This window comes from Azohydromonas sp. (genome assembly GCF_035325925.1).
In the GTDB taxonomy this organism is placed as follows: Bacteria; Pseudomonadota; Gammaproteobacteria; order Burkholderiales; family Burkholderiaceae_C; genus Calidifontimicrobium.
Genome location: NZ_DAOKZA010000016.1, coordinates 1 through 54,974 on the forward strand (window position 1 = coordinate 1; position 54,974 = coordinate 54,974).

Here is a 54,974-nt window from a genome sequence, read left to right on the forward strand (position 1 = left end):
CGCGGTCGAGGTGATCGAGCGCGCGTCGTTCGCGCTGCTCGACTACGTCGCGCGCAAGCTGGCCGGCAAGCCGGTGGCGGCGCTGGCGCTGTTCCCGCAGTACCGCGCGGTGCAGGCGCTGGCCGGCGCCGACCGCGTGCACCCGGCCGACCTGTGGGACACCGCGGTGGCGCCGGCCGAGCTGCCCGGTGACGCCGAACTGGCGCCGCGCGACGCCGATGAGGCGTTCCGCGCCGACCTCGAGTCACAGATGCTGTCGCTGCTGCGCCACCCGCGCGGCCCGGCGGCGGGGCAGATGAGCGCGCTGTTCGCCGCGCTGGGCAACGGGGTCGCGGCGCGCGGCGGCGACGCTGCGCTGTGGCGGCTCGCCGCCGCGTTCTTCGAGGGCCAGGCGCACGGCCTGCTGCCGGCCGACGTGTACGTCAAGCGCATGGCCGCGCGGCTGCTCGCGCAGCTGCGGCTGGGCGCGCGCGCCCCGGCCGCCGACGCCGCCGCCGGCGCCGAGCGCCTGCGCCACGACCTGCTCTTCTTCTGCGCGCAGGCCGGTCCGGCGGGCGACACCCCGGCGACGCCGCGGCTGGCCGCGGCGCGCCGCGCGTTCGGGCTGTGGGGTCACGCGACCACCGACTACGAGGCCGCCTCGCTCGGGCGTTACGACCCGGCGTGGCTCGCCCAGGCGCGCAAGCGCGTGACCGCGGCGAAGGACGCGTGGTCGGCGGTGGCCGCCGGCGAGATGCACCGCGCGGCCAGCCTGTCCGAGTCGTTCGCGCTGGTGGCCGACTCGCTGCGCCGCATGTTCCCGCAGGGCGAGGTGCTGGGCGAGGCGCTGCAGCGCGCGGCGGTCGACACGCAGCAGCGCGGCACCGCGCCGTCGCCCGCGCTGGCGATGGAGGTCGCCACCGGCATGCTGTGGGTCGAGGCCGTGTTCGACGACGCCGAGTTCGACCATCCGGAGCAGGCGACGCGGGTGCGCCGGCTGGCGCAGCGCATCGCCGCGGTGCACGCCGGCCAGCCGGTCGGCGCGCTCGACGGCTGGATGGAGGAGCTGTACCGGCGCGTGTCCGACCGCCAGACGATCGGCAGCGTCGTGCACGAGCTGCGCGCCGCGCTGGCCGAGGCCGAGAAGGCGATCGACCCGTACTTCCGCGACCCGGGGCAGCGCGACAGCCTGGTGCCGGTGCCGGCACAGCTGCAGACCATGCGCGGCGTGCTGTCGGTGCTCGGCCTCGACCAGGCCTCGCACGCGGTGCTGCGCATGCGCGACGACGTCGATGCGCTGCTCGCCGCGGCCCACGACGGCGATCGCGAGGTGCGCATCGACCGGCTCGCGGCCAACCTCGGCGCGCTCGGCTTCCTCGTCGACATGCTCGGCGTGCAGCCGGCGCTGGCGAAGGCGCTGTTCGCCTTCGACGCCGACGCCGGGCTGCTGCGCTCGCGCGTCGGCGCCGCGGTCGCCGCGCCGGCCGAGGCGCCGGCCGAGCCGGCCGGCGACCTGCTCGAGCGGGCGCGGACGTTGGCCTGCGCCGCGCGCGACCCGCTGTGCCGCGACGACGAACTGCGGCGCCGGCTCGAAGCGTTGTCGCAGCAGGCTCTGGTGGCCGACCAGGGCGCGCTGGCCGACGCCGCCAGCCGCGCGCGCGTGGCGCTGGCACGCGCCGACGACGACGACGCGCGCCGGCAGGCACGCGAGCAGCTCGCGCGTTCGATCGACGACCTCGTCGCGGCGGCCAGCGCGCCGCCGGTCGAGTCGCTGCCGTCGGCGCCGGTGCCGCCGCCGGCCGTCGCCGGTCCGGGCCAGACCGGCCTCGAGGACGACGCCGAGGTGCGTGCGATCTTCATCGACGAGGCGCGCGAGGTGGTGGCCCATGCGCGCGATGCGCTGGTCGCGCTGGCCGACGCGCCCGACGACCTGGCCGGCATGACCGCGGTGCGGCGCGCGTTCCACACGCTCAAGGGCAGCTCGCGCATGGTCGGGCTGGCCGAGTTCGGCGAGGCCGCCTGGGCTTGCGAGCAGCTGTACAACACGCGGCTGGCCGACGCGCCGCGCGCCGACGACGACCTGCTGGGCTTCAGCACCGAGGCGCTCGACCACCTGCAGGGTTGGGTCGACGCGGTGGCCGATGGCCACGACGCCGGCCACCGGCCGGCGGCGGTGCAGGCCGCCGCCGATGCGCTGCGCCTGCACGGCCGCCGCGAACCGCTGGCGCCTGCGGTCGCCGAGGTGGCGCTGCAGGCGGCCGTGCCCGGCCTGCCCGACGCCGAAGCGCTCGAACTGCCGCCACCGGCGCAGGTGCCGCAGGCGCAGCCCGTCGAGGCGGCGGCCCACATGCCGCCGGCCGAGGTGATGCTGGACGTGCCGCCGGAGTGGGGCACGTTGTCGCTCGACCTCGGGTTGGACCTCGGGCCGGGCCTCGGCGAGTCGCTCGAAGCCGCGCCGCTGCCCGACCTCGCCGCGGCGCCGGTCGCGGGCGCGACGCCCGACGCGCCGGCCTCGGCCGTCGCCGAACCCGCGCCGGCATTCGACGCCGGCCTCGCGACACCGGCCGGCGGCGCCGCCGCGCCCGCACTCGAGCTCGACCTGGGTGCGTTCGACGCGGCGGGTGCGCCAACGCCGGCGGCCGACGTCGTCGACCTGCCCGACGCCGAAGCGCAGGCACCGGTCGACGCCGAGCCGACGGCCGCGGCCTTCGCGCCGATGCCCGCCGACGGCGGGCCGCTGCCCGGGGAGCCCGCCGTGCCCGCGGCCGTGTCGGCCGATGCGGGGGCCATCGAGTTGCCGGCAGCCGACGCCGAGCAGTTCAAGACGGTCGGGCCGCTGCGCATCAGCATCCCGCTGTTCAACATCTACCTGAACGAGGCCGACGAGCTGTCGCGCCGGCTGGTCACCGAGATCGCCGAGTGGACGCACGAGCTGCACCGGCCGATCGGCGAGCCGGCGATCGCGCTGGCGCACTCGCTGGCCGGCAGTTCGGCCACCGTGGGGTATCACGACCTGTCGAACCTCGCGCGCGCGCTCGAGCACGCGCTGATGCGCTCGCAGGCGATCGGCCGCGGCGACGTCGACGAATCCGCGCTGTTCGGCGAGGTGGCCGAGGAGATCCGCCGCCTGCTGCACCAGTTTGCCGCCGGCTTCCTGCCCGCGGTGCCGCCGGTGCTGTTCGAGCGGCTGGCTGCGCACGAGGTCGACGCCGACGCGCGCCGGCGCGCGGTCGCGACACGCGCCGACGCGGTCGCGGCGGCCGGGCAAACCGGCGCGGACGAGGCGGACGAGGGGGTTGACCCGGCCACGTTGTCGGGCGCGATCGAGGCCTTCGCGCTCGACGTGGTCGAGGACGACGCCGGTGGCTTCGTCGAGGCGATCGACGGCGCCGGCGTCGACGCGGCGTTCGCCACGGTCGCGGCCAGCCAGACGCCGGCGGCCGACGCCGGCGACGCGGGCGCGATCGAGGTGGCGCTCACCGAGACCCTGCCGGAGGACAGCGCGGCCGCCGAGGCGGCACCGGTGCTGCTGGGCGCTTCGCCGCTGGCGCTCGACAGCGAGGACGACATCGACGTCGAGGATGCCGTCGACGCCGAACTCTTCCCGATCTTCGAGGAGGAGGCGCAGGAACTGCTGCCGCAGCTGGCGTCGCGGCTGCGCGAGTGGGTGCGCCGCCCGGCCGACGCCGGCGCCGCGGCTGCGTGCATGCGCACGCTGCACACGCTCAAGGGCGGCGCGCGGCTGGCCGGCGCGATGCGCCTGGGCGAGCTCGCGCACCGGCTCGAGACCGCCATCGAGCACCTGCTGGCGCGCGGCGACGTGCACGTCGCCGACGTCGAGGCGCTGCAGTCGCGCGGCGACACGCTGGGCACGGTGTTCGAGGCGCTGCGTGGCGGCACGACGCCGGCCGAGCCGATCGCCCCGGCCGCGCCGCTGCGTGCGGAGCCGATCGCCGTCGATGCGCAGGCGCCGGCCGTGGCGCCGACGCCGGCGGCGCCGTCGGCGATCGACTGGAGCCACTTCCTGCATGCGTCGGTGCCGGTCGGCGCCGCGCCGTCGGAGGCCAGCGCCGCGGTCGCCGGCGCGGTGCGGGTGCGCGTGCCGCTGCTCGACCGCCTGGTCAACCACGCCGGCGAGGTCAGCATCACGCGCTCGCGCATCGAGGCCGACGTCGGGCAGCTCAAGACCTCGCTGGTCGACCTGACCGACAACCTCGAGCGGCTGCGCCGGCAGCTGCGCGACCTCGAGCTGCAGGCCGAAACGCAGATCGCCTCGCGCATGGAGCAGGCGAAGGCCGCGGCGCAGGACTTCGACCCGCTCGAGTTCGACCGCTTCACGCGTTTCCAGGAACTCACGCGCATGATGGCCGAGTCGGTCAACGACGTCGCCACCGTGCAGCGCAGCCTGCAGCGTGCGCTGCAGTCGGCCGAGGACGACCTGGCCGCGCAGGCGCGGCTGACGCGCGACCTGCAGGACGACCTGCTGCGCACGCGCATGGTCGAGTTCGAGAGCCTGGCCGAGCGGCTGTACCGGGTGGTGCGCCAAGCGGCCAAGGAAACCGGCAAGCAGGTGCGGCTGGACATCGTCGGCGGCTCGATCGAGGTCGACCGCGGCGTGCTCGACCGCATGACGCCGGCCTTCGAGCACCTGCTGCGCAACTGCGTCACGCACGGCGTCGAGTCGCCCGAGCGGCGCGCCGCCGCCGGCAAGGACACCGCCGGGCAGATCACCGTCACGCTGACGCACGAGGGCAACGAGGTCGGCATCGAGTTCCGCGACGACGGCGGCGGCCTCGACCTGGCGCGCATCCGCGCGCGCGGCGAGGCGCTGGGGTTGATCGCGCCCGGCGCGCCGGCCGCCGACGACGCGATCGCGCAGCTGATCTTCACGCCGGGCTTCTCGACCGCCGAGCAGGTCACCGAGCTGGCCGGGCGCGGCGTCGGCATGGACGTGGTGCGCTCCGACGTCGTGGCGATGGGTGGGCGCATCGAGACGGCCACCGCCGCCGGTCAGGGCACGCGCTTCAAGCTGGTGCTGCCGCTGACCACCGCGGTGACGCAGGTCGTGATGCTGCGCTGCGCCGACACGCGCGTGGCGGTGCCTTCGACGTTGGTCGACGCGGTGCGCCGCGTGCCCGCCGAGCTCGTCGAGTCGGCCTGCGTCGACGGCGAGATCGAACTCGGCGGCGAGCGGCTGCCGTTCTACTGGCTCGGCGCGCTGCTGCACACCGGTGCGCGCAGCGCCGCGCGCGGCCGCCACGCGACGCTGGTGGTGGTGCGCAGCGCGCAGCAACGCGTCGTGCTGCACGTCGACGAGGTGCTGGGCAACCAGGAAGCGGTGGTGAAGAACCTGGGGCCCCAGCTGTCGCGACTGCCGGGGCTGGCGGGCATGACGCTGCTGGCGTCGGGTGCGCCGGCGCTGATCTACAACCCGGTGGCGCTGGCCGCGGTGTACGGCGAAGGCGCGCACGCGCGCATGCGGGCCGCCGCGCTGGCGGCGCCCGAGGTTCCCGCCGACGCGGCGCCGGTCGAGCGCGCTCCGCTGGTGCTGGTGGTCGACGACTCGCTGACGGTGCGCCGCGTCACGCAGCGCCTGCTGGTGCGCGAGGGCTACCGCGTGGCGCTGGCCAAGGACGGGCTCGAGGCGCTCGAGCGGCTCGCCGAGGAGAAGCCGGCGGTGGTGCTCAGCGACATCGAGATGCCGCGCATGGACGGCTTCGACCTCGTGCGCAACCTGCGCGGCGACGCGCGCTGGCGCGGCCTGCCGGTGATCATGATCACCTCGCGCATCGCGCAGAAGCACCGCGACGTCGCCGCCGAGCTCGGCGTCGACCACTACCTGGGCAAGCCCTACGCCGAGGAGGACCTGCTGGCGCTGGTCGCGCGCCACGTCGCGGCGCCGGTCGCCGCGTGAACGTGTCGGCCGTCGCGACGCCGGCGCAGGTGCTGGCGTTCTGGTTCGGAGGCGACGACGCGGTGGACAGGCGCTGGTTCAACGGCGGCGCCGCGTTCGACCGCGAGATCGCCGAGCGCTTCGGCGCGACGATCGACGCCGCGCTGCGCGGCGAACTCGCCGGCTGGGCGGCCACGCCCGACGACGCGCTCGCGCTGATCGTCGTGCTCGACCAGTTCACGCGCAACGTCGGGCGCGGCACGCCGCGCGCCTTTGCCGGCGACGTGCGGGCGCTGGCGCTGGCCCTCGAGCTGATCGAACGCGGCGACGACCGCCGGCTGCCGCCGCTGCGGCGCTGGTTCGCGTACCTGCCGCTCGAGCACGCCGAGGACCTGGCGCTGCAGCAGCGCTGCGTGCAGCTGTTCGAGGACCTGCTTGCCGACGCAGGCGCGCACCGCGAGGCGATCGCCGGCGCGCTGGACTACGCGCGCCGCCACCGCGACGTGATCGCGCGCTTCGGCCGCTTCCCGCATCGCAACGAGATCCTCGGCCGGGCGACCGTGGCCGACGAGCACGCCTTCCTGCAGCAGCCCGGGTCGCGGTTCTGAGTGCCGTGGGGCGGCCCGCTCACGGCCGCGACCGCGCCGCCGCGTAGCGCTGCAGCGTGCGCTCGCGCGCCTGCGCGTGGTCGACGATCGGCGCCGGGTAGTCGTGCCCGAGCTCGACGCCGGCGGCGGCGAGGTCGGCGGGGCGCGCCAGCCACGGCGCGTGGATCAGCTTGTCGGGCAGCTTCGCCAGCGCCGGCAGGTAGCGGCGGATGAAGCGCGCGTCGGGGTCGAACCTGCGGCTCTGCGCCACCGGGTTGAAGATGCGGAAGTACGGCTGCGCGTCGCAGCCGGTCGACGCGGCCCACTGCCAGCCGCCGTTGTTCGCGGCGAGGTCGAAGTCGTTGAGCTTCTCGGCGAACCAGGCCTCGCCGCGGCGCCAGTCGATGCCGAGGTCCTTGGTCAGGAAGCTGGCCACCACCATGCGCAGGCGGTTGTGCATGTAGCCGGTCTGGTTGATCTGGTGCATCGCGGCGTCGACCAGCGGGTAGCCGGTGCGGCCATCGCACCACGCGGCGAACTGTTCGTCGGCGTGTCTGCCGTGTTCCCAGCGGATGCGCTCGTACTCGGGGCGGAACGCGTGGCCGACGACATGCGGGTGGTGGTGCAGGATCTGGTGGTAGAAGTCCCGCCACACCAACTCGGCGAGCCAGACCTCGGCGCCGCGCGAGCCGGCCTGCGCGCGCCGCCAGGCCTCGCGCGCCAGCCGCCGCACCGAGACGGTGCCGAAGCGCAGGTGCGTGCTCAGGTAGCTCGGGCCCTTGACGGCGGGGAAGTCGCGCGTCTCGTGGTAGCGGTGGATGCGTTCGGCGAGGAAGTCGTCGAGCAGTTCTGCGGCGCCGGCGGCCCCGCTGGGCAGCTTGAGCCGGTGCAGGTTGCTCGGCTCGAAGCCGAGGTCGGCCAGCGCCGGCACGCCGGCCCAGGCGAGTCCGGCGGCCAGTGACGGCGGCGTCGGCGGGCGCGGCGCCAGCGCCGACGCGTGCTTGGCCACCGGGTAGGCGCGCACGTAGTACGGGTCGAGCCTGGCCAGCCAGGCGTTCCTGTACGGCGTGAACACCGAGAACGGGCTGCCGCCCTGCGTCAGCACCTCGTCGCGTTCGAAGATCACGTGATCCTTGCTCGTGTGCAGCGCGATGCCGATCTCCGACAGCCGCCCGCGCACGCGCGCGTCGCGGTCGACCGCGTACGGGTCGTCGTCGTGGTTCGCGTACACCGCCTGCACGCGCAGCGCGTCGGCCAGCGCGGGCAGCACGTCGGCGGCGCGGCCGTGCGCGACGATCAGCCCGCCGCCGTCGACGCCGTGCGACGCCGCGAGCGCGCGCAGTTCGGCGTCGACGCCGACCAGGCTGTCGCGGATGAACTCGACGCGCCGGTCGACGCGCGGCAGCGCGTCGAGGATCGCGGTGTCGAACACGAACGCGCACCACACGCGACGCGCCGACGTCAGCGCGTGGTACAGCGCCGCGTGGTCGTCGGCGCGCAGGTCACGGCGCAGCCACACCAGCGCGCCGTCGTACGCTCGAACCGGGGGTTTGTCCATGTCGCGGAGTGTGGCGCGCGAATAGAATTTGCGCATGGCCGAACGCCGCATCGACCTGACGAACCAGTTCCTGATCGCCATGCCCGGCATGGCCGACGACACCTTTGCCGGGACGGTCGTCTACATGTGCGAGCACACCGACAAGGGTGCGCTCGGGCTGGTCATCAACAAGCCGATCGACATCAAGCTGAAGAACCTGTTCGAGAAGGTCGAGCTGTCGCTGGACCGCGACGACCTCGCCGACGAGCCGGTGTACTTCGGCGGGCCGGTGCAGACCGAGCGCGGCTTCGTGCTGCACGAGAAGGTGGGCGACGAGGCCAGCCCGTACAACTCGACGCTCGAGATCCCCGGCGGCCTCGAGATGACGACGAGCAAGGACGTGCTCGAGGCCTTGTCGGCCGGCGGCGGCCCGAAGAAGGTGCTGGTGACGCTGGGCTACAGCGGCTGGGGCGCCGGCCAGCTCGAGGACGAGATCGGCCGCAATGGCTGGCTGACGGTGCAGGCCGACCCGCAGATCATCTTCGACACGCCGGTGCAGGAGCGTTACGAGCGCGCGGTGCGCCTGCTCGGCATCGACCCGCGCATGCTGTCGCAGGACGCCGGGCATGCGTGAGGCTCCCCCCCGGAGCGCCTTCGGCGCCTCCCCCCCGTGGGGGGCGAGCCCGGGCACGAAAGGTCCGGTGGGCCTTTCGTGCCCGGCGAGCGGCCGGGCTGCAAGGCCCGGCGCGGCCGGCAAGGCACGCCAGCGGACCGGCGAAGCCGGATCCGCGGCGACCGCTGGAAGGGTCGCGCGCTGCGCCCGGCTCCGTCTTTGCCGGGCGCGATGACGGCGTCCGCCACGTCGGCGACCCGGCCCCGGAGCTTTCTCGCTTTCGATTTCGGCACCCGCCGCGTCGGCGTGGCGGTGGGCAACACGCTGCTCGGGCAGGCACAGTCGCTGACGACGATCGCGGCGGAGGGGCAGGCGCGCTTCGCCGCGATCGCGCGGCTGGTCGACGAGTGGCGGCCCGACGCGCTCGTCGTCGGGGTGCCGCTGTACCCCGACGGCGGCGAGCACGACAATACGCGCCGCGCACGGCGCTTCGCCCGCCAGCTGCACGGGCGCTTCCGGCTGCCGGTGCACGAGGTCGACGAGCGTTACACGACGACCGACGCGATCGCGGCGGGGGCGGCCGACGTCGACTCCGCGTCGGCGGCGCTGATCCTCGACCAGTACCTGCGGGAGCACCCACGATGACGACCCTCGCCCTCGACGCCGAAGCGCTGTATCGCGAGCTCGTGCACGGCGTGCGCCGGCTGCTCAAGCCCGGTGGCGTGCTGGTGGGCGTGTGGTCCGGCGGCGCGTGGCTGGCCGAGCGGCTGCAGGCCGACCTCGGGCTGCCCGGCGTGCCCGGCGTCATCAGCAGCTCGCTGCACCGCGACGACTTCGGCCAGCGCGGCATGGCCGCCGGCGCCGACGCGACCAAGCTGCCGTTCGCCGTCGACGGCGCGCACATCGTGCTCGTCGACGACGTGCTCTACACGGGGCGCACGATCCGCGCGGTGATCAACGAACTTTTCGACTTCGGCCGCCCCGCGGCCGTACAGCTGGCGGTGCTCGTCGACCGCGGCGGGCGCGAGCTGCCGATCGAGGCCGGCGTCGCGGCGGCCAAGGTCGCGTTGCCGGCGTCGCAGAAGCTGGCGCTGGCGCGCGACCCGGCGGGCCTGTTCACCTTCGCCGTCGAAGCCACCACCTGACGGGACCTGCCCCGATGCTGTCGCGCCGCAACCCCCAGCTCAACCGACACGGCGAGCTGATCCACCTGCTGTCGATCGAGGGGCTGCCGCAGGCGGTGCTCGCGCAGATCCTCGACACCGCGGGCACCTTCCTCAGCGTCAACGAGCGCGAGGTCAAGAAGGTGCCGCTGCTGCGCGGCAAGAGTGTGTTCAACCTGTTCTTCGAGAACTCCACGCGCACGCGCACCACGTTCGAGATCGCCGCCAAGCGCCTGTCGGCCGACGTGATCAACCTCGACATCGCGCGCAGCAGCACGGCCAAGGGCGAGAGCCTGCTCGACACGATCGCGAACCTGAGTGCGATGCACGCCGACATGTTCGTCGTGCGCCACGCCGAGAGCGGCGCGCCGTACCTGATCGCCGAGCACTGCGCGCCGCACGTGCACGTCGTCAACGCCGGCGACGGGCGCCACGCGCACCCGACGCAGGGTCTGCTCGACATGTACACGATCCGCCACTTCAAGCGCGACTTCACGAACCTGACGGTCGCGGTGGTCGGCGACATCGTGCACTCGCGCGTGGCGCGCAGCGACATCCACGCGCTCACGACGCTAGGCGTGCCCGAGATCCGCGCCGTCGGCCCGAAGACGCTGGTGCCGGGCGACCTGCGCGCGATGGGCGTGCGCGTGTGCCACGACATGGCCGAGGGCGTGCGCGACGCCGACGTCGTCATCATGCTGCGGCTGCAGAACGAGCGCATGAGCGGCGCGATGCTGCCCAGCGCAGGCGAGTTCTTCAAGCACTACGGCCTCACTGAGGACAAGCTCGCGCTGGCCCGGCCCGACTGCATCGTGATGCACCCCGGGCCGATCAACCGCGGCGTCGAGATCGACTCGGCGGTGGCCGACGGCAGCCACAGCGTGATCCTGCCGCAGGTGACGTTCGGCATCGCGGTGCGCATGGCGGTGATGTCGATCATCGCGGGGAATGAGGCGTGATCCACCCCCGAAGCGCCTTCGGCGCCTCCCCCCCGAGGGGGCGCCGCCGGCGGACCGGCGAAGCCGGATCCGCGGCGGCTGCCGGATTCCGCACCAAGGTGCGCGCTATGTCTTGCGTCGCACGCCGGAGTCGATGACATGAAGATCCTGATCCGCAACGGCCGCGTCGTCGATCCGGCCACGGGCCGCGACGAGACCGCCGACGTCGCGATCGCCGCCGGGCGCATCACGGCGATCGGCGGCGTGCCGAACGACTTCGAGCCGCAGCGCGTCATCGACGCCACCGGCCTCGTCGTCGCGCCGGGGCTGGTCGACCTCGCGGCGCGGCTGCGCGAGCCGGGCCACGAGCACGAGGGCATGCTCGAGAGCGAGCTCGAGGCCGCCGCCGCCGGCGGGGTCACCAGCCTGGTGTGTCCGCCCGACACCGATCCGCCGCTCGACGAGCCGGGACTGGTCGACATGCTCAAGTTCCGTGCGCGCAAGCTCAGCCTGTGCCGGCTGTTCCCGCTCGGCGCGCTGACGCGTGGACTGGCCGGCGAGGCGCTGACCGAGATGGCCGAGCTGACCGAGTCGGGCTGTGTCGGCTTTTCGCAGGCCGACGCGCCGGTGCGCGACACGCAGGTGCTGCTGCGTGCGCTGCAGTACGCGGCCACCTTCGACTACACGGTGTGGCTGCGGCCGCAGGACGCGTGGCTCGGCAAGGGCGTGGCCGCCAGCGGGGCGGTGGCCACCCGCCTGGGCCTGTCGGGCGTGCCGGTGGCCGCCGAGACGATCGCGCTGCACACGATCTTCGAACTGGTGCGCGCCACCGGCTGCCGCGTGCACCTGTGCCGGCTGTCGAGCGCGGCGGGCGTCGCCCTCGTGCGCGCGGCCAAGGCCGAAGGGCTGCCGGTGACGGCCGACGTGAGCATCAACTCGCTGCACCTGACCGACGTCGACATCGGCTTCTTCAACCCGGCGATGCGCCTCGTGCCGCCGCTGCGCCAGCAGGCGGACCGCGACGCGTTGCGCGCCGCGCTGGCCGACGGCACGATCGATGCGCTGGTGTCGGACCACACGCCGGTCGAGGGCGACCTGAAGACGCTGCCGTTCGGCGAAGCCGAGCCGGGGGCCACCGGGCTCGAGCTGCTGCTCGGGCTGGCGCTGAAGTGGGGCGCCGACGCGCGGCTGTCGCTGGCCGACACGCTGGCGCGAGTGACCAGCCACCCGGTGCGCGTGCTCGGCGATGCGCTCGGCTCGCTGGCGTCGAGCGCCGGGCGCCTCGCCGAGGGCGGCGTCGCCGACGTGTGCGTGTTCGACCCCGAGGCGACCTGGGCGGTGTCGCCGCAGGCGCTGGCCAGCCAGGGCAAGCACACGCCGTTCGCGTTCGCGTCGACGGGCACCGCGCTGACCGGCGTCGTCGTGGCGACGCTGGTCGCCGGCACGGTGGCGTTCGAGACCCAGGCGCACGCCGCGCTGGCACGATGAGGCCCCTGCGGCGGCCGCGCGCCGTGGGCGGACGATGACGTCGGGCCGGCGGCTGCGCGCCGTCTGGCGCCTCGGGCGTGCCGTCGTCCACGGGCTGCGCGGGCTGGCCATCGTGCTGCTGCGCTTCCCGTCGCTCGACGCCGCCGCACGCCACGCGCGCATCGCGTGGTGGGCGCGCGGGATGCTGCGCGCGCTGGGCCTGCGGCTCGACGCGCAAGGCACGTTCAGACCGGCGGCGAAGCTGGTCGTCGCGAACCATGTCTCGTGGCTCGACATCATGGCGATCCACGCCGTGTGCCCGCAGGCGCGCTTCGTCTCGAAGGCCGACGTGCGGCACTGGCCGCTGGTCAGCCGCCTGGTCGACGCGGCCGGCACGCTGTACCTCGAGCGCGACAAGCGCCGCGACGCGCTGCGCGTCGTGCACCGGATGGCCGAGGCGCTGGCCGCCGGACAGACCGTGGCCGTGTTCCCCGAGGGCACGACGAGTGACGGCCGCGGTCTGCTGCCGTTCCACGCCAACCTGCTGCAGGCCGCAATCGCGACGTCGACGCCGGTGCAGCCGGTCGCGTTGCGCTACGCCGACGCGACGCAGGCGGTCAGCGCGGCGGCCGAGTTCACCGGCGACACCACGCTGGCGCGCAGCCTGTGGCGGCTGGCGTGCGGTGACGGCCTGACGGTGCGCGTGCGCGTGCTGCCGGCGATGGGCAGCGCGCACGCCGACCGCCGGGCACTGGCCGAAACTGTGCGACAGTCGATCGCCGAGGCTCTTGACGCCCTGCCCGACGCACCGACCCGATGACCGTCGCCACCTTGCGCCTGCGCCGCGTGGGCATCGACACGTTCCGCGAGAACGTGGCCTACCTGCACCGCGACTGCCCGGTGGTGCGCGCCGCCGGGTTCCAGGCGCTGTCGAAGGTGCAGGTGCAGGCCAACGGCCGCAGCATCCTCGCGGTGCTCAACGTCGTCGACGACGCGCGGCTGGTCGAGGTCTGCGAGCTCGGTCTGAGCGAGGAGGCGTTCGCGCGCATCGGCGTGGCCGACGGCCACGAGGCGTCGATCACGCACGCCGAGCCGCCGCGCTCGATCGCCGCGCTGCACCGCAAGATCGACGGCGAGCGACTCGGGCGCGACGACCTGCACGCGATCATCGCCGACATCGCACAGGCGCGGTACTCGAAGGTCGAGCTCGCGGCGTTCGTCGTCGCGACCAACCAGTTCGAACTCGACCGCGACGAGGTGCTGCACCTGACCGAGGCGATGATCGCCGCCGGCCGGCGGCTCGACTGGCACCACGAGGTCGGGGGCGGGCCGGTGGTCGACAAGCACTGCATCGGCGGCATTCCCGGCAACCGCACGTCGATGCTGGTGGTGCCGATCGTCGCCGCGCACGGCATGTTGTGTCCGAAGACCTCGTCGCGCGCGATCACGTCGCCGGCCGGCACCGCCGACACGATGGACGTGCTCGCCGAGGTGGCGCTGCCGTTCGAGCGGCTGGTGGCCATCGTGCGCGAGACGCGCGGCTGCCTGGCCTGGGGCGGCACCGCCGAGCTGAGCCCGGCCGACGACATTCTGATCTCGGTCGAGCGGCCGCTGGCGATCGACTCGCCGGGGCAGATGGTGGCGTCGATCCTCTCGAAGAAGATCGCCGCCGGCTCGACGCACCTGGTGCTCGACATCCCGGTGGGCCCGAGCGCCAAGGTGCGCTCGATGCCCGACGCGCAGCGGCTGAAGAAGCTGTTCGAGTACGTCGCCACGCGGCTCGGCCTGCAGCTCGACGCGGTGATCACCGACGGGCGCCAGCCGATCGGGTGCGGCGTCGGCCCGGTGCTCGAGGTGCGCGACGTGATGCGCGTGCTCGAGAACCACCCCGAAGCGCCGTCGGACCTGCGCCAGAAGGCGCTGCGGCTGGCCGGGCGCGTGATCGAGTTCGACCCCGACGTTCGCGGCGGTGACGGTTTCCGCATCGCGCGCGACATCCTCGACTCGGGGCGCGCGCTGGCGCGCATGAACGCGATCATCGACGCGCAGGGCCGGCGCCCCGGCCCGCTGCCGCCGCCGGCATCGCTGACGCACGAGGTGCGTGCCGAGCTTGACGGCGTGGTCACCGCGATCGACAACCTGCGCATCGCGCGCATCGCGCGGCTGGCCGGCGCACCGCAGGTGGCCGAGGCGGGCATCGACCTGCTGAAGAAGCTCGGCGACCCCGTGGCGCGTGGCGACGTGCTGTACCGCATCCACGCGCGCTTCGAGGCGGACCACACGTTCGCGCGCGGGCTGGCGACGCGCGACGGCGGCTACCGCGTCGGCGAGGCGGCCGACCTGCCGCGCGAGTTCGCCGCCGGCGGGGCGACGCCGTGACCGCGGCACCGACCATGCTGCTGGCCTTCGACGACGAGTCCGTGCTCGCGTCGCGGCTCGGCGCGGCGCTGGGCGTCGAGCCGCGCACGATCGATCGCCACCGCTTCCCCGACGGCGAGACGCGGCTGACGCTGCCGCCGTCGCTGCCGGCGCGTGTCGTCGTGTTGCGCGGGCTGCAGCAGCCCAACGACAAGCTGACCGAGCTGCTGCTTGCCGCGCTCGGCGCGCGCGAGCTGGGCGCGCGGCACCTGACGCTGATCGCGCCGTACCTGGCCTACATGCGCCAGGACATCGCGTTCCGGCCCGGCGAGGTGGTCAGCCAGCGCCACCTCGGTGCGCTGCTCGCGTCGGCCTTCGACGCCGTCGTCACCATCGACCCGCACCTGCACCGCGTCGCGTCGATCGACGAGGTGGTGCCGGGCCGGCGCGCGCTGGCGCTGTCGGCGGCACCGCTGCTCGGCGACTGGATCGCCGCGCAGCTCGGCCAGCCGGTGCTGATCGGGCCCGACGAGGAGGCGGCGCAGTGGGTGCAGGCCGCCGCGCGCGCGCATGGCCTGGCCGCCGGCGTCGGGCGCAAGGTGCGGCGCGGCGACCGCGACGTGGTCGTCGAGTGGCCATCGATCGACGTCGCCGGCCGTGCCGTCGTGCTGCTCGACGACGTCGCGAGCACCGGCCGCACGCTGGGGGTCGCCGCGCGCGAGGCCTTGGCACGCGGCGCGGCCAGCGTCGACGTGGCGGTCACGCACGCGCTGTTCGTCGGCGACGCGCTGGCGTCGCTGCGCGCCGCCGGCGTGCGCCAGGTCTGGAGTACCGACGCGGTGCCGCACGCGAGCAACGTCGTGTCGGTGGCGCCGCTGATCGCGGCGGCGCTGGCCTGCGTGGCCTGAGCGCCGCGGCCGGGCGGTCCCGCCCGGCCGCGCCAGGCGGCGCCCCGACGCCACCGTCAGGGTGCTACGCGGCCCGTGGGGGATGCACCGCAGGCGCTGCGGGGGTGGTTCGGTTCACGCCTTGCCCTGCGCGGCCACCGCGGCGGCGGCCTTCGCCGCTGCCTCGGGGTCGCCGAGGTAGTAGCTCCTGATCGGCTTCAGGTCGGCGTCGAGTTCGTAGACGAGCGGAATGCCGTTGGGGATGTTCAGCGCGACGATCTCGGCGTCGCCGATGCCGTCGAGGTACTTCACCAGCGCGCGCATGCTGTTGCCGTGCGCGGCGATCAGCACGCGCTGGCCCGAGCGGATCGCCGGCGCCAGGCGCTCGTTCCAGCAGGGGATCACGCGCGCGACGGTGTCCTTCAGGCACTCGGTCGGCGGGATCTGCCCCGGCGCGAGCTTTGCGTAGCGCGGGTCGTCGCGCTGGCCGCGCGGGTCGTCGGCGGCCAGCGGCGGCGGCGGCACGTCGTAGCTGCGTCGCCACACCAGCACCTGCTCGTCGCCGTACTGGCGCGCCGTCTCGGCCTTGTTCATCCCCTGCAGGGCGCCGTAGTGGCGTTCGTTCAGGCGCCAGTCGTTGACGATGGGCAGCCAGGTGCGGTCGAGTTCGTCGAGCGCGTGCCACAGCGTCCAGATCGCCCGCTTGAGCACCGAGGTGTAGGCGACGTCGAAGTCGAAGCCCGCCTCGCGCAGCAGCCGCCCCGACTCGCGCGCCTGCGCCACGCCGGTGTCGGTGAGTGGCACGTCGGTCCAGCCGGTGAAGCGGTTGTCGCGGTTCCAGGTGGACTCGCCGTGGCGGATCATCACGAGCTTGTACATGGCGGGTGGGTGCAGCGGCGAAGCAGGCGATTCTAGAATGCGCGCCTTCGTCGAACCGAGGCCCCCGCCCGTGGACTTCCTGCTGCAGAACTGGTTGCTGATCCTCGTCGCCGTCGTGTCCGGCGGCATGTTGCTGTGGCCGATGATCGGCGGCGGCGGCCCCGGCGCGGTCAGCGTCGGCGAGGCAGTGCAGCTGATCAACCGCGAGAAGGCGGTGCTGATCGACGTGTGCGAGCCGGCCGAGTACGCGGCCGGCCACGCCGCCGGCGCGCGCAGCGTGCCGCTGGGCACGCTTGAGTCGAGCAAGGCGCTGCCGTCGAATAAGGCGCTGCCGGTGGTCGTCGTCTGCCAGAGCGGCGCGCGCGCGTCGCGCGCGGCCGGCGCGCTGCGCAAGCTCGGCTACGCCAACGCGCGCGTGCTCTCGGGCGGCATGCGCGCCTGGCGCGAAGCCAACATGCCGGTCGAGAAATCGGCCTGAGCGTGCGCCGATACCGCGCGGGGTTATCGCGTCGCGGCGACAATGCGGCCGTCGCGCCGCGTGTGGCGGCGCTGTCGACCTGACGAGCAACGCGATGAAACCGGTGAAGATGTACTCGACGCAATACTGCCCGTACTGCGACCGCGCCAAGCGCCTGCTGCGCGAGCGCGGCGTCGCGCAGATCGACGAGGTGCGCGTCGACCTGCATCCGCAGGAGCGTGCGCTGATGATCGAGCGCACCGGCCAGCGCACGGTGCCGCAGATCTTCATTGGCGACACGCACGTCGGCGGGTGCGACGACCTGTACGCACTCGACCGGCGCGGTGGCCTGCTGCCGCTGCTGCACGGCACCTGATCCGGTGCGCACCGCGGTGCGAGGGCCGGCGCGCGCGCCGGCCGCGCGGCATGGCTCGGCGATAATCGGCGCCACAGCCCGCAGCCTCGCGGGCTTTGTTCACAGAGAGACACCATGGCCGAGCAAGACGCCCAACCCGTGTTCCAGATCCAGCGCATGTACCTGAAGGACCTGTCGCTGGAGCAGCCCAACTCGCCGCAGATCCTGCTCGAGCAGGCGCAGCCGCAGGTCGACATCAACCTTGGCGTGTCGGCCGAGCCGGTGGCGGAGGGCATCTTCGAGGTCTGCGTCACCGCCACCGTGACGACCAAGGTCAAGGACAAGACGCTGTTCCTGATCGAGGCGAAGCAGGCCGGCATCTTCGAGATCCGCAACCTGCCGCAGGACCAGATGCAGATGATCGTCGGCGTCGCCTGTCCGAGCATGGTCTACCCGTACCTGCGCGCGGTCGTCTCCGACCTGTGCACGCGAGCCGGCTTCCCGCCGGTGCTGCTGGCCGAGGTCAACTTCCAGGCGATGTTCGAGGCGCAGCGCCAGCAGCAGGCCGCCGGTGGCAACGGCGGCAACGGCGGCAGCGGCATCATCACCAGCGCCTGAGCGCGCGGCGCCGAGCGTCCACCGCGTCCCGGCAAGGCCCCGCGATGCGCATCGCGATGCTCGGCGCCGGTGCGTGGGGCACCGCGCTGGCGGTGCACACGGCGCCGCGCCACGACGTGTTGCTGTGGGCGCGCGACGCCCGGCAGGCCGAGGCGATGCGTCGCTTCGGCGTCAACGCCCGCTACCTGCCCGGCGTTTCCCTGCCGGCGACGCTGCGCGTGGGCGCCGACCTCGCCGCGGCGCTGGACCACGGCCGCAGCGGGCTCGTCGTGATCGCGACGCCGATGTCGGCGCTGGCCGAGATGCTGCGCGCCGTGCCCGACGGCGCCGGCGTGCTGTGGCTGTGCAAGGGCTTCGAGGCCGGCAGCGGGCGGCTCGGTCACGAGATCGTGCAGGCGCTGCATCCCGGGCTGCGCGCCGGGGTGCTGTCGGGCCCGAGCTTCGCCGAGGAGGTGGCGCAGGCCCTGCCGACCGCGCTGGTGGCTGCGAGCAGCGACGCGGCGCTGACCGACGAGGCGGTGGCCGCGTTCCACAGCGACACGCTGCGCGTCTACACCTCGGACGATCCGGTGGGCGTCGAGGTCGGTGGGGCGGTGAAGAACGTGATGGCCATCGCCACCGGCGTGTGCGACGGGCTGCAGCTGGGGCAGAACGCACGCGCCGCGCTGATCACGCGCGGGCTGGCCGAGATGACGCGCCTGGGCGTGGCGCTGGGCGCACGCGCAGAGACCTTCATGGGGCTGTCCGGGCTCGGCGACCTGGTGCTCACCGCCACCGGTGATCTGTCGCGCAACCGCCGCGTCGGGCTGCGGCTGGCCGCCGGGCAGGCGCTGGGCGACGTCCTCGCCGCGCTGGGCCATGTCGCCGAAGGCGTGTACAGCGCGCGCACCGTGCTGCAGCGCGCTCGTGCGGTGGGCGTGGCAATGCCGGTCACCGAGGCCGTGGTCGCGCTGCTCGACGGCACGCTGACGCCCGCCCAGGCGGTGACGCGCCTGATGGCGCGTCAGGCGCGAGCCGAGAGCGGCGAGGCTCAGACGCCGCCGGCGTAGCCGAGCCGGCGCCAGGCCTCGAACACCGCGACCGCCGCGGCGTTGCTCAGGTTCAGGCTGCGCTGGCCGGCGCGCATCGGCAGCCGCAGGCGCTGCGGCTCGGCAAACGTCTCGAGCAGCGCGTCGGGCAGTCCGGCGTCCTCGCGGCCGAACACCAGCCAGTCGCCGGCGCGCCAGTCGACGCTGTCGAAGCGGCGCGTGGCGCGCGTGGTGAACGCGAAGCATCGCGCGGGCGGCGGGCGGTGCGCCTGCCACAGCGCGCTCCACGAGGCGTGGCGCTGCACGTCGGCCCACTCGTGATAGTCGAGCCCCGCGCGTCTGAGCAGCCGGTCCTGCATCGAGAACCCCAGCGGCTCGACCAGGTGCAGCGTGCAGCCGGTGTTCGCCGCCAGGCGGATCACGTTGCCGGTGTTCGGCGGGATCTGCGGCTGCACGAGCACGAGGTGGAACATTCGGGCATTGTCGGTGCCGTCGGGGGCGCAGGCGCTCGGGCGACGTGGCGGTGCCAGTTCGCCGGGCCCTGCTCGGGGGCGCGCTGGACCGGATCCGCCGCAGGGAGGCTCAGGCGTCGGCGGGCCGCGGCGTGCGCGCCAGCACCCACAGCAGCACCTCGGCGGCGCCGGCGGCGAGCAGCGCGCGCGTCGCTTCGGTGGCGGTGGCGCCGGTGGTCATCACGTCGTCGACGAGCGCGACGCGGCGCCCGCGCAGCGGCGTTGCGTCGGCCGGTGCGACGCCGAAGGCCCCGCGCACCGCGGCGGGGCGCCGCGTCCGCGGCAGGTCGGCGACGTGTGGCGTGTCGACCCAGCGTTGCAGCAGGTCGGCCCGCGCCGGGCGCCGCAGTCGCCGCGCGACGCGCCGCGCGAGCTCCCAGGCCTGGTTGTAGCCGCGCTCGGCGAGGCGCTGCCCGGCCAGGGGCACCGGCACCACCAGGTCGACGTTCGCCGCGTCGTCGTCGCGCAAGATCGCGGCAGCCAGCAGGTCGGCCAGCGCACCGACGCGGTCGATGCCCTGCGCGAACTTGAACGATGCGACGACGTCGGCCCACGGGTACGCGTAGTCGACCGCGGCGACGGCCGCCGTGAACGGTGGTGCCTCGCGCAGGCAGTCGCCGCACCGGGTGGTGCCCGCGGGCACCGCGATGGCGCAGGTGCGGCAGCGCGGTCGCGACGCCGCGAAGCGCTCGACGCACGGCGCGCACACCCGCGACTGTGCCCACTGCCGGCACACCGCGCAGCGCGTGGGCAGGCGCAACACCGACACAGGCCGGAGGGCGAGCATCGGGTCAATATACTGAGCCGTCCCGCCGATGAGCAAGGTTCTCGCCTCGAACGTCTCGCGTCGCGACATCGACGAGGTCGCGCTGGCGCGCACGCTCGCGCGCATGGCGACGGCGCCGCCGCCGTGGCTGCACGGCGAGGTCGCGCGACGCATGGCCGAGCGGTTGCCGGTGATCCTGCGCAGCCCGGCGTCGGTACTGCTGTGGTGGGGTCACCTCGGCGCCAGCGACGAGGTGCTGGCGCATGCGTACCCACAGGCGCGGCGCGTCGCGGTCGAGCCCGCCGCGGCGCCTTCGCCGCCTTCGCGCCGCGGCGGGCCGTGGTGGTCGCCGCGACGCTGGCGCGTCGGCGCGCCGGCGCCGATCGCCGAAGCCGACGTGCCACCGGGTGGCGCGCAACTGCTGTGGTCGAACATGATGCTGCATGGCGTGGCCGATCCGCCGGCGCTGTTCGCGCGCTGGCGCCGCGCGCTGGCCGACGACGGGTTCCTGATGTTCTCGACGCTCGGTCCGGGCACGCTGGCCGAACTGCGCGCGCTGTACCGCGAGGCCGGATGGCCGGTCCCGGCCGCCGAACTGGTCGACATGCACGATCTCGGCGACATGCTCGTCGAGGCCGGCTTCGCCGATCCGGTGATGGACCAGGAGCGGCTGCAACTCACCTGGCCCGATGCCGACGCGGCGCTGGCCGAGTTGCGCACGCTCGGCGCCAACGTCGACCGCGGACGCGCCGCCGGCCTGCGCACGCCGCGCTGGCGGCACCGGCTGCGCGACGCGCTGCATGCGCGCCGCGACGAACAGGGTCGCGTGGTGCTGGGCTTCGAGGTCGTCTACGGCCACGCGTTCAACGCGCCGCCGCGAGCGAAGGTGACCGCGCGCACCGCACTGCCACTCGACGACTTCCGCGCCATGACGCGCCGCCGCCCCGCATCACCGGGCAGGGTATGACTGTGAGCTAGAATTTGTTCGATTGGGTTGTTCGGCATCAATAGAACGCGATCGAGGCGGCGCCCGGTCGGTCAGCAGGATCACCTCCGGGCCAAGCGCCGCGTCATGAGCGTCATCGTTGCATCGAACCCTTGGGCGCCGGCGCCGGCGACCTCGCTGCCGTGGCGCTTCGCCCCGCGGCTTGCCGGGGACGGGCAACGGCTGGAGTGGGTGTTGCGGCGCAACTGTTCGTTGACGCCGCGGCAGTTGTTGGGGGTGTACCTGTCGCTGTGCGCGGCGTCGCTGCTGATCGCGGTGCCGTTCTGGTGGCATGGTGCAGGGGTCGTGCTGGTGTTTGCAGGCATCGAGTGGCTGGTGGTCGGGCTGGCGCTGTGGGTTTGCGCGCGCCACGCCGCGGACAGCGAGTCGATCTCGCTCGTCGGTGACCGCGTCGTCGTCGAGCATCGCTGCGGCGCCCGCGTCGAGCGCGCGGAGTTCCGCGCGGCGTGGCTGCGCGTCGAACCGGCGGGCGGTCAGGGCTCGCTGGTCGAGCTCTCCGGCGAGGGCCGGCGCGTGCGCGTCGGTCGCTACCTGCGAGCGGACCTGCGCGCCGCGCTGGCGCAGGAACTGCGGCGCGCTGCACTGGCCGGCCGGGAGCGCGGCGGGGTCGCGCGACCTGAATTCGGGAACGGGAACCTTGGGTAATTGACGACGATGAAGACGACGACGCATCACGCCAGCCGCATCGGCGGCTGGACGGCCGCGGTGGCGGCGCTGGCCACCGCGCCGGCCTGGGCCCAGGTCAACGACCTGCCGGGCGGCCCGGCAGTCAACCAACTCAACCTCGGCGCCCCGGCCACGCGCATGGCCGCCGACCTGATCTGGCTGCACTGGGCGATGCTGATCATCTGCACGGTGATCTTCATCATCGTGTTCGGCGTGATGTTCTACTCGATCATCAAGCACCGCAAGTCGGTCGGCCACAAGTCGGCCCACTTCCACGAGAGTGTCGCGGTGGAGATCGCGTGGACCGTGGTGCCGTTCATCATCGTCATCGCGATGGGCGCGATGGCCACCAAGACGGTGGTGGCGCAGAAGGACACGACCAACGCCGACCTGACCATCAAGGCCACCGGCTACCAGTGGAAGTGGGGCTACGACTACCTGAAGGGCGAGGGCGAGGGCATCGCCTTCCTGTCGACGCTGGACGCGTCGCACCGCGAGGCCTCCGACTCTGGCAAGCCCCCGCCGATGGACGACTATCTGCTGAAGGTCGACAACCCGCTGGTCGTGCCGGTGGACAAGAAGGTGCGCATCGTCACCACCGCCAACGACGTGATCCACGCCTGGATGGTGCCGGCGTTCGGCGTCAAGCAGGACGCGATCCCGGGCTTCGTGCGCGACCTGTGGTTCCGCGCCGAGAAGACCGGCGACTTCTACGGCCAGTGCGCCGAACTGTGCGGCAAGGAGCACGCCTACATGCCGATCCACGTCAAGGTGGTGACGCAGCAGGAGTACTCGCAGTGGGTCGAGGGCAAGCTCAAGGAGATGCAGGCCGCCGCCGACGACCCGAGCAAGGTGTGGGAACTGGCCGACCTCGTCGCGCGCGGCGAGAAGGTCTACGCGGCGAACTGCGCCGCCTGCCATCGCGCCGACGGCAAGGGCGCGGGCCCGATCAAGCCGCTGGACGGCAGCGCCGTGGTCACCGGCGACCCGTCCGCGCAGATCGCGATCCTGCTCAACGGCGCGGCCAACGGCGCGATGCCCGCGTGGCGCCAGCTGTCCGACACCGAGCTCGCCGCGGTGATCACCTACACGAAGAACGCCTGGAGCAACAACACCGGCAAGCTGGTCCAGCCTGCCGAGGTCGTCGCCGCCCGCAAGTAAGCCGCCGCCCGAAGGAAATCCGATGAGTGCTGTTCTCGACCACCACGCCGGTCACGCGCACGACGACCACGCGCACGACCATCCGCACGGCTGGCGGCGCTGGCTGTTCGCCACCAACCACAAGGACATCGGCACGCTGTACCTGCTGTTCGCGTTCACGATGCTGATGATCGGCGGCGTGCTCGCGCTGGGCATCCGTCTCGAGCTGTTCCAGCCCGGCCTGCAGTACGTCAACCCCGAGCTGTTCAACCAGCTCACGACGATGCACGGCCTGATCATGGTGTTCGGCGCGATCATGCCGGCGTTCGTCGGCTTCGCGAACTGGATGGTCCCGCTGCAGATCGGCGCTGCGGACATGGCCTTCGCGCGCATGAACAACTTCAGCTTCTGGCTGATGATCCCGGCGGCGATCATGCTCGTCGCGTCGTTCTTCATGCCCGGCGGCGCGCCTGCGGCGGGCTGGACGCTGTACGCGCCGCTGACGCTGCAGATGGGCCCGAGCATGGACGCCGGCATCTTCGCGATGCACATCCTCGGCGCGAGCTCGATCATGGGCTCGATCAACATCATCGTCACGATCCTGAACATGCGCGCGCCGGGCATGACGCTGATGAAGATGCCGCTGTTCGCGTGGACCTGGCTGATCACCGCGTACCTGCTGATCGCGGTGATGCCGGTGCTCGCCGGCGCGATCACGATGACGCTGACCGACCGTCACTTCGGCACCAGCTTCTTCAACCCGGCGGGCGGCGGCGACCCGGTGATGTACCAGCACATCTTCTGGTTCTTCGGGCACCCCGAGGTCTACATCATGATCCTGCCGGCCTTCGGCATCGTCAGCGCCATCGTGCCGGCGTTCGCGCGCAAGAAGCTGTTCGGCTACACGTCGATGGTCTACGCGACGGCGTCGATCGCGATCCTGTCGTTCATCGTCTGGGCGCACCACATGTTCACCACCGGCATGCCGGTGACGGGGCAGCTGTTCTTCATGTACGCGACGATGCTGATCGCGGTGCCCACCGGCGTGAAGATCTTCAACTGGGTGGCCACGATGTGGAAGGGCTCGATGACCTTCGAGACCCCGATGCTGTGGGCCGTGGGCTTCATCTTCGTGTTCACGATCGGCGGCTTCACCGGGCTGATCGTCGCGATGGCGCCGATCGACCAGCAACTGCACGACACCTACTACGTCGTCGCGCACTTCCACTACGTGCTGGTGGCCGGCTCGCTGTTCGCGATGTTCGCCGGCGTGTACTACTGGGGTCCGAAGTGGACCGGCGTCATGTACTCCGAGACGCGCGGCAAGATCCACTTCTGGGGTTCGATGATCTTCTTCAACCTCACGTTCTTCCCGATGCACTTCCTCGGGCTGGCCGGCATGCCGCGCCGCTACGCCGACTATCCGATGCAGTTCGCCGACTTCAACGCGATCGCCTCGGTCGGCGCACTCGGCTTCGGGCTGATGCAGGTCTACTTCTTCCTCGCCGTCGTGCTGCCGATGATGCGCGGCCAGGGCGAGAAGGCGCCGGCCAAGCCGTGGGAGGGTGCCGAGGGCCTCGAGTGGGAGGTGCCGTCGCCGGCGCCGTTCCACACCTTCGAGACGCCGCCCAAGCTCGACGCCACGGCCACCCGGATCGTCGGCTGACCGCGTGGGGATTGGCGCCATGGCAACGTCGTCGCCCGAGCAGCGCAAGGCCAACGTGCGGCTGGGCCTGATCCTGGCCACCGTCGCGCTGGTCTTCGCGATCGGCTTCGTCGTGCGCCTCGTGTACTTCGGCGGCTGAGGCGCTGGTGATGGCCCCGCGCGACGGCAACGGCTCGCTGCATCGCGACAACCTGCGCATGGTCGGCAAGCTCGGCGTCGTCGCCGCGCTGATGTTCGGCTTCGGCTACGCGCTGGTGCCGATGTACCGCGCGATCTGCGACGCGCTGGGCATCAACGTGCTGTCGGTCGCCGAGCGCGCGGCCACCGGACAGGGCAAGACCGGCAGGGTCAGCACGCAGGTCGACACCAGCCGCACGATCACCGTCGAGTTCGACGCCAACGCCCGCGGGCCGTGGGACTTCAAGCCGGCGCTGCGCTCCGTGCAGGTGCACCCGGGTGAACTGGCCACGGTGATGTACGAGTTCCGCAACAAGCAGGACCGCACGATGGCCGCGCAGGCGATCCCGAGCTACGCGCCGCGGCAGGCGACCGCATACTTCAACAAGCTCGAGTGCTTCTGCTTCAACGAGTACACGCTCGCCCCCGGCGAGACCAAGCAGTGGCCGGTGGTGTTCGTGATCGACCCGAAGCTGCCGAAGGACGTGACGACGATCACGCTGAGCTACACGTTCTTCGAGGTGGCGGGCAAGGGGCTGCAGGCGCGCGCCGCGGCGGTGGAGTCGCGGTCGTGAGCGACAAGCCGCCGGGCGACCTGGCCGAGGCGCTGGCGCGCCGGGGCTCGTTCCTGCAGACGATGCGGGCGGTGGCCTGGTCGTTCTTCGGCGTGCGCCGTTCGCGCGAGTACGAGCAGGACGTCAGCCGGCTCAACCCGGTGCACGTGATCGTCGCCGGGGTGCTGGGCGCGGCGCTGTTCATCGTCGCGCTGGTGCTGCTGGTGAGGTGGGTGGTGGGCAGCGGCATCGCCGCTGGTTGATCGGGTTTCGCGAAGCAACGGATTTCGGTTCGAGGAGAGAACGACAATGTCGGCAGCGACACACGGCGGGCAGACCCCGTATTACTTCGTGCCCGCACCGTCGCGGCACCCGGTGATGACGGCCATCGGCCTGTTCTTCGTCATCCTGGGCGCTGCGCAGTGGGTCAACGGCCACGGCTGGGGCGCCTACGCGCTGCTGTTCGGCCTGCTGTGGTGGGCGGTGGTGATCTGGCAGTGGTTCGGCGACGCGATCCGCGAGAGCGAGGGCGGGCTGTACAGCCAGCGCATCGACGTGTCGTACCGCTGGAGCATGAGCTGGTTCATCTTCAGCGAGGTGATGTTCTTCGGCGCCTTCTTCGGCGCGCTGTACTGGGCGCGCGTGCACTCTGTGCCGATGCTGGGCAACCTCGACCACCAGATCCTGTGGCCCGACTTCAAGGCCGCTTGGCCGACCTCGTCGCCGGGTGCGACGGCGTCGCCTGCGGGCACCGTCGAGCCGTTCCAGACGATCGGCCCGTGGCCGCTGCCGACGCTGAACACGGCGCTGCTGCTGACCTCGGGCCTGACGCTGACGATCGCGCACCATGCGCTGATCGCCAACCAGCGTGCGAAGACGATCTTCTGGATGTGGATCACCGTCGCGCTGGGCGCCACCTTCCTCGGTGTGCAGGCCTACGAGTACCTGCACGCCTACCGCGACCTGAACCTCAAGCTCAGCTCGGGCGTGTTCGGGTCGACCTTCTTCATGCTCACCGGTTTCCACGGCTTCCACGTGTTCGTCGGCATGCTGATGCTGCTGTTCATCACGTTGCGGCTGATGAAGGGCCACTTCACGCCGCAGCGCCACTTCGGTTTCGAGGGCGCCGCGTGGTACTGGCACTTCGTCGACGTGGTCTGGCTCGGCCTGTACGTGGTGGTCTACTGGATGTGAGCCGCGGCCGGGCCGCGCGCCGCGCAAACGCCGCGTCGTGCGGCGTTTGTCTTTTTCCGGCCGGCCTCAGCGCCCGGCCGGGATGCCGGTGGGCTGGATCCAGCCCATCCAGTAGCTGAACAGTATGAACAGGAACAGCGCCACCGACAGCCCCACGCGCAGCGCCAGCGCGCGCGCCATGTGCTTGTCGGGGGCCTCGCCCTCGCGCCGCCGGCGCAGCATGAACACGCCGGCGCTGCCGAGCGCGACGACCACCGCGACGAGCGCGAGCACGAGGATGAACTTCATGGCCCGCGATTGTCCGCGATGGCCGTCGTGAGCGAGCGCCGGCGCCGCTGGCTGGTGTTCGGCGCGGCGCTGCTCGCCGCGGCGCTGACCGCGCGGCTGGGCCTGTGGCAGCTCGATCGCGCGGCGCAGAAGGTCGCGCTGCAGCGCGCCATCGAGGCGCGTGCCGCCGAGCCGCCGCTGCCTGCCGCGGCGCTGGCGCGCGACGCCGAAGCCGCCGCGGCGCAGCACCACCGCCGCGTGCGCCTGGCCGGGCGCTGGCGCAACGAGTTCAGCGTCTACCTCGACAACCGGCAGATGGACGCCCGCCCCGGCTTCGTGCTGGTCACGCCGCTGAAGCTCGGCGACGGCAGCGCGGTGCTGGTGCAGCGCGGCTGGGTGCCGCGCGACCCCTACGACCGCACCCGCGTGCCGCCGCCGCCCGGTGACGGCGACGGGGAGGTCGAGGTCCACGGGCGCATCGCCGCGCCCCCATCCCGGTTGTACGACTTCGGCGGCGTCGACGAAGGGCGCATCCGGCAGAATGTCGACCTCGACGGGTTGGCCCGCGAAACCGGGCTGAACCTGCGGCCGCTGTCGGTGCTGCAGCTCGACGACGGCGGGGCCGCCGACGGCCTGCAGCGTCGCTGGCCGCAGGTCGCCGTGGACGTGCACAAGCACTACGGCTACGCCTTCCAGTGGTTCGCCTTGAGCGCGCTGATCACGGGTCTTTATGTCTGGTTCCGAATCGTCCAACCCCGCCGCAGGCGCTGAGCCGCTGAGCTTCACCGTGCACTCGATGCCGCGACCGGCGCTCGACGACGCGGTGCGCCGCACGCGCGCCGGGCGCTGGAAGCTGCTCGGTGTGGTGCTGTTCGCCGCGCTACCGGTGATCGCGTCGTATCTGACGTACTACTTCTGGCGGCCCGAGGCGCGCAGCAACTACAGCGATCTGATCGAACCCCCGCGCGGGATCCCGGCGCTGACGCTGCGCGACCTCGACGGCGTAGGCGTCGACGCGGCCACGCTCAAGGGCCAGTGGCTGCTGGTGGTCGTCGCGCCCGCGGCGTGCGGTGACGCGTGCGAGAAGTTGCTGTACCTGCAGCGCCAGTTGCGCGAGATGACCGGGCGCGAGCGCGACCGCATCGACAAGCTGTGGCTGGTGATCGACGATGCGCCGGTGGCGCCGGCGCTGCGTGACGCGCTGCAGGCGGCGCCGGCGACGCAGGTGCTGCGGGTGCCGGCCGACGAAGTCTCGGGCTGGCTCGCCGCGGCGCCCGGCGAGTCGCTGAGCGCGCACCTGTACATCATCGACCCGAGGGGACAGTGGATGATGCGTGCACCGGCGCAGCCCGAGCCGGCCAAGCTCAAGCGCGACGTCGACCGTCTGCTGCGTGCGGCGGCGTCGTGGGACCGCCCCGGGCGATGAGTGACCGCCCGCGCAGCGTCTTCGGCGCCATCGACGAGGGGCGGCCGGCGCACCGGCACGGCCCGGTTCGCGGTGGTCGCCTGAGCGCACGCGGTTCATGGGGCGCGGCGGGCGCATGCGCGCCGTTCAGTGCGTTGCGCCCTTCGTGGTGGACGCTGGAAGTCTGACAGGATGGAAACGCAGTCCCTGGTCGATCTGGCACCGCTGGCGCGGCTGGCGTTGCTCGGTATCGTCGTCGCCGCCGGCCCGCTGGCGTGGATCTGGCTGCGGCACCGCGGTGCGTCGCCGGCGCGGCGGCTACATGCACTGACGCTGCTCACCGCTTTCCTGACCTTCGACCTGATCGTCTTCGGCGCCTTCACCCGCCTCACCGACTCGGGGCTGGGCTGCCCCGACTGGCCCGGCTGCTACGGCAAGGCCAGCCCGATCGGTGCGCGCGCCGAGATCCACGCTGCGCAGACCGAGATGCCCACCGGCCCGGTGACACACGGCAAGGCCTGGATCGAGATGGTGCACCGCTACCTGGCCACCGGCGTGGGGGTGCTGATCACGGTGATGGCGATCGTCGCGTGGACCGAGCGCCGGCGCGGCACGCCGGGCCTGCCGTCGCCGTGGTGGCCGACCGCAACGCTGGCTTGGGTCAGCGTGCAGGGCGCGTTCGGCGCCTGGACGGTCACGCTCAAGCTGTACCCGGCGATCGTGACCGCGCACCTGCTCGGCGGGCTGGCGCTGCTCGCGCTGCTGGTGATCCAGGCTCAGCGCTTCGCGCCGAAGCCGCTGGCGCTGTCGCCCGTGCAACACGCCGCGCTGTGGGTGCTGGCGGGGCTGTCGGTGCTGCAGATCGCGCTCGGCGGCTGGGTTAGCACCAACTATGCGGTGCTCGCCTGCACTGACTTTCCGACCTGTCAGGGCCGCTGGTGGCCGGAGATGGACTTCGCGAACGCGTTCGTGCTGCGGCGCGAGCTCGGCGCGGCCGCCGACGGCAGCTACCTGCCGTTCGCCGCGCTGACCGCGATCCACTACACGCACCGGCTGTTCGCGTACCTGGTGCTGGCGGCGATGCTCGTCGTCGCCGCGATGCTGCGTCGCGCGCACCGCAGCGGCGCGTGGGCGCTGGTCGCGCTCGCCGCCTGGCAACTGCTCAGCGGGCTCACCAACATCGTGCTCGAGTGGCCGATCGTCGCCGCGCTGGCGCACTCCGCGGGGGCGGCGCTGCTCGTGGGGTTGCTGACGCTGCTGCTCACGCGCGCGGCGCTGGCGCGAAGCACCGTGCCGGCCGGCGCCATCGCGGCGCGCGCCTGGTCGCAGGGCTGACAATGCGCGCACCGATGACCGCTCCGCCCGACCGAGCCGCCGCGGCCGCGCTGCGCCCGACGGGGACGCGCTGGCGCCAGTACTACGTGCTGACCAAGCCGCGCGTCGTGCAGCTGATTGTGTTCTGCGCGCTGATCGGCATGCTGCTGGCCACGCCGGGGTGGCCCGACTGGCGGATCGTGCTCGCCGCGGTGGCCGGCATCTGGCTCGTCGCGGCGGCGGCGGCGGCGTTCAACTGCCTGATCGAGGAGGGCATCGACTCGCGCATGGCGCGCACCGCGTGGCGCCCCACCGCGAAGGGCGAGCTGACGCGCACGCAGACGCTCGCGTTCTCGGCGCTGCTGTGCGTCGCCGGCAGCGCGCTGCTTTACTGGGCGGTCAACCCGCTGACGATGTGGCTGACCTTCGCCACCTTCGTCGGCTACGCGGTGATCTACACCGTCGTGCTCAAGCCGCTGACGCCGCAGAACATCGTCATCGGCGGGGCGTCGGGCGCGATGCCGCCACTGCTGGGCTGGACCGCGGTGCGCGGCGAGGTCGGCGCCGAGGCGCTGCTGCTGGTGCTGATCATCTTCCTGTGGACGCCGCCGCACTTCTGGGCGCTGGCGCTGTACCGCACCGAGGACTACCGCCGTGCCGGCCTGCCGATGTTGCCGGTCACGCACGGCGCCGAGTTCACCCGGCTGCAGGTGCTGCTGTACACCTTCGTGCTGTTCGCCGCGACGCTGCTGCCGTTCGTGCACGGCATGAGCGGGTGGATCTACCTCGCCGCCGCGGTCGTGCTCGGCGCCTCGTTCATCGCGCTGGCATGGCGGCTGTGGCGCGAGTACAGCGATGCGCTGGCGCGTCGCACCTTCCGTTTCTCCATCTGGCACCTGTCGCTGCTGTTCGCGGCGCTGCTGCTCGACCACTACCTGATGCCATGGCTCGCATGATTCCCCGTCGCCTCGTCCTGTGTGCCGCCGCCGCATCGGCACTGCTGCTGGTCGCCGGCTGCGACCGCGTTCCCGGCCTGGGCGGCGGCGGCAAGCCGGCGTTCCAGGCCATCGACATCACCGGCGCCGAGTACGGGCGCGAGCTGTCGCTGACCGACGCCGACGGCCGCCCGCGCACGCTGGCCGACTTCCGCGGCAAGGTCACGGTGGTGTTCTTCGGCTACACGCAGTGCCCCGACGTGTGCCCGACGACGCTGGCCGAACTGGCCGAGGTCAAGCGCTCGCTGGGCGCCGACGCCGACCGCGTGCAGGGGGTGTTCGTCACCGTCGACCCCGAGCGCGACACGCCCGAGGTGCTGAAGGCCTACATGGCCAGCTTCGACCCGAGCTTCGTCGCGCTGCACGGCACGGCCGAACAGACGCAGGCCGCGGCCCGCGAGTTCAAGGTCTATTACGCGAAGGTGCCGGGCAAGACCGACAGCAGCTACACGATGGACCACACCGCCGGTTCGTACGTGATCGATGCCGAAGGTCGGCTGCGGCTTTTCACCCGATACGGCAGCGGCGCGAAGGCGCTCGCCGACGACCTGAAGCTGCTGCTGGCCGAGGCAAAGGGCTAGCCCTTGTCCCTGGCGGGTTTCCTGGTCGCCGCCGTCGTGCCGGCCGTCACGCCCGGGCCGGGGATGGCCTGCGCCGTCGCGCGCATGTTGGCCGCAGGGCGCGGCGCACCTGGGCTGCCTCGGCCTTCGATTGCCGCTGCGTGACGGCGGCGCCTCCAGCGTGACGCGGCTGGGCGCCTGCCTGGTGCCGGCGCGTCGCGCGGCCTCCTGAACGGTCGACGGCTCCCGCAGGAGCCGTCGGTCGCGTGCGCGCTGCGCCGGCGTTCAGGCCGACTCGGCGAGCGCCTTGCGCATCTTCTTCATCGCCGCCACCTCGATCTGGCGGATGCGCTCGGCGCTGACGCCGTACTCGGCGGCCAGCTCGTGCAGCGTCATGCCACCGGAGCCGTCGTCGTTGACCTCGAGCCAGCGCTGCTCCACGATGCGCCGGCTGCGCGCGTCGAGCACCCCGAGCGCCTGCTGCAGTCCGTCGCCGGCGAGGCGGTCGCGGTGGCGGGCCTCGATCAGCCGCGTCGGCTCGTGGTGTTCGTCGGCCAGGTACGCGATCGGCGCGAAGCTCTCCTCGCCGTCGTCGGCCTGCGCCTCGAGCGCGACGTCGCCACCGGCCAGGCGCGTCTCCATCTCGAGCACTTCCTCGGGCTTGACCCGCAACTCGCGCGCCACCGTCGCGACTTCGGCCGAGGTCAGCGTCGCCCGGTGCGTGTCGGCGTCGGCGGCGTCGCCCTTGAGCGACTGCTTCAGCGAGCGCAGGTTGAAGAACAGCTTGCGCTGTGCCTTGGTCGTCGCCACCTTGACCATGCGCCAGTTGCGCAGGATGTACTCGTGGATCTCGGCGCGGATCCAGTGCAGCGCGTAGCTGACCAGCCGCACGCCCTGCGCCGGGTCGAAGCGCTTGACGGCCTTCATCAGGCCGATGTTGCCCTCCTGGATCAGGTCACCCTGTGGCAGCCCGTAGCCCAGGTACTGGCGCGACACCGACACGACGAGCCGCAGGTGCGACAGCACCAGCCGACCGGCGGCCTCGACGTCGCCGTGCTCGCGCAGGCGACGCGCGAAGTCCACTTCCTCCTGTGCGGTCAGCAGCGGGATGCGGTTGACCGCGCTGATGTAAGCGTCCAGATTCCCCAGCGAGGGCACCAGGGCCCAGGGATCGCGCACGACGACGGCGTTGGCAGTCATGTTCATGTCCAGTAGATCACCCCCCGGGGTTCTCGGTTCCGTGGATATTAGCACTCGCGCGTCGAGAGTGCTAAAGCGCGTGCCCACCGAACCACCGGCGGCGCGGCGAATGTCGCGCCGCGACTGACGGCGAAGACGTCAGCCACCGGTCAGCGCGCGCGTCAGAATCGGGCCGACAACCCCAGAACGCGGCCGCGAGCCGCGCCCGTCGGAGACACGCGTGTTCAAAGGCCTGGCCGCGCAACGCCTGGTCGCCCTGTTCGCCGGCGGCTGGGTGCTGCTGAACTTCCCGCTGCTGGCGCTGTGGGACCGCGATGTGACCCTGTTCGGGCTGCCGCTGTTCCCGGCCGCGCTGTTCATCGGCTGGGCCGCGCTGATTGCCGCCGTCGCCTGGGCCGTCGAGCACGACGGCGACGACGGCGGGACCTGAGCGTGTTGTCGGTCGCGCTGGTTCTCGGGGCGTCGTTCGCCTACTTGCTGCTGCTGTTCGGCGTCGCATGGTGGGCCGACCGGCGCGCCGCGGCGGGCCGCTCGGTGATCGGCAACGCCTGGGTGTACGCGCTGTCGATGGCGGTGTACTGCACCGCCTGGACCTACTTCGGCAGCGTCGGCCGCGCCGCCACCGGCGGCGTGTGGTTCCTGCCGATCTACCTCGGGCCGACGCTGGCGATGGCGGTCGCGTGGATGGTCGTGCGCAAGATGATCCGCATCGCGCGCGCCTACCGCATCACGTCGATCGCCGACTTCGTCGCCAGCCGCTACGGCAAGAGCCCGACGCTGGCCGGGCTGGTCGCGCTGATCACGCTGGTGGGCATCGTCCCGTACATCGCGCTGCAGCTCAAGGCGATCGCCGGCGGCTACGCGCTGCTGACCACGCCGCTGGGCGAGGCGCTGCCGCAACGCGGCCCCTGGTGGGCCGACGGCACGTTCTACACCGCACTGGCGCTGGCCGGCTTCACGATGGTGTTCGGCACCCGGCACCTCGACAGCACCGAGCGCCACGAGGGCATGGTCGCGGCGATCGCGTTCGAGTCGCTGGTCAAGCTGCTGGCGTTCCTCGCGGTGGGCGTGTTCGTCACCTGGGGCCTGTTCGCCGGCCCGGGGGACCTGTTCGCACGCGCGCTGGCGGTGCCCGAGCTGAAGGCGCTGCTGACGCTCGGCCAGGGCCTGTCGTTCGCCTACGAGCAGTGGTTCGCGCTGACGCTGCTGTCGATGCTGTCGGTGATCTTCCTGCCGCGGCAGTTCCAGGTGATGGTCGTCGAGAACGTCGACGAGCGCCACCTGAAACGCGCGGCGTGGGTGTTCCCGGCGTACCTCCTGGCGATCAACCTGTTCGTGTTGCCGATCGCGTTGGGCGGGCTGCTGCACTTCGGTCCGGGCGCGGTGGTCGGCGCCGACACCTTCGTGCTGTCGCTGCCGCTGGCCGAAGGCCGGTCGATGCTCGCGCTGGCGGTGTTCATCGGCGGCCTGTCGGCGGCCACCGGGATGATCATCGTCGAGGCCATCGCGGTGTCGACGATGGTGTGCAACGACCTGGTCATGCCGCTGCTGCTGCGCAGCGCACGCTTCGCGGCGAGGCGCGACCTGTCCTCGCTGCTGCTGGCGGTGAGGCGCGTGGCCATCGTCGTCGTGCTGCTGCTCGGCTACGTCTACTTCCACCTCGCCGGCGAGGCCTATGCGCTGGTGTCGATCGGGCTGATCAGCTTCGCCGCGGTGGCGCAGTTCGCGCCCGCGGTGCTCGGCGGCATGTACTGGAAGGGCGGTACGCGCGCCGGCGCGCTGGCCGGGCTGGCCGCCGGCTTCGTGCTGTGGGTCTACACGCTGATGTTGCCTTCGATCGCGAAGTCCGGCTGGTGGGCCACCGACTTCGTCGACCGGGGGCCCTTCGGCATCGCGCTGCTGCGCCCCGAGCAACTGCTCGGGCTGTCCGGCCTCGACTACCTGACGCATTCGCTGTTCTGGAGCCTGCTGGCCAACGTCGGGCTGTACGTCGGGGTGTCGCTGGCGCGCACGCCGCGCGCCGCCGAGACGAGCCAGGCGCTGCTGTTCGTCGACGTGTTCGAGCGCACCTCGCACGGCCGACCGGTGTTCTGGCGCGGACGCGCGCAGGTCGCCGACTTGCAGGCGCTGGCCGCGCGTTTCCTCGGCGCCGATCGGGCGCGCCGGCTGTTCGAGGGCTACGCGCGGCGCGTCGGCGCCGCAGGCGTCGATCGCATCGTCGCCGACGCGCGGCTGGTGCACTTCGTCGAGACGCAGATTGCCGGCGCGATCGGCAGCGCGTCGGCACGCGTGATGGTCGCCTCGGTGGTCGAGGAGGAGGCGCTCGAACTCGACGACGTGATGCGCATCCTCGATGAGGCGTCGCAGCTGCGCGCCTACTCGCGCGAGCTCGAGCAGGTCACCGCCGACCTGCGCGCCGCCAACGACAAGCTCAAGAGCCTGGACCGGCTGAAGGACGACTTCATGTCGTCGGTCACGCACGAGCTGCGCACCCCGCTGACCTCGATCCGCGCGCTCGCCGAGCTGATGCTCGACGACCCGCAGATGGACGCAGCGCAGCGCCAGCACTTCCTCGGCATCGTCGTCGCCGAGACCGAGCGCCTGACGCGTCTGGTCAACCAGGTGCTCGACATGGCGAAGATCGAGTCGGGCCACGCGCAGTGGCACAACACCGACGTCGACATGAGGGCGCTGGTGCAGCAGGCGGCGCAGACGGTCGCCGAACTGCTACACGAGCGCGGTGCGACGCTGCGCCTGTCGCTGCCCGACGACGCGCCGGTGATCCGCGCCGATCGCGACCGCCTGATGCAGGTGCTGATGAACCTGCTGACCAACGCCGCCAAGTTCGTGCCGGACATCGGCGGGCGCGTCGAGCTGCGGCTGAGCACCGACCCGCAGGGGCTGACGGTGGAGGTCCAGGACAACGGCCCGGGCGTGCCGGCGGCGCTGCGCGACCAGGTGTTCGAGAAGTTCCGCCAGGGTGACGACGCGCGCGGCCGCCCGCAGGGCACCGGGCTGGGGCTGCCGATCAGCCGCCAGATCGTCGAGCACTTCGGCGGACGCATGGAGCTTCGACCTGACCAAGGTCAAGGCGCCTGTTTCGCCTTCACCCTACCTTGGACCCACGCCGCGGCACCCTCGAGCGGGCCGGCGGCCAGCGCAGACGAGCCGACGCCATGAGCCCACCCGCCAAGATCCTGATCGCCGACGACGAGCCGAACATCCTCGTCTCGCTCGAGTTCCTGATGAAGCGCGAAGGCTACGAGGTGCTCGTCGCGCGAGACGGCGACGAGGCCATCGAGGTGCTGCGGCGCGAGCGCCCGGCGCTGGTGCTGCTCGACGTGATGATGCCCAAGCGCACCGGCTTCGAGGTCTGCCAGGCGCTGCGCGCCGACGAGGCGCTGAGGGACGTGCGCGTGCTGATGCTCACCGCCAAGGGCCGCGACACCGACGTCGCCAAGGGGCTGGGCGTGGGCGCCGACGCCTACATGACCAAGCCGTTCTCGACCAAGGAACTGGTGCAGAAAGTGCGCGAGATGCTCGAGGCGCGCTCGTGAGGGCCGACGCGCGGCGCGCGCGCTGGCTCGTCGCGGCCGGCGCCGGCGCCGCCGCGCTGGCCGCGGGGTGGGTCGCGCTGACTGCATGGCTGCTTGCCTCGACGCTCGAGGCGCAGGAACGCGAGGCGCTGCGCAGCCTGCTCGAGCCGCGCGCCGGGCTGTTCGTGCTGACCGCGCTGGGGCTGGTCGGCGCCGCCGTGGCGCTGGCGCAGTGGGTCCACCGGCGCTGGGTCGCGCCGCCGGCGCGGCTGCTCGAGCAGGCGCAGGTGCTGCTGACCAGCGACGCGCAGCGCGAGATCGAGGGCGAGGGCGGCGCCGACGTGCGTGCGCTGGCGCAGGTGGTCAACGACCTGGTGCGCCAGCGCGACCGCCTGCGCGACGAGATGGCCGCGCAGGTCGCCGAGGCCAGCCGCGGTGTCGAGCAGGAACGCAACCGGCTCGCCGCGCTGATGAGCGAGCTCACGCAGAGCGTCGTCGTGTGCAACCTCGACGGCCGCGTCCTGCTGTACAACAACCGCGCACGCGTGCAGTTCCGCGCGCTGTCGGCGGCGCCCAGCGTCGCCGCGGGCGCCGAGCTGATCGGGCTCGGGCGCTCGATCTACACCGTGTTCGACCGCAAGCTCGTCGCGCACGCGCTGGACAGCGTGCAGCAGCGCCTGGCGCGCGGCGCGCTGCACCCGGTGGCGCAGTTCGTCACCACCACGCGCGCCGGCCAGCTGCTGCGCGTGCAGATGGCGCCGGTGCACGGGGTGACCGAAGGCGCCGACGCACCGATCAACGGCTTCGTGCTGATGCTCGACAACATCACGCGCGAGTTCGAGGAGGAGTCGGCGCGCGACCGCGTGCTGCACGGACTGACCGAGGGCGCGCGCGCTTCGCTGGCGAATCTGCAGGCGGCGGTCGAGTTGCTCGACGACGACGCGGTCGACGCACCCACGCGCGAGCGTTTCCTCGGCGTGATCCGCGACGAGACGCGCTCGCTGAGCCGGCGCATCCAGGACGCGGCGGCGCAGGCCACGCAGGGGCTGGCCACGCGTTGGCCGCTCGAGGACATGCTCGGCGCCGACCTCGTGGCCGCGGCGCAGCGCCGACTGCAGGCCGCGGGGCTGCGCGTGGACGCCAACGACGTCGACGCGTCGCTGTGGCTCACGCTCGACAGCTTCTCGCTGCTGCAGGCGCTGGCCTACCTGGCCGGACGGCTGCGCGACGAGTACGGCATCGCGCTGGTGCAGCTGCGCCTGCAGGCTGCTGGCGAGGCGCGCGCGCACCTCGACCTCGCCTGGACCGGCCAGGCGATGAGCACCGAGACCGTGATGGGCTGGGAGACCGACCCGATGCGCCTGGGTGCCGAGACCAGCCCGCTGACGGTGCGCGACGTCGTGCAGCGCCACGGTGGCGAGTTCTGGTTCGAGCGCGAACGCGTGCGGCACCTCGCGTTCTTCCGCTTCCTGCTGCCGCTGGCGCGCGGCAGCGGCGAAGTCGACGCCGCCACGTTCGTGCGCAGCGACAGCCGCCCCGAGTACTACGACTTCGACCTGTTCGCGGTCAGCGAGTCGAGCCGCGCGCTCGACGACCGGCGGCTCGCCGAACTCGCTTACACGGTGTTCGACACCGAGACCACCGGGCTCGAGCCCTCGGCGGGCGACGAGATCATCCAGATCGGCGCGACCCGGCTGGTCAACGGCCGCCTGCTCAAGGGCGAGTGTTTCGACCAGCTCGTCGACCCGCGCCGGCCGATCCCGCCGGCGACGATCCCGATCCACGGCATCACGCCGGCGATGGTCGCTGGCCAGCCGGCCATCGACACCGTGCTGCCGGCGTTCCACGCGTTCGCGCAGGACACCGTGCTGGTGGCGCACAACGCGGCCTTCGACATGCGCTTCCTGCAGCTCAAGGAGGAGGCCACCGGCGTGCGCTTCGACCAGCCGGTGCTCGATACGCTGCTGCTGTCGGCGGTCGTGCACCCGAACCAGGAGTCGCACCGCCTCGAGGCGATCGCCGAGCGCTTCGGCGTGACGGTGATCGGCCGCCACACCGCACTCGGCGACGCGATGGTCACCGCCGAGATCTTCCTGCGCCTGATCCCGCTGCTCGCCGAGCGGGGCATCCACACGCTGGGGCAGGCGCGCGAGGCGTCGCAGCGCACCTACTACGCGCGCATCACCTACTGAGGCGTCGGCGCCGCCCGCGCCGCGACCTGCCGGCGGGCGCGTCGGCAGTCGCCCGCGGCGGCCGGCCTGCCACCTCGGCCGTGGCCGCAGCGAACGACGCGCTCGCCACGGCAGCATCGCTTGACAAGGCTCAAGTTGCGCGGGTCCCGGGCGGCCGAGCATCGGGCCCGCCGAGCATCCACTTCCAGAGGTACCGATGACGACGAGCTACATCCGCTGGTTCCGCGACCTGTCGCTGACCGACCTGCCGCTGGTCGGCGGCAAGAACGCCTCGCTGGGCGAGATGTTCCGCGAGCTGTTGCCGCTGGGCGTGCGCGTGCCCGACGGCTTCGCCGTCACCGCGCAGGCGTACCGCGACGCGCTCGACGCCGCCGGCGCCTGGGGCGAGCTGCACGCGCTGCTGGACCGGCTGGACAAGCGCGACACCGATGCGCTGGCGCGCGCCGGCGCGCGCGCGAGAGAGATCGTCTACGGCGTGCCGATGCCCAAGGCCGTCGAGCAGCAACTGCGCGAGGCGTGGCGCGCGATGAAGGCGCGTTTCGGCGAGGACCTGAGCGTGGCGGTGCGCAGTTCGGCCACCGCCGAGGATCTGCCCACCGCCAGCTTCGCCGGCCAGCACGACACCTACCTGAACATCCGCGGCGAGGAAATGCTGATCGACGCCGTCAAGCGCTGCCAGGCGTCGCTGTTCACCGACCGCGCGATCAGCTACCGCACCGACCAGGGCTTCGACCACTTCAAGGTCTACCTGTCGGTCGCGGTGCAGCAGATGGTGCGCAGCGACCTCGCCTCCAGCGGCGTGATCTTCACCATCGACACCGAGAGCGGCCACCCCGACTTCGTCTTCGTCACCGCCGCGTGGGGGCTGGGCGAGAACGTCGTGCAGGGCGCCGTCGACCCCGACGAGTTCTACGTGCACAAGCCGACCTACCGCCAGGGCCACCGCGCGGTGGTGCGGCGCACGCTTGGCGACAAGCAGGTGCACATGGTCTACGCGACCGGGCGCACGCGCGAGCCGGTGGTCAACCGCCCGACGCCGAAGGCCGACCGCGCGCGCTTCTGCCTGAGCGACGACGACGTGCTCGAGCTCGCCGGCGCGGCGATCGCGATCGAGGACCACTATCGCCGTCCGATGGACATCGAGTGGGCCAAGGACGGCCCCGACGGGGCGCTGTACATCGTGCAGGCGCGGCCCGAGACGGCGGCGTCGCAGAAGCGCGTGAACGTGCTCGAGGAGTACGTGCTCGACGGCACGGGCCCGGTGCGCGCGCAGGGCCGCGCGGTGGGCGCGAAGATCGCCACCGGCGCGGTGCGCCGCATCGTCGGGGCGCACGCGCTGAGCAGCTTCCGCCCCGGCGAGGTGCTGGTGGCCGACACCACGACGCCCGACTGGGAGCCGGTGATGAAGACCGCGGCGGCGATCGTCACCAATCGCGGCGGGCGCACCTGCCACGCGGCCATCGTCGCGCGCGAGCTCGGCATTCCGGCGGTGGTCGGCGCCGAGCGTGCCACCGAAGCGCTGAAGGACGGCGATACCGTCACCGTGTCGTGCGCCGAGGGTGCGGTGGGCCGCGTCTACGACGGCGCGCTGCCGTTCCACAAGGACGTCAGCGACCTGGCCGGGCTGAAGAAGCCGGCCACCGAGATCATGGTCAACCTCGGCAACCCCGAGCTGGCGTTCCAGGTCAGCCAGATGCCGTGCGACGGCGTCGGGCTGGCGCGCATGGAGTTCATCGTCAACGAGTACATCAAGGTGCACCCGATGGCGGTGCTGCATCCGCAGCACATCCGCGACGACGCGGTGCGCGCGCAGGTCGAGGCGCTGTGGGCGCAGTACGCCGACGGCGCGGCGTACTTCGTCGAGCGCCTGAGCGAAGGCGTGGGCACGATCGCCGCGGCGTTCTGGCCGCGCCCGGTGATCGTGCGGCTGTCGGACTTCAAGAGCAACGAGTACGCGGCGCTGCTCGGCGGGCGCGACTTCGAGCCGCACGAGGAGAACCCGATGATCGGCTTCCGCGGCGCGGCGCGCTACGTGCACCCGGCGTACGAGGAGGCGTTCGCGCTCGAGTGCATCGCGCTGCGCCGCGTGCGCGAGGCGATGGGGCTGACCAACCTGAAGCTGATGGTGCCGTTCTGCCGCCGGCTCGACGAGGCGCGGCGCGTGCTGCAGGTCATGGCCAGGCACGGACTCGAGCGCGGCAAGGGCGGCCTGGAGGTCTACGTGATGTGCGAGATCCCGAACAACGTGCTGCTGATCGACGAGTTCGCGCAGCTGTTCGACGGCTTCTCGATCGGCAGCAACGACTTGACGCAGCTCACGCTCGGCGTCGACCGCGACAGCGCGATCGTCGCCGAGAGCTTCGACGAGCGCGACCCCGGCATGCTGAAGATGCTCAGACTCGCCGTCGAGGGCGCCAGGCGCAACGGGCGCCACAGCGGGATCTGCGGCCAGGCGCCTTCGGACCACCTCGAGATCGCAAAGTACCTGGTCGAGCTGGGCATCGACAGCATCAGCCTGACGCCCGACCGGGTGCTGAAGACGATGCAGGCGGTGCACGAGATCGAGCAGGCGCAGGGGCGCGCGCCGCGCGACTGAGGCGCTCCCCGGGGCGAGGGACGCTCGAGGGGCGCTCGAGGCGCGCCCGGCGCTGCGCGACCGACCCCGTCGCTAGAATCGCGGCAGTGACGTCGCAGTGACAGGCCGTGGTGCCCGGCCTCGGGCGCGGCGGCCTGGCGACCCGGTCCCATCACCCTCCAGGAGTCCGCCATGCCCCTCGTCTCGATGCGCCAGCTGCTCGACCACGCCGCCGAACACGGCTACGGCATCCCTGCGTTCAACGTCAACAACCTCGAGCAGGTGCAGGCGGTGATGACCGCCGCCGCCGAGGTCGGCGCGCCGGTGATCCTGCAGGCCAGCGCCGGTGCGCGCAAGTACGCCGGCGAGCCGTTCATCAAGCACCTGATCCTCGCCGCGATCGAGCAGTGGCCGCAGGTGCCGCTGGTGATGCACCAGGACCATGGCCAGAGCCCCGACGTGTGCAAGGGGGCGATCGACCTCGGGTTCTCGTCGGTGATGATGGACGGCTCGCTGCAGGCCGACGGCAAGACCATCGCCAGCTACGACTACAACGTCGACGTCACGAAGCAGGTCGTCGACATGGCGCACGAGCTCGGCGTCACGGTCGAAGGCGAGCTCGGCTGCCTCGGCTCGCTCGAGACGATGAAGGGCGACAAGGAGGACGGCCACGGTGCCGAGGGCACGATGACGCGCGAGCAACTGCTCACCGACCCCGAGCAGGCCGCGGACTTCGTCAAGCGCACGCAGCTTGACGCGCTGGCGATCGCCATCGGCACCAGCCACGGCGCCTACAAGTTCACGCGCAAGCCCACCGGCGACATCCTGGCGATCGACCGCATCAAGGAGATCCACCGCCGCATCCCGAACACGCACCTGGTGATGCACGGCTCGTCGTCGGTCCCGCAGGACCTGCTCGAGCAGATCCGCCGGTACGGCGGGAAGATGAAGGAGACCTACGGTGTGCCGGTCAGCGAGATCCAGGAGGCGATCAAGTTCGGCGTGCGCAAGATCAACATCGACACCGACATCCGCCTGGCGATGACCGGCGCAGTGCGCCAGTTCATGGCCGAGAACCCGGAGAAGTTCGACGCGCGCGAGTGGCTCAAGCCGGCGCGCGAGGCCGCGTACCGCATCTGCAAGCAGCGCTACCTCGAGTTCGGCTGCGAGGGCCAGGCGGGCAAGATCAAGCCGCTGGGCCTGGCCGCGATGGCGCAGCGCTACGCCAAGGGCGAACTCGCGCAGACGGTGGTCTGAGCGCACTGCACGATGTCCGACGCCCTGCTCGAGACGCGCCTGCACTCGCTGCCGCTGGCGGCGCGCGGCAAGGTGCGCGACAACTACGCGGTCGGTGCCGACCGCCTGCTGATGGTGGCCACCGACCGCCTGAGTGCGTTCGACGTCGTGATGGGCGAGCCGATCCCCGGCAAGGGCGAACTGCTCACGCGCATGGCGCTGTTCTGGTTCGACCGCCTCGCGCACGTGGTGCCGAACCACCTGACCGGCGACGAGCCGACTGCCGTCGTCGCCCCCGACGAGGTCGAGCAGGTGCGCGGCCGCTCGATGCTCGTCAAGCGCCTGAAGCCGCTGCCGATCGAGGCGGTGGTGCGCGGCTACCTCGCCGGCTCGGGCTGGAAGGAGTACCGCGAGTCGGGCACCGTGTGCGGCGTCGCGCTGCCGCTGGGGCTGCGCAACGCGCAGCAGTTGCCGCGGCCGATCTTCACGCCGGCGACCAAGGCCGAGGCCGGCGCGCACGACGAGAACATCACGTTCGCGCAGGCCGCGGCCATCGTCGGCGCCGACCTCGCCGTGCGCGTGCGCGACGTGTCGATCGCGCTGTACTCCGAGGCGGCGGCGTACGCGCTCGAACGCGGCATCATCATCGCCGACACCAAGTTCGAGTTCGGCCTCGACGAGCAAGGCACGCTGACGCTGATGGACGAGATCCTGACGCCCGACTCGTCGCGCTACTGGCCCGTCGAGAGCTACGGCGCGGCGCTCGAACGCGGCGACAACCCGCCGAGTTTCGACAAGCAGTTCGTGCGCGACTGGCTCGAAGCCGTGCGCATCGACGGCCGCCCCTGGAACAAGCGCGCGCCCGCGCCGGCGCTGCCGCCCGAGGTGATCGCCGCCACCGCGGCGAAGTACCGCGAGGCGCTGAACCGGCTGCTGTCGCCGCCGCTGCGCTGACGCCATGGCGTCACGGCTGCTCGCCCGGCTCGACGACGCCATCGCCCGGGCGCGCGACCCGGTCGACGCGGCGTGCCTGCGCGCCGAACGTGCGGGGCTGATCGCCCGGCTCGGCCGGCTCGACGAGGCGAGGCGCGAGATCGACGCCATCAAGTCGCGTTTCGCGCTGCGGCCGCAGGCCGCAGTCAGCGCGTGGCTGGCGCTGTCCGAGGGGCTGGTCGAGCACTTCGGCGCGGTCGCGCCCGGCGCGCGCGATCTGGTGCAGCGCGCACACGCGCTCAGCGGCGCCGCGCACCTGGCGCCGCTGCGTGCGCTGGCCGCGGCGTGGCTGGCGCACATGGACTACGGGCGCAACGAACTGTCGCAGATGGCCGCGCACCTGGCCGAGTCGCTGCGGCTGGCCGCCGCCGACCACCACGCGGCGCGCGAGCGCGCCTGCCAAGTGGCGGCGCTGGCCTACCACTGGGCCGGGCGGCTCGACCGCGCACAGCCCTGGTACGACCGCGCGCGCCAGCACGCGCTCGCCGACGGCGACGACGCCGGGCTCAGCGCGCTGATGTACAACCGTGCGACGGCGCTGGTGGCCAACGTGCGTTTGGCGGGCGTCGACGGTGCGGTGGAAGACGCCGACGCGACCACGGCCTGGAAGGAGGCGGCGCTGTGCGTGCAGTCCTTTGCCGCGTACGAAGCCGGCATTGGCGGCGCGGCGATGGCCTACATGGTGCCGCTGCTGCACGCGCAGGTGCTGGCCGCCCAGGGCCAGCCGGCGCAGGCGCTGGTGCTGTACGAACGCTGGTCCGGCGACGCGACGCGCGCCGGCGCGCGGCGGCTCAGGCCGCTGCTGGCGGCCGACGCCGCGTGGTGCCGCGTGCAGGTCGGGCAGCTCGACGCCGCGCGGCGCGACCTCGCCACGGCGCTGCCCGACGCCGATGCGGGCTGCGACCTCGACGACCGCGTGCTCGCCAATGCCCGGCTCGCACAGGTCGCACGGGCGCTCGGCGAAGCGGCGCTCGCCGACACGCTGCGTGACCGCGCGCGGCGCGACCTGGCGGTGCTGCGCGCCGAGCAGTCGCGCCTGAGCGACCTGCTCGACGACGCGCTGGCCGGGCTCTGAGCGGCCGCAGCGCCGCAGTGCGCCCGGCGCACATCCCTCGGGCGTCGAAGGCCCTCGGGTCGGCCCGGCGTCGCCTCGCCGCGCGCCGGTGGCGTCAGAACAGCGCCATGCTCAGCTTGCGCCGGTACTGGTCGATCACCGGATCGGCGGCCGGCGCGGCGGCGGCCTTGCCGGTCAGTTCGAGCGCTCCCTTGGCCGCCTCGGGCGCGCCGGCCTTGGCCAGCGGCTTGCTCATCAGCTCGAGGATCGCGACGTAGGTCTTGCGAGCCAGCTCGTCGCCCCAGGCCTTGTCGCGCATGACGATCTCGAGCAGTTCGTCCATCGCCTGCGTGAAGCGGCCGGCGGCGAAGTGCGTCTGCGCCAGCTCGAAGCGTGCATCGAAGTCGCGCCGGTTCGCCGCGATCGCCGCGGCCAGCGCGTCGGCGCTTCGCGCGCGAGGCGCCGCCTCGCAGGCGTCCAGCCAGCGGCCGACCGCGTCAAGGCGCGCATCGGCGAGCACCTTGCCGGCCACCGGCTCGAAGGCCTGGCGCGCCTTCGCCACCTCGCCGCGCTCGAGCAGCAGCTTGACGTAGTCGTAGCGCGCGGCGTCGTTGGCCGGGTCGATCGCCACCGCCTGCTGCAGCCGGTCCAGCGCGGCGTCGGTGTCGCCTTCGGCGGCCAGTTCCTCGGCGGCCTCGGTCTGCGCCTCGGCCTGCATCGCCTCGGCGCTGGGCACGTGGCGGTCGAGGAAGGCACGCACCTGCGCCTCGGGCAGCGCGCCGACGAAGCCGTCGACCGGCTGGCCCTTGTCGAACAGCACGCAAAACGGGATCGAGCGCACGCCGAACGCCTGGCTGAGCTGCCCGGCGATCTCGGGCTGCTCGTCGCTGTTGAGCTTGGCCAGCTTGAAGCGCCCGCCGTAGGCGGCCTCGAGCTTCTCGAGGGTGGGCCCCAGCGTGCGACACGGCCCGCACCACGGCGCCCAGATGTCGAGCAGCACGGGCTGCTTCATCGAGTCGGCGATCAGGTCGGCTTCGAAGTTCTGCAGGGTGATGTCGATCATGGACGGGCTTTCAAAGGTCGGGCGCAGCGGGAAGCGCGACGCCTACAATTCGAGGTTTTCCTGCATTGTGGAGCATCCCCGTGAGCGACGCCGCCGCTGCCGCGACGACGCCCGCGCCGCTGGTGGGCGTCGTGATGGGCTCGAAGAGCGACTGGGCGACGCTCGAGGCGGCGGCGCGGCTGCTCGCCGACTTCGGCGTCGCGCACGAGGTGCGCGTGCTGTCGGCGCACCGCATGCCCGACGAGATGTTCGCCTACGCCGAGGCGGCGGCCGGCCGGGGCCTGCGCGCGATCATCGCCGGCGCCGGCGGTGCGGCGCACCTGCCGGGCATGCTCGCGGCGAAGACGCCGGTGCCGGTGCTCGGCGTGCCGGTGGCCAGCCGCCACCTGCAGGGGCTCGACTCGCTGTACTCGATCGTGCAGATGCCCAGGGGCATCCCGGTGGCGACCTTCGCGATCGGCGAGGCCGGTGCGGCCAACGCGGCGCTGTTCGCGGTGGCGATGCTCGCCGACGGCGACGCCGCGCTGCGCGGGCGCCTCGCCGCCTTCCGTGCGCGGCAGACCGACGACGCGCGCGCGATGACCGCGCAGCTGGGCCGGCCGTGAGGCGGGCGATCCTGCCCGGCAGCACCGGCGCCGACGGCCGACCGGCGACGCTCGGCGTGATGGGCGGCGGCCAGCTCGGGCGCATGTTCGTGCAGGCCGCCCAGGCGATGGGCTACTTCACCGCGGTGCTCGACCCCGACCCGACCAGCCCGGCCGGGCTGGTCGCGCACTACCACGTCGAGGCCGGCTACCTCGACGAGCAGGGGCTGGCGCAGCTGATGCAGCGCTGCGCGGCGATCACCGTCGAGTTCGAGAACGTGCCCGCGGCGGCGCTGCTCACGCTCGGCGCGCACCGCCCGGTCTCGCCGGGCGCCGACGCGGTGGCGCTGTGCCAGCACCGCGCGGCCGAGAAGGCGCAGTTCGCTCGCGCCGGCGTGCCGTGCGCGCCGTATGCGCGCATCGAGACCGACGCCGACCTCGACCGGGTCGACGCCGCGCTGTTCCCGGCGATCCTCAAGACCTCGACGCTGGGCTACGACGGCAAGGGCCAGGTCGCTGTCGACACGCCGGCGGCGCTGGCCGAGGCCTGGGCGGCGCTCGCTCGCGTGCCCTGCGTGCTCGAGAAGAAGCTGGCGCTGGCCGCAGAGGTCAGCGTGATCGTCGCGCGCGACGCCGGCGGCGCCGAGGTCGTCTTCCCGCTGCAGCGCAACTGGCACCGCGACGGCATCCTCGCGGTCACCGAGGTGCCAGCGCGCGGCGTCGCGCCGGCGCTGGCCGAGCGCGCAGTGGCCGCGGCGCGCGCCGTCGCCGCGTCGATGGACTACGTCGGCGTGCTGTGCGTCGAGTTCTTCGTGCTCGCCGACGGCACGCTGGCGGCCAACGAGATGGCGCCGCGTCCGCACAACTCGGGGCACTACACGATCGACGCCTGCGACGTCTCGCAGTTCGACCTGCAGGTGCGCACCACCGCCGGCCTGCCGCTGGTTGCCCCACGCCTGCACTCGCCGGCGCTGATGCTCAACCTGCTCGGTGACCTGTGGTTCGACGCCGCCGGCGCCGAGCGCACGCCGCCCTGGGGCGCGGTGCTTGCGCTGCCGGGCGCGCACCTGCACCTGTACGGCAAGGCGTCGCCGCGGCGCGGGCGCAAGATGGGGCACCTGACGGTCACCGCCGCCGAGGCCGACGCCGCGCGCGAGGTGGCCGCGCAGGCGGCGGCCCTGCTCGGCCTGCCGCCGCTGCCCGACGCCTGATGCCGCGCTTCGACGCCCGCGATCCGGCGGCGATCGGCGACGCCGCGCGGCGGCTGGCCGGCGGCGAACTCGTCGCGTTTCCGACCGAGACCGTCTACGGGCTGGGGGCGCGCGCCGACGACGACGCCGCGGTGGCGCAGGTCTTCGCCGCAAAGGGGCGGCCGGCCGACCATCCGCTGATCGTGCACGTCGCCGACGCCGCGGCCGCTGCGCACTTCGCCGCGCGCCTCGACCCGCTCGCCGAGCGGCTGATGGCCGCGTTCTGGCCGGGGCCGCTGACGCTGATCGTGCCGCGCCGCGACGGCGTGGCCGGCGCGGCGGCCGGCGGGCAGGCGAGCATCGGGCTGCGCTGCCCGGCGCACGCGGTGGCGCACGAACTGCTGCGGCGCGCCGCGGCGCTCGGCGTGCCGGGCGTCGCCGCACCGAGCGCAAACCGTTTCGGCCGCCTGAGCCCGACCACCGCGGCGCACGTCGAGGCCGAGTTCGGCCCGGCGCTGGCGGTGCTCGACGGTGGCGCCTGCCCGGTGGGCATCGAGTCGACCATCGTCGACCTGACCCGCGGCGTGCTGGTGCTGCTGCGCCCGGGCATGCTGACGCCGCAACGCATCGAGGCCGCCGCCGGCGTGCCGCTCGCGGCGCGCGACGGCGGTGCACCGCGCGCCAGTGGCACACTGGCGTCGCACTACGCGCCGCGTGCGCGGCTGCGCCTGTTCGCCGACCCCGACGCGCTCGCGCAGGCGCTGCGCGCGGCGCCGGCCGGCAGCCGGCAGGCGGTATATTCGCGCTCGGCCTGCCCCGCCGCGGTCGCGGCGCTGCAACGCCGCATGCCGGCGCGGGCCGACGACGCGGCGCGCGAGTTGTTCGCGACGCTGCGCGATCTCGACGCCGCGGGGGTCGACCAGATCTGGGTCGAGCAGCCGCCCGACGAACCCGCGTGGGACGGCGTGCGCGACCGCCTGCAGCGCGCTGCCGCGGCCTGATCCGGCCGCAACCCGCCTTCCAGCCCCCGCACCCGCGACGCCTCCCGCATGAACCCCAACGCCTTCGCCTCCTCCCGCCATTCGCGAACCCGCGCGGGCTTGCGCGCGTGGCTGGCTGCCCTGGCCGCCGCGGTGCTGGCCGCCTGCGGCGGCGGCGACACCGTCGATCCTTTCGAGCCGTCGCGCATGCTGGTGTTCGGCGACGAGCACAGCGTGATCACCGCCGACGGGCGCAAGTACGGCATCAACGACCTCGACGCCGCCGGCGCCGTCGCCTGCGCCGGCAACCCGAACTGGGTGCAGGAGGTGGCGCGCAACCTGGGCCTGGTGTTCGCCGAGTGCCGCAGCGACGACCGGGCTGCCACCGCGCTGATGCGTGCCGCAGCGGGCGCTCGCTCCGCCGACGCGCAGGCCGCGATCGACGCGTACCTGGCCGCCGACGCGCCCGCGTCGAAGGACCTGGTCACGGTGATGGTGGGCATGCACGACGTGCTCGAGCTGTACGCCGCCTACGCGGCGCGCGGCGAGGCCGCGCTGGTCGCCGACCTCGAGGCGCGCGGGCGCGCGCTGGCGCGCACGCTCAACCGCGTGGCCACCGGCGGGCCCGTGGTGCTCGTGTTCACGGTGCCCGACCTCGGGCTGACGCCTTACGCGCTGGTCGAGAAAGCCGCGCACATCGACACCGACCGCGCCGCGCTGCTGACCCGGCTGAGCGAGGCGTTCAACCGCGGCCTGCGCCTCGAGGTGATCAACGACGGGCGCCTGATCGGCATGGTCTTCGCCGACGAGCAACTGCAGCTGATGGTGCGCTATCCCGGCAGCTTCGGGTTGCGCAACGTCACCGCCGCGGCGTGCGCCAATGCGGCCACGCCGCCCGAGACCTCGCCGGCGGCGCTGCTCGCGTGCACCAACGCCGCCGGCGCGCTGGTCGGCGACGCCACCGACAGCACCTGGCTGTGGGCCGACACGCTGCGCCTCGGCCCCACCGGCCAGGCGCGGCTGGGCCTGGTGGCGCTCTCGCGCGTGCGCAACAACCCGTTCTGAACACCTCGGGGCCGGGCCGCGCACGACGCGCCCCCGGCGCGTCCGCCGAGGGGGTCAGGCAGGCAGGCGGGCGGCGGCCGGCACGCGGGAGACGCGGTGGCGGGGTCAGCGCCGGCGGCGCGCCGACGCCGCGAGCTTGAGCGCGACGATGGTCAGCGCCAGCGTCAGCGTGATGCCGTTGGCGACGATCAGCGGCCAGGCGCCGAGCACGATGCCGTAGGCCAGCCACAGCGCCACGCCTGCGGCGAAGCAGGCGTACATGCCCAGCGACACGCCGCCGAGGTCGCGCGTGCGCAGGCTCAGCCAGACCTGCGGCACGAACGCCAGCGTGGTCAGCGTCGCCGCCGCGTAGCCGAGCCAGTCGGCCAGGGCCATCGGCGCCGGCTCAGTCGCGGCGCGCGGCGTCGCCGAGCACCCAGTCCACCAGCGCGTCGATCGCCGGGCGCGCCGCGCCGGCGTTCGGGTGCTGCACGACGCACACCAGCACGTAGCGCCGGCCGCTCGCGCCGAGCACGTAGCCGGCCACCGCGGCGACGTCGCGCAGCGATCCGGTCTTCAGGTGCGCGCGCCCCGGCGCCGTGCGAGAGCGCTTGAGCGTGCCGTCCAGCCCGCTGGCCGGCAGCGACGACATCAGCTCGGACATCACCGCGCTGCTCCACGCGATCTGCAGCAGCCGCGCCAGCGACTGCGCGGTCAGCCGGGTCTCGCGCGACAGCCCCGAGCCGTTGTCGAGCCGGAACACGCCCTCGGGCTCGCCGAAGCGGTCGGCGGCCCAGCGCATGAGCACGTCGCGCGCTGCCGCCGGCGTCGCCGGCTGCCCCGGCTGCACCGCCAGCGTCAGGAACAGCTGCTGCGCCATCACGTTGTTGCTGTGCTTGTTGATCTCGCGCACCACCGCGGCCAGGGGCGGGCTCTCGAACTCGAAGGTCGGCGCCCGCGCCGGCGCGGCGCCGTCGCGCACGCCACCGCCCAGGCGCCCGCCGCCGGCGCGCCACAGCGCGCGCAGCAAGCGCGCGTTGTAGCTCGCCGGGTCGGCGTAGGCCACCGGCCAGGCGCGCTCGCCGCAGCCGGCGGCGAAGCTGCCGGCGAAACGCGCGCGCTGCGGGTCGTCGAGCGAGGCCTTCAGCGCGGCGCGCCAGTCGCCGCAGGGGCCGTCGGCCAGCGGCACCTCGGGGTCGACCGCCAGCCCGTCGAGCGCCGGCTCGGCGGCGACGCGCGCGACGCCGCGCGCCGCGTCGGGAACGAAGCGGTAGGTGACCGCCTTGTAGTTCAGCAGCAGCGCGTCGGGCTGCACGTTGTACGGGCGCAGCCACTCGCCGTCGAAGTCGGCCGGCGTGCCCTGCGGCTCGGCGAAGGCGCTGCGGTCGGTGACGATGTCGCCGCGGATCTCGCGCACGCCGAGTTGGCGCACGCGCTCGAGCAGCAGCCACACGCGCTCGATGGTCAGCGTCGGGTCGCCGCTGGCGCGGATCACCAGCGCGCCGTCGAGCACGCCGTCGCGCACGCTGCCGTCGAGCCACACGCCGGTGCGCCAGGTCCAGGCCGGGCCGAGCAGGTCGAACGCGGCGAAGGTGGTCAGCAGCTTGGTCAGCGATGCCGGGTTGACCGCCTCGCGCGCATTGAGCTGCAGCACCGGCGCGCCGCTGCCGGCCTCCTGCACGACCACCGACACCGCGTCGGCGGGCACGCGCGCGCGCTGCAGCGCGTGCGCCACCTCGGGCGGCAGCCCCGTCGCGGCGGACGCCGCGGCGCCGGCCGCCGCCGCGGCGGCCAGCGCCAGGCCGCCGAGGCGGCGCGACAGGGCGTGGACCGGGGCGCGTCCGAGGGGCATGCGGCGATGATCGCACGGCTACACTGGCCGCCATGTCGCTGCTGCCACCGCCCGCGCGTGCGCCGTGGATCGGCGCGGCCTGCGCCGTGGCGGTGCTGCTGATCTGGTCGTCGTTCATCGTCATCGCGCGCTTCAGCGCGCAGCGCACACTGCTGCCGCTGGACATCGCGTTCCTGCGCTTCGTGTTCTCGGGGCTGGTGGTGCTCGCCGTGCTCGGCGTGCAGGCGCGGCGCGGCGTGCGCCCGCTGTCGGGTCTGTCGTGGGGCCGCATCGCCGCGCTGGCCGGCACCGCCGGCGTGGGCTACTGCACGCTGGCGTACAGCGGCTTCTTCTTCGCGCCGGCGGCGCACGCGGCGGTGCTGATGCCCGGCTCGCTGCCCCTGTGGACCGCGCTCGCCGCGCTGTGGCTGCTGCACGAGCGCCTGACGCCGCAGCGCCTGGCCGGGCTGGCGCTGATCGTCGCCGGCGACCTGCTGGTCGGCGGCGCGAGCCTGTGGCGCGCCTTCGACGGCGACGGCACCTGGAAGGGCGACCTGCTGTTCCTCGGCGCGGCGGTGAGCTGGAGCCTGTACACGGTGCTGTGCCGGCGCTGGCAGGTCGACGCGGTGCCGGCGACGATGGCCATCGCAGTGGGCTGCCTCGCGAGCTTCGTGCCGCTGTACGCGGTGGGCGCGGCGCTGCGCTGGTGGCCGAGCGCGCTCGGCGACGCGCCGGCCACCGAGATCGCGCTGCAGGCGCTGTACCAGGGCGGGCTGGCGATGCTGGTGGCCGGCGTCGCGTTCACCTACGCGGTGCGCACCTTCGGCCCGGTGCGCACGACGATGGTCACCGCGCTGGTGCCGGGCATCGCGGCGCTGTCGGCGCTGGCATTGCTCGGCGAGCCGCTGGGCGCGCACGCGCTGGCCGGGCTGGCCTGCGTCACGCTGGGGCTGTTCGTCGGGCTGCGCGGCGCCGCCGCGCCGGCAACGCCGCGCGCGCTGGCGGCGACGCGATGAACGGGGCACCGGCGGTGGACGCGAAGCTCGTCGCGATCGACAGCTCGACCGAGCGCCTGGTGCTGGCGCTGCAGTCGCCGCAAGGCGGGTTCACGCTCGACGAGGAAGGCGGCGCGCGGGCGTCGGCGCGGCTTCTGCCGGCGCTGCACGAGCTGCTCGGGCGCGCCGGCATGGCGCTGCGCGAGCTGGACGCGATCGCGTACGCGCGCGGGCCCGGCGCCTTCACGGGGCTGCGCACCGCGTGCGCGGTGGCGCAGGGGCTGGCGCTGGGGCTGGGGCGGCCCGCGCTGCCGCTGGACAGCCTGCTCGTCGTCGCCGAGGCCGCGCGCGCGCAGGGCGCCGGCGACGACCTGTGGGTGGCGATGGACGCGCGCATGGACGAGGTCTACGCCGCGCGCTACTGCCACGACGGCACGCGCTGGCACGCGGCCGACCCGCCGGCGCTGTGGACGCTGCCGGCGCTGTCCGAGCGCTGGCGCACCGATCCGCCGGCGGCGGTGGCCGGCTCGGCGCTGGCAGCGTTCGGCGAGCGGCTCGGCCTGACCGCGGCCACGGCGGTGTGGCCCGACCTGCCCGGGCGAGCTGTCGCGCTGCTGCGCCTGGCCCGGGCGGCGTGGCGCGACGGCGCCGCGGTCGACGCCGCCGACGCGCTGCCGCTGTACCTGCGCGACAAGGTCGCGCTGACCACCGCCGAGCGCGCTGCCGTCCGGCCCGTCGGGCGATGAACGCGCTGCCGCAACCCGACGCGGCGCCGACGCTGGCGCCGATGCGGCTCGACGAGGTCGACGAGGTGATGTCCGTCGAGCTCAGCGCCTACAGCTACCCGTGGACACGGGGCAACGTCGTCGACTCGCTGGTCGCCGGCCACCTCGCCGAGGTGCTGCGCAGCGCCGAAGGCGAGCTGATCGGCTACTTCATCGCGATGCCCGGCGTCGACGAGATGCACCTGCTCAACATCGCGGTGGCGCCGGCGCACCGGCGCCTCGGCCACGCGCGGCACATGCTCGACGCGCTCGCGCGCCGGGCCCGCGAGCGTGGCGTGCGCACGCTGTGGCTCGAGGTGCGCGACAGCAACGTGCGCGCGCAGTCGCTGTACCGGCGCTACGGCTTCGTCGCGGTCGGCCGGCGGCGCGGCTACTACCCGGCGGCGGCCGGGCGGCGCGAGGACGCGGTGCTGATGAGCCTGTCGCTGGACGCGTCCAGCGCCGCGCTGGGGCCTGGCGATGCCGACTGAACGCCAGCGCGCGATGCTGCGCGAGATGGGCATCGGGCCGTGGTGGCCCGACGACGACGCGGCCCGCTCCGGCGACCCGGCGGCCTCCGCCGCGCCGGTCGCCTCGCCGCCTGCCGCGCCCGACGCCGCGCCGGTGGCGTCGGCGCTCGACACGCTGTCGTGGCCGGCGCTGCGCGAGGCGGTGGCGCAGTGCCGCGCCTGCGCGCTGTGCGAGCGGCGGCGCCAGACCGTGTTCGGCGTCGGCAACGAGCGCGCGCAATGGATGATCGTCGGCGAGGCGCCGGGCGAGCAGGAGGACCTGTTGGGCGAACCCTTCGTCGGCCCGGCCGGCCGGCTGCTCGACGCGATGCTGGCCGCGCTCGACCTCACGCGCGAGCCCGGCCCGCCCGAGCGTCAGGTCTACATCGCCAACACGCTGAAGTGCCGCCCGCCCGGCAACCGCAACCCGCAGCCCGACGAACTGGCGCGCTGCGAGCCGTTCCTCGTGCGCCAGATCCAGCTGGTGCAGCCGCGCATCCTGCTGGCGATGGGGCGCTTCGCGGTGCAGTCGCTGCTGCGCACCGACGAGCCGATCGGGCGGCTGCGCGGGCGCGTGCACGCCTACCGGGGCGTGCCGCTGGTCGTCACCTACCACCCGGCGTACCTGCTGCGCCAGCCGGCCGACAAGGCCAAGGCCTGGGACGACCTGTGCCTGGCCGCCGAGACGCTGGCGCGCCGCGGCGGCTGATCAGCCGCCGCCGGATGCGCTGCCGCCCGGCTTGCCGGGCCTGCGCGGGCGCTGCCAGCCGGCGATCGTGACCTGCTTCGCGCGCGCGATCGTCAGCTGGCCGGCGGGGGCCTGGCGCACGATCGTCGATCCGCCGCCGATCGTCGCGCCTTCGCCGACCACCACCGGTGCGATCAGCACGCAGTTCGAGCCGATGTGCACGTCGTCGCCGATCACGGTGCGGTGCTTGAAGGCGCCGTCGTAGTTCGCGGTGATGCTGCCCGCGCCGTAGTTGACGCGTTCACCGACCGTCGCGTCGCCGAGGTAGGCGAGGTGGTTCGCCTTGGCGCCGCGCGCCAGCGTCGAGTTCTTCACCTCGACGAAGTTGCCGACGTGCACCTCGTCGCCGAGCACCGCACCGGGGCGCAGCCGCGCGTATGGGCCGACGCGCGCCTCGGTGCCGACGCTGGCGCCCTCGAGGTGGCTGAAGGCGTCGATGCGCGCGCCGGCGGCCACCGTCGTGTCGCGCAGCACGCAGTGCGGCCCGACCCGCACGCCGTCGCCGAGCACGACGCGGCCCTCGAACACGCAGCCGACGTCGATCTCGACGTCGGCGCCGCACTCGAGCGTGCCGCGCAGGTCGAAACGCGCCGGGTCGGCCAGTCGCACGCCGGCGGTCATCAGCGCGTCGGCCTGGCGGCGCTGCAGCCGGCGCTCGAGGTCGGCGAGCTGCTGCGGGCTGTTGACGCCCAGCGCCTCGGTCTCGTCGACCACCGCGATGCCGGCCACCGGCACGCCGTCGGCCACCGCCATCGCGACGATGTCGGTCAGGTAGTACTCGCGCTGCGCATTGTCGTTGCCCAGGCGCGCCAGCCAGCGCCCGAGCGCCGCGGTGGGCGCGGCCATCATGCCGGTGTAGACCTCGCCGATCGCGCGCTGCGCCGGCGTCGCGTCCTTCTCTTCGACGATCGCCAGCACGCGCTCGCCGGTGGCGTCGCGCACGACGCGCCCGTAGCCGTGCGGGTCGGCCGGTGTCATCGTCAGCAGCACCAGCCGTTCGCCGCCGCAGGCGTCGAGCAGCGCGCGCGCGGTGGCGGTGGTCACCAGCGGCACGTCGCCGTTGAGGATCAGCGTCGTCGCGGCGGCGGGGTCGAGCGCAGGCGCCGCCTGCTGCACCGCGTGCCCGGTGCCCAGCTGCGGCATCTGGCGCACGCACACGCAGCCGCTGGCGGCCACCGCGGCCTCGACCTCGTCGGCGCCGTGGCCGGTGACGACCACGGTGCGTAACGCGGGCACGCCGGCGGCGGCGTCCAGAACATGCTGCAATAGGGCTCGTCCCGCCAGGCGGTGCAGCACCTTGGGCCGCTGCGACTTCATGCGCGTGCCGCGGCCGGCGGCGAGGATGACGGTGTTGTGCCCCATGCAGACGTCCTTGTTCAGCGCGCGGATTATCCGGTGGCTCGCCGCCGCGGCCGCGCTCGTGCTGGCGCTGGCCGTGACGGGTTGCAGCGCCTTGCGGCTGGGTTACAACCAGGGTCACGACCTGGCGTTCTGGTGGC

54 protein-coding genes (1 of these 54 running past the window's edge) are annotated in these 54,974 nt (G+C 73.2%); 44 read left to right on the forward strand and 10 right to left on the reverse strand.

Annotated features, from left to right (window positions below; all coding sequences use genetic code 11):
- The first annotated feature begins 10 nt into the window (after positions 1 to 10).
- A complete protein-coding gene (locus PKC53_RS07960) occupies positions 11 to 5,893 on the forward strand; it encodes an Hpt domain-containing protein (protein WP_324427912.1) in 5,883 nt (1,960 codons plus the stop codon).
- Positions 5,890 to 6,480 (forward strand): DUF924 family protein, encoded by a 591-nt coding sequence (locus tag PKC53_RS07965; protein ID WP_324427914.1) that lies wholly within the window; start codon positions 5,890 to 5,892, stop codon positions 6,478 to 6,480. Before PKC53_RS07960 ends, PKC53_RS07965 begins: the two co-directional genes overlap by 4 nt.
- Positions 6,481 to 6,499: 19 nt before the next feature.
- On the opposite strand, the gene PKC53_RS07970 is transcribed toward PKC53_RS07965, so the two are convergent.
- Positions 6,500 to 8,017 carry a deoxyribodipyrimidine photo-lyase gene (locus tag PKC53_RS07970; protein ID WP_324427916.1) on the reverse strand — a complete coding sequence of 506 codons (1,518 nt, stop codon included), beginning with the start codon at positions 8,015 to 8,017 and terminating at the stop codon, positions 6,500 to 6,502.
- 34 nt (positions 8,018 to 8,051) lie between these two features.
- Here PKC53_RS07970 and PKC53_RS07975 point away from each other — a divergent pair, with 34 nt between their 5' ends.
- The 8 genes from PKC53_RS07975 to PKC53_RS08010 all read left to right on the forward strand — a co-directional run bounded on the left by PKC53_RS07975 (position 8,052) and on the right by PKC53_RS08010 (position 15,443).
- A complete protein-coding gene (locus tag PKC53_RS07975) occupies positions 8,052 to 8,630 on the forward strand; it encodes a YqgE/AlgH family protein (RefSeq protein WP_324427918.1) in 579 nt (192 codons plus the stop codon).
- 210 nt (positions 8,631 to 8,840) lie between these two features.
- On the forward strand, positions 8,841 to 9,254 hold the full coding sequence (gene ruvX / locus PKC53_RS07980) for a Holliday junction resolvase RuvX (protein WP_324428003.1): 414 nt from the start codon (positions 8,841 to 8,843) through the stop codon (positions 9,252 to 9,254).
- The gene (gene pyrR / locus PKC53_RS07985; RefSeq protein WP_324427919.1) at positions 9,251 to 9,754 is read left to right on the forward strand and encodes a bifunctional pyr operon transcriptional regulator/uracil phosphoribosyltransferase PyrR; all 504 of its coding nucleotides are present in this window, start codon (positions 9,251 to 9,253) and stop codon (positions 9,752 to 9,754) included. The genes ruvX and pyrR overlap by 4 nt, the downstream gene beginning before the upstream one ends.
- Before the next feature lie 14 nt (positions 9,755 to 9,768).
- Positions 9,769 to 10,731, forward strand: a complete 963-nt coding sequence (locus tag PKC53_RS07990) for an aspartate carbamoyltransferase catalytic subunit (protein WP_324427921.1) — start codon at positions 9,769 to 9,771, stop codon at positions 10,729 to 10,731.
- Between the two features lie 138 nt (positions 10,732 to 10,869).
- Positions 10,870 to 12,198, forward strand: a complete 1,329-nt coding sequence (locus PKC53_RS07995; protein ID WP_324427923.1) for a dihydroorotase — start codon at positions 10,870 to 10,872, stop codon at positions 12,196 to 12,198.
- A gap of 34 nt (positions 12,199 to 12,232) precedes the next feature.
- Positions 12,233 to 12,997, forward strand: a complete 765-nt coding sequence (locus tag PKC53_RS08000; RefSeq protein WP_324427925.1) for a lysophospholipid acyltransferase family protein — start codon at positions 12,233 to 12,235, stop codon at positions 12,995 to 12,997.
- Complete coding sequence (locus tag PKC53_RS08005; protein ID WP_324427927.1) at positions 12,994 to 14,556, forward strand: thymidine phosphorylase family protein; 1,563 nt, start codon at positions 12,994 to 12,996, stop codon at positions 14,554 to 14,556. Before PKC53_RS08000 ends, PKC53_RS08005 begins: the two co-directional genes overlap by 4 nt.
- Before the next feature lie 14 nt (positions 14,557 to 14,570).
- Complete coding sequence (locus tag PKC53_RS08010) at positions 14,571 to 15,443, forward strand: ribose-phosphate diphosphokinase (protein WP_324427929.1); 873 nt, start codon at positions 14,571 to 14,573, stop codon at positions 15,441 to 15,443.
- A 114-nt stretch (positions 15,444 to 15,557) separates the two neighbouring features.
- On the opposite strand, the gene gpmA is transcribed toward PKC53_RS08010, so the two are convergent.
- A complete protein-coding gene (gene gpmA / locus PKC53_RS08015; protein ID WP_324427931.1) occupies positions 15,558 to 16,301 on the reverse strand; it encodes a 2,3-diphosphoglycerate-dependent phosphoglycerate mutase in 744 nt (247 codons plus the stop codon).
- A 70-nt stretch (positions 16,302 to 16,371) separates the two neighbouring features.
- Here gpmA and PKC53_RS08020 point away from each other — a divergent pair, with 70 nt between their 5' ends.
- From PKC53_RS08020 to PKC53_RS08035, 4 genes are all read left to right on the forward strand, one after another.
- Positions 16,372 to 16,779, forward strand: coding sequence for a rhodanese-like domain-containing protein (locus PKC53_RS08020; protein ID WP_324427932.1), 408 nt, complete (start codon positions 16,372 to 16,374; stop codon positions 16,777 to 16,779).
- A 94-nt stretch (positions 16,780 to 16,873) separates the two neighbouring features.
- Positions 16,874 to 17,134, forward strand: coding sequence for a glutaredoxin 3 (gene grxC / locus PKC53_RS08025; RefSeq protein WP_324427934.1), 261 nt, complete (start codon positions 16,874 to 16,876; stop codon positions 17,132 to 17,134).
- A gap of 114 nt (positions 17,135 to 17,248) precedes the next feature.
- Complete coding sequence (secB, locus tag PKC53_RS08030; protein WP_324427936.1) at positions 17,249 to 17,731, forward strand: protein-export chaperone SecB; 483 nt, start codon at positions 17,249 to 17,251, stop codon at positions 17,729 to 17,731.
- Between the two features lie 44 nt (positions 17,732 to 17,775).
- Positions 17,776 to 18,780: an NAD(P)H-dependent glycerol-3-phosphate dehydrogenase gene (locus PKC53_RS08035; protein WP_324427937.1), complete on the forward strand. Its 1,005-nt coding sequence runs from the start codon at positions 17,776 to 17,778 to the stop codon at positions 18,778 to 18,780.
- Here the strand turns inward: PKC53_RS08035 and PKC53_RS08040 are convergent.
- On the reverse strand, positions 18,762 to 19,232 hold the full coding sequence (locus PKC53_RS08040; protein WP_324427938.1) for a tRNA (cytidine(34)-2'-O)-methyltransferase: 471 nt from the start codon (positions 19,230 to 19,232) through the stop codon (positions 18,762 to 18,764). The genes PKC53_RS08035 and PKC53_RS08040 overlap by 19 nt on opposite strands.
- Before the next feature lie 109 nt (positions 19,233 to 19,341).
- Positions 19,342 to 20,058, reverse strand: coding sequence for a phosphoribosyltransferase family protein (locus tag PKC53_RS08045; protein ID WP_324427940.1), 717 nt, complete (start codon positions 20,056 to 20,058; stop codon positions 19,342 to 19,344).
- 28 nt (positions 20,059 to 20,086) lie between these two features.
- Here PKC53_RS08045 and PKC53_RS08050 point away from each other — a divergent pair, with 28 nt between their 5' ends.
- From PKC53_RS08050 to PKC53_RS08085, 8 genes are all read left to right on the forward strand, one after another.
- Positions 20,087 to 21,004 (forward strand): methyltransferase domain-containing protein, encoded by a 918-nt coding sequence (locus PKC53_RS08050; RefSeq protein ID WP_324427942.1) that lies wholly within the window; start codon positions 20,087 to 20,089, stop codon positions 21,002 to 21,004.
- Positions 21,005 to 21,031: 27 nt separating this feature from the next.
- Positions 21,032 to 21,688 (forward strand): DUF2244 domain-containing protein, encoded by a 657-nt coding sequence (locus PKC53_RS08055; protein ID WP_324427944.1) that lies wholly within the window; start codon positions 21,032 to 21,034, stop codon positions 21,686 to 21,688.
- 9 nt (positions 21,689 to 21,697) lie between these two features.
- Complete coding sequence (gene coxB, locus PKC53_RS08060) at positions 21,698 to 22,870, forward strand: cytochrome c oxidase subunit II (RefSeq protein WP_324427946.1); 1,173 nt, start codon at positions 21,698 to 21,700, stop codon at positions 22,868 to 22,870.
- A 22-nt stretch (positions 22,871 to 22,892) separates the two neighbouring features.
- The gene (ctaD, locus tag PKC53_RS08065; protein WP_324427948.1) at positions 22,893 to 24,515 is read left to right on the forward strand and encodes a cytochrome c oxidase subunit I; all 1,623 of its coding nucleotides are present in this window, start codon (positions 22,893 to 22,895) and stop codon (positions 24,513 to 24,515) included.
- 19 nt (positions 24,516 to 24,534) lie between these two features.
- Positions 24,535 to 24,654, forward strand: a complete 120-nt coding sequence (locus PKC53_RS08070; RefSeq protein ID WP_324427950.1) for a cytochrome oxidase small assembly protein — start codon at positions 24,535 to 24,537, stop codon at positions 24,652 to 24,654.
- A 10-nt stretch (positions 24,655 to 24,664) separates the two neighbouring features.
- Positions 24,665 to 25,267 carry a cytochrome c oxidase assembly protein gene (locus PKC53_RS08075; RefSeq protein ID WP_324427952.1) on the forward strand — a complete coding sequence of 201 codons (603 nt, stop codon included), beginning with the start codon at positions 24,665 to 24,667 and terminating at the stop codon, positions 25,265 to 25,267.
- Positions 25,268 to 25,329: 62 nt separating this feature from the next.
- The gene (locus PKC53_RS08080; protein WP_324428004.1) at positions 25,330 to 25,509 is read left to right on the forward strand and encodes a DUF2970 domain-containing protein; all 180 of its coding nucleotides are present in this window, start codon (positions 25,330 to 25,332) and stop codon (positions 25,507 to 25,509) included.
- A 46-nt stretch (positions 25,510 to 25,555) separates the two neighbouring features.
- Positions 25,556 to 26,440 carry a cytochrome c oxidase subunit 3 gene (locus tag PKC53_RS08085; protein ID WP_324427954.1) on the forward strand — a complete coding sequence of 295 codons (885 nt, stop codon included), beginning with the start codon at positions 25,556 to 25,558 and terminating at the stop codon, positions 26,438 to 26,440.
- A gap of 66 nt (positions 26,441 to 26,506) precedes the next feature.
- Here the strand turns inward: PKC53_RS08085 and PKC53_RS08090 are convergent, their stop codons facing one another.
- Positions 26,507 to 26,728, reverse strand: coding sequence for a twin transmembrane helix small protein (locus PKC53_RS08090; RefSeq protein WP_324427955.1), 222 nt, complete (start codon positions 26,726 to 26,728; stop codon positions 26,507 to 26,509).
- Positions 26,729 to 26,746: 18 nt separating this feature from the next.
- Here PKC53_RS08090 and PKC53_RS08095 point away from each other — a divergent pair, with 18 nt between their 5' ends.
- The 5 genes from PKC53_RS08095 (at position 26,747) to PKC53_RS08115 (ending at position 31,002) form a co-directional block, all read left to right on the forward strand.
- Complete coding sequence (locus PKC53_RS08095; RefSeq protein WP_324427957.1) at positions 26,747 to 27,478, forward strand: SURF1 family protein; 732 nt, start codon at positions 26,747 to 26,749, stop codon at positions 27,476 to 27,478.
- A complete protein-coding gene (locus PKC53_RS08100; RefSeq protein ID WP_324427958.1) occupies positions 27,438 to 28,133 on the forward strand; it encodes a hypothetical protein in 696 nt (231 codons plus the stop codon). Before PKC53_RS08095 ends, PKC53_RS08100 begins: the two co-directional genes overlap by 41 nt.
- 171 nt (positions 28,134 to 28,304) lie before the next feature.
- The gene (locus tag PKC53_RS08105; protein WP_324427959.1) at positions 28,305 to 29,447 is read left to right on the forward strand and encodes a COX15/CtaA family protein; all 1,143 of its coding nucleotides are present in this window, start codon (positions 28,305 to 28,307) and stop codon (positions 29,445 to 29,447) included.
- A gap of 14 nt (positions 29,448 to 29,461) precedes the next feature.
- Entirely contained in the window at positions 29,462 to 30,382 is a 921-nt protein-coding gene (gene cyoE / locus PKC53_RS08110; protein ID WP_324427960.1) for a heme o synthase, read from the forward strand.
- Entirely contained in the window at positions 30,379 to 31,002 is a 624-nt protein-coding gene (locus tag PKC53_RS08115) for an SCO family protein (RefSeq protein WP_324427961.1), read from the forward strand. The genes cyoE and PKC53_RS08115 overlap by 4 nt, the downstream gene beginning before the upstream one ends.
- 264 nt (positions 31,003 to 31,266) lie before the next feature.
- On the opposite strand, the gene rpoH is transcribed toward PKC53_RS08115, so the two are convergent.
- Positions 31,267 to 32,181 (reverse strand): RNA polymerase sigma factor RpoH, encoded by a 915-nt coding sequence (rpoH, locus tag PKC53_RS08120; RefSeq protein ID WP_324427962.1) that lies wholly within the window; start codon positions 32,179 to 32,181, stop codon positions 31,267 to 31,269.
- Positions 32,182 to 32,401: 220 nt separating this feature from the next.
- Here rpoH and PKC53_RS08125 point away from each other — a divergent pair, with 220 nt between their 5' ends.
- The 8 genes from PKC53_RS08125 to PKC53_RS08160 all read left to right on the forward strand — a co-directional run bounded on the left by PKC53_RS08125 (position 32,402) and on the right by PKC53_RS08160 (position 43,788).
- The gene (locus PKC53_RS08125; RefSeq protein ID WP_324427963.1) at positions 32,402 to 32,611 is read left to right on the forward strand and encodes a hypothetical protein; all 210 of its coding nucleotides are present in this window, start codon (positions 32,402 to 32,404) and stop codon (positions 32,609 to 32,611) included.
- Between the two features lie 2 nt (positions 32,612 to 32,613).
- Complete coding sequence (locus tag PKC53_RS08130) at positions 32,614 to 35,361, forward strand: sensor histidine kinase (protein WP_324427964.1); 2,748 nt, start codon at positions 32,614 to 32,616, stop codon at positions 35,359 to 35,361.
- A complete protein-coding gene (locus tag PKC53_RS08135; RefSeq protein ID WP_324427965.1) occupies positions 35,358 to 35,738 on the forward strand; it encodes a response regulator in 381 nt (126 codons plus the stop codon). The genes PKC53_RS08130 and PKC53_RS08135 overlap by 4 nt, the downstream gene beginning before the upstream one ends.
- Positions 35,735 to 37,909 (forward strand): exonuclease domain-containing protein, encoded by a 2,175-nt coding sequence (locus tag PKC53_RS08140; protein WP_324427966.1) that lies wholly within the window; start codon positions 35,735 to 35,737, stop codon positions 37,907 to 37,909. Before PKC53_RS08135 ends, PKC53_RS08140 begins: the two co-directional genes overlap by 4 nt.
- Before the next feature lie 196 nt (positions 37,910 to 38,105).
- Entirely contained in the window at positions 38,106 to 40,505 is a 2,400-nt protein-coding gene (gene ppsA, locus PKC53_RS08145; protein WP_324427967.1) for a phosphoenolpyruvate synthase, read from the forward strand.
- A 171-nt stretch (positions 40,506 to 40,676) separates the two neighbouring features.
- Positions 40,677 to 41,741, forward strand: coding sequence for a class II fructose-bisphosphate aldolase (gene fba, locus PKC53_RS08150; RefSeq protein ID WP_324427968.1), 1,065 nt, complete (start codon positions 40,677 to 40,679; stop codon positions 41,739 to 41,741).
- A 12-nt stretch (positions 41,742 to 41,753) separates the two neighbouring features.
- A complete protein-coding gene (locus PKC53_RS08155) occupies positions 41,754 to 42,674 on the forward strand; it encodes a phosphoribosylaminoimidazolesuccinocarboxamide synthase (protein WP_324427969.1) in 921 nt (306 codons plus the stop codon).
- Between the two features lie 4 nt (positions 42,675 to 42,678).
- Complete coding sequence (locus PKC53_RS08160) at positions 42,679 to 43,788, forward strand: hypothetical protein (RefSeq protein ID WP_324427970.1); 1,110 nt, start codon at positions 42,679 to 42,681, stop codon at positions 43,786 to 43,788.
- Between the two features lie 94 nt (positions 43,789 to 43,882).
- Here PKC53_RS08160 and PKC53_RS08165 read toward each other — a convergent pair whose 3' ends face one another.
- Entirely contained in the window at positions 43,883 to 44,830 is a 948-nt protein-coding gene (locus PKC53_RS08165) for a tetratricopeptide repeat protein (protein ID WP_324427971.1), read from the reverse strand.
- Positions 44,831 to 44,964: 134 nt separating this feature from the next.
- Between PKC53_RS08165 and purE the strand changes: the two genes are divergently transcribed.
- From purE to PKC53_RS08185, 4 genes are read left to right on the forward strand one after another with little or no spacing between them, the layout of a single operon-like run.
- The gene (gene purE, locus PKC53_RS08170; RefSeq protein WP_324428005.1) at positions 44,965 to 45,435 is read left to right on the forward strand and encodes a 5-(carboxyamino)imidazole ribonucleotide mutase; all 471 of its coding nucleotides are present in this window, start codon (positions 44,965 to 44,967) and stop codon (positions 45,433 to 45,435) included.
- Positions 45,432 to 46,625, forward strand: a complete 1,194-nt coding sequence (locus PKC53_RS08175; protein WP_324427972.1) for a 5-(carboxyamino)imidazole ribonucleotide synthase — start codon at positions 45,432 to 45,434, stop codon at positions 46,623 to 46,625. Before purE ends, PKC53_RS08175 begins: the two co-directional genes overlap by 4 nt.
- Complete coding sequence (locus tag PKC53_RS08180) at positions 46,625 to 47,605, forward strand: L-threonylcarbamoyladenylate synthase (protein ID WP_324427973.1); 981 nt, start codon at positions 46,625 to 46,627, stop codon at positions 47,603 to 47,605. The genes PKC53_RS08175 and PKC53_RS08180 overlap by 1 nt, the downstream gene beginning before the upstream one ends.
- 48 nt (positions 47,606 to 47,653) lie before the next feature.
- Entirely contained in the window at positions 47,654 to 48,649 is a 996-nt protein-coding gene (locus PKC53_RS08185; protein ID WP_324427974.1) for an SGNH/GDSL hydrolase family protein, read from the forward strand.
- A gap of 105 nt (positions 48,650 to 48,754) precedes the next feature.
- Here PKC53_RS08185 and PKC53_RS08190 read toward each other — a convergent pair whose 3' ends face one another.
- Both PKC53_RS08190 and dacB read right to left on the reverse strand, forming a co-directional pair.
- Positions 48,755 to 49,024 (reverse strand): SemiSWEET transporter, encoded by a 270-nt coding sequence (locus tag PKC53_RS08190; RefSeq protein ID WP_324427975.1) that lies wholly within the window; start codon positions 49,022 to 49,024, stop codon positions 48,755 to 48,757.
- 10 nt (positions 49,025 to 49,034) lie between these two features.
- Positions 49,035 to 50,480 (reverse strand): D-alanyl-D-alanine carboxypeptidase/D-alanyl-D-alanine-endopeptidase, encoded by a 1,446-nt coding sequence (gene dacB / locus PKC53_RS08195; protein ID WP_324427976.1) that lies wholly within the window; start codon positions 50,478 to 50,480, stop codon positions 49,035 to 49,037.
- A gap of 32 nt (positions 50,481 to 50,512) precedes the next feature.
- Here dacB and PKC53_RS08200 point away from each other — a divergent pair, with 32 nt between their 5' ends.
- The 4 genes from PKC53_RS08200 to PKC53_RS08215 are packed head-to-tail and all read left to right on the forward strand — an operon-like array spanning position 50,513 to position 53,436.
- Positions 50,513 to 51,475, forward strand: coding sequence for a DMT family transporter (locus PKC53_RS08200; RefSeq protein ID WP_324427977.1), 963 nt, complete (start codon positions 50,513 to 50,515; stop codon positions 51,473 to 51,475).
- Positions 51,472 to 52,200, forward strand: coding sequence for a tRNA (adenosine(37)-N6)-threonylcarbamoyltransferase complex dimerization subunit type 1 TsaB (gene tsaB / locus PKC53_RS08205; protein ID WP_324427978.1), 729 nt, complete (start codon positions 51,472 to 51,474; stop codon positions 52,198 to 52,200). Before PKC53_RS08200 ends, tsaB begins: the two co-directional genes overlap by 4 nt.
- Entirely contained in the window at positions 52,197 to 52,709 is a 513-nt protein-coding gene (gene rimI / locus PKC53_RS08210) for a ribosomal protein S18-alanine N-acetyltransferase (protein ID WP_324427979.1), read from the forward strand. Before tsaB ends, rimI begins: the two co-directional genes overlap by 4 nt.
- Entirely contained in the window at positions 52,699 to 53,436 is a 738-nt protein-coding gene (locus PKC53_RS08215; protein ID WP_324427980.1) for a uracil-DNA glycosylase, read from the forward strand. Before rimI ends, PKC53_RS08215 begins: the two co-directional genes overlap by 11 nt.
- Here the strand turns inward: PKC53_RS08215 and glmU are convergent, their stop codons facing one another.
- Positions 53,437 to 54,837, reverse strand: coding sequence for a bifunctional UDP-N-acetylglucosamine diphosphorylase/glucosamine-1-phosphate N-acetyltransferase GlmU (glmU, locus tag PKC53_RS08220; RefSeq protein WP_324427981.1), 1,401 nt, complete (start codon positions 54,835 to 54,837; stop codon positions 53,437 to 53,439).
- Here glmU and PKC53_RS08225 point away from each other — a divergent pair.
- On the forward strand, positions 54,836 to 54,974 hold the 5' end (the start) of the coding sequence (locus tag PKC53_RS08225) for a DUF6279 family lipoprotein (protein ID WP_324427982.1). The gene runs 764 nt beyond the window's last position; 139 of the gene's 903 nt are visible here — the first part of the coding sequence; the start codon lies at positions 54,836 to 54,838; its stop codon lies beyond the right edge, outside the window. The two genes, glmU and PKC53_RS08225, sit on opposite strands and share 2 nt — an antisense overlap.

Excerpts from the sequence above, each read along its gene's own strand:
- PKC53_RS08100 (WP_324427958.1), top strand. The coding sequence starts at position 27,438 with ATGTCTGGTTCCGAATCGTCCAACCCCGCCGCAGGCGCTGAGCCGCTG.
- PKC53_RS08035 (WP_324427937.1), top strand. The coding sequence starts at position 17,776 with ATGCGCATCGCGATGCTCGGCGCCGGTGCGTGGGGCACCGCGCTGGCG.
- PKC53_RS08080 (WP_324428004.1), top strand. The coding sequence starts at position 25,330 with ATGCGGGCGGTGGCCTGGTCGTTCTTCGGCGTGCGCCGTTCGCGCGAG.
- coxB (WP_324427946.1), top strand. The coding sequence starts at position 21,698 with ATGAAGACGACGACGCATCACGCCAGCCGCATCGGCGGCTGGACGGCC.
- PKC53_RS08200 (WP_324427977.1), top strand. The coding sequence starts at position 50,513 with ATGTCGCTGCTGCCACCGCCCGCGCGTGCGCCGTGGATCGGCGCGGCC.
- ruvX (WP_324428003.1), top strand. The coding sequence starts at position 8,841 with ATGACGGCGTCCGCCACGTCGGCGACCCGGCCCCGGAGCTTTCTCGCT.
- PKC53_RS08045 (WP_324427940.1), bottom strand. The coding sequence starts at position 20,058 with ATGCTCGCCCTCCGGCCTGTGTCGGTGTTGCGCCTGCCCACGCGCTGC.
- PKC53_RS08135 (WP_324427965.1), top strand. The coding sequence starts at position 35,358 with ATGAGCCCACCCGCCAAGATCCTGATCGCCGACGACGAGCCGAACATC.
- PKC53_RS08155 (WP_324427969.1), top strand. The coding sequence starts at position 41,754 with ATGTCCGACGCCCTGCTCGAGACGCGCCTGCACTCGCTGCCGCTGGCG.
- cyoE (WP_324427960.1), top strand. The coding sequence starts at position 29,462 with ATGACCGCTCCGCCCGACCGAGCCGCCGCGGCCGCGCTGCGCCCGACG.
- ctaD (WP_324427948.1), top strand. The coding sequence starts at position 22,893 with ATGAGTGCTGTTCTCGACCACCACGCCGGTCACGCGCACGACGACCAC.
- gpmA (WP_324427931.1), bottom strand. The coding sequence starts at position 16,301 with ATGTACAAGCTCGTGATGATCCGCCACGGCGAGTCCACCTGGAACCGC.
- PKC53_RS07970 (WP_324427916.1), bottom strand. The coding sequence starts at position 8,017 with ATGGACAAACCCCCGGTTCGAGCGTACGACGGCGCGCTGGTGTGGCTG.
- dacB (WP_324427976.1), bottom strand. The coding sequence starts at position 50,480 with ATGCCCCTCGGACGCGCCCCGGTCCACGCCCTGTCGCGCCGCCTCGGC.
- PKC53_RS08185 (WP_324427974.1), top strand. The coding sequence starts at position 47,654 with ATGAACCCCAACGCCTTCGCCTCCTCCCGCCATTCGCGAACCCGCGCG.
- pyrR (WP_324427919.1), top strand. The coding sequence starts at position 9,251 with ATGACGACCCTCGCCCTCGACGCCGAAGCGCTGTATCGCGAGCTCGTG.
- PKC53_RS08105 (WP_324427959.1), top strand. The coding sequence starts at position 28,305 with ATGGAAACGCAGTCCCTGGTCGATCTGGCACCGCTGGCGCGGCTGGCG.
- rpoH (WP_324427962.1), bottom strand. The coding sequence starts at position 32,181 with ATGACTGCCAACGCCGTCGTCGTGCGCGATCCCTGGGCCCTGGTGCCC.
- PKC53_RS08010 (WP_324427929.1), top strand. The coding sequence starts at position 14,571 with ATGCTGCTGGCCTTCGACGACGAGTCCGTGCTCGCGTCGCGGCTCGGC.
- secB (WP_324427936.1), top strand. The coding sequence starts at position 17,249 with ATGGCCGAGCAAGACGCCCAACCCGTGTTCCAGATCCAGCGCATGTAC.
- PKC53_RS08075 (WP_324427952.1), top strand. The coding sequence starts at position 24,665 with ATGGCCCCGCGCGACGGCAACGGCTCGCTGCATCGCGACAACCTGCGC.
- glmU (WP_324427981.1), bottom strand. The coding sequence starts at position 54,837 with ATGGGGCACAACACCGTCATCCTCGCCGCCGGCCGCGGCACGCGCATG.
- grxC (WP_324427934.1), top strand. The coding sequence starts at position 16,874 with ATGAAACCGGTGAAGATGTACTCGACGCAATACTGCCCGTACTGCGAC.
- fba (WP_324427968.1), top strand. The coding sequence starts at position 40,677 with ATGCCCCTCGTCTCGATGCGCCAGCTGCTCGACCACGCCGCCGAACAC.
- PKC53_RS07975 (WP_324427918.1), top strand. The coding sequence starts at position 8,052 with ATGGCCGAACGCCGCATCGACCTGACGAACCAGTTCCTGATCGCCATG.
- PKC53_RS08215 (WP_324427980.1), top strand. The coding sequence starts at position 52,699 with ATGCCGACTGAACGCCAGCGCGCGATGCTGCGCGAGATGGGCATCGGG.
- PKC53_RS07995 (WP_324427923.1), top strand. The coding sequence starts at position 10,870 with ATGAAGATCCTGATCCGCAACGGCCGCGTCGTCGATCCGGCCACGGGC.
- PKC53_RS08160 (WP_324427970.1), top strand. The coding sequence starts at position 42,679 with ATGGCGTCACGGCTGCTCGCCCGGCTCGACGACGCCATCGCCCGGGCG.
- ppsA (WP_324427967.1), top strand. The coding sequence starts at position 38,106 with ATGACGACGAGCTACATCCGCTGGTTCCGCGACCTGTCGCTGACCGAC.
- PKC53_RS08005 (WP_324427927.1), top strand. The coding sequence starts at position 12,994 with ATGACCGTCGCCACCTTGCGCCTGCGCCGCGTGGGCATCGACACGTTC.
- PKC53_RS08000 (WP_324427925.1), top strand. The coding sequence starts at position 12,233 with ATGACGTCGGGCCGGCGGCTGCGCGCCGTCTGGCGCCTCGGGCGTGCC.
- tsaB (WP_324427978.1), top strand. The coding sequence starts at position 51,472 with ATGAACGGGGCACCGGCGGTGGACGCGAAGCTCGTCGCGATCGACAGC.
- purE (WP_324428005.1), top strand. The coding sequence starts at position 44,965 with ATGGGCTCGAAGAGCGACTGGGCGACGCTCGAGGCGGCGGCGCGGCTG.
- PKC53_RS08070 (WP_324427950.1), top strand. The coding sequence starts at position 24,535 with ATGGCAACGTCGTCGCCCGAGCAGCGCAAGGCCAACGTGCGGCTGGGC.
- PKC53_RS08085 (WP_324427954.1), top strand. The coding sequence starts at position 25,556 with ATGTCGGCAGCGACACACGGCGGGCAGACCCCGTATTACTTCGTGCCC.
- PKC53_RS08090 (WP_324427955.1), bottom strand. The coding sequence starts at position 26,728 with ATGAAGTTCATCCTCGTGCTCGCGCTCGTCGCGGTGGTCGTCGCGCTC.
- PKC53_RS07990 (WP_324427921.1), top strand. The coding sequence starts at position 9,769 with ATGCTGTCGCGCCGCAACCCCCAGCTCAACCGACACGGCGAGCTGATC.
- PKC53_RS08050 (WP_324427942.1), top strand. The coding sequence starts at position 20,087 with ATGAGCAAGGTTCTCGCCTCGAACGTCTCGCGTCGCGACATCGACGAG.
- PKC53_RS08040 (WP_324427938.1), bottom strand. The coding sequence starts at position 19,232 with ATGTTCCACCTCGTGCTCGTGCAGCCGCAGATCCCGCCGAACACCGGC.
- PKC53_RS08165 (WP_324427971.1), bottom strand. The coding sequence starts at position 44,830 with ATGATCGACATCACCCTGCAGAACTTCGAAGCCGACCTGATCGCCGAC.
- rimI (WP_324427979.1), top strand. The coding sequence starts at position 52,197 with ATGAACGCGCTGCCGCAACCCGACGCGGCGCCGACGCTGGCGCCGATG.
- PKC53_RS08095 (WP_324427957.1), top strand. The coding sequence starts at position 26,747 with ATGGCCGTCGTGAGCGAGCGCCGGCGCCGCTGGCTGGTGTTCGGCGCG.
- PKC53_RS08190 (WP_324427975.1), bottom strand. The coding sequence starts at position 49,024 with ATGGCCCTGGCCGACTGGCTCGGCTACGCGGCGGCGACGCTGACCACG.
- PKC53_RS08180 (WP_324427973.1), top strand. The coding sequence starts at position 46,625 with ATGCCGCGCTTCGACGCCCGCGATCCGGCGGCGATCGGCGACGCCGCG.
- PKC53_RS08115 (WP_324427961.1), top strand. The coding sequence starts at position 30,379 with ATGATTCCCCGTCGCCTCGTCCTGTGTGCCGCCGCCGCATCGGCACTG.